Annotated in this window: 49 protein-coding genes, 1 tRNA gene and 1 riboswitch (1 of these 51 running past the window's edge); of the genes, 19 read left to right on the top strand and 31 right to left on the bottom strand. The window is 63.0% G+C overall.

Translation table 11 applies throughout. The features are described from left to right. The 5 genes from V6L75_RS12275 to V6L75_RS12255 form a co-directional block, all read right to left on the bottom strand. On the bottom strand, window positions 1–634 hold the 5' end (the start) of the coding sequence (locus tag V6L75_RS12275; protein WP_334251791.1) for a sigma-54-dependent transcriptional regulator. It extends 701 nt beyond the left edge of the window; 634 of the gene's 1,335 nt are visible here — the first part of the coding sequence; it begins with the start codon at window positions 632–634; its stop codon lies beyond the left edge, outside the window. Window positions 635–645: 11 nt separating this feature from the next. Then, window positions 646–2,448, bottom strand: coding sequence for a sensor histidine kinase (locus V6L75_RS12270; protein WP_334251790.1), 1,803 nt, complete (start codon window positions 2,446–2,448; stop codon window positions 646–648). 64 nt (window positions 2,449–2,512) lie between these two features. Then, a complete protein-coding gene (locus V6L75_RS12265) occupies window positions 2,513–4,138 on the bottom strand; it encodes a GMC family oxidoreductase (RefSeq protein WP_334251789.1) in 1,626 nt (541 codons plus the stop codon). A 79-nt stretch (window positions 4,139–4,217) separates the two neighbouring features. After that, window positions 4,218–4,955 carry a tellurite resistance TerB family protein gene (locus V6L75_RS12260; RefSeq protein ID WP_334251788.1) on the bottom strand — a complete coding sequence of 246 codons (738 nt, stop codon included), beginning with the start codon at window positions 4,953–4,955 and terminating at the stop codon, window positions 4,218–4,220. A 65-nt stretch (window positions 4,956–5,020) separates the two neighbouring features. Further along, window positions 5,021–5,500: an Lrp/AsnC family transcriptional regulator gene (locus tag V6L75_RS12255; protein ID WP_334251787.1), complete on the bottom strand. Its 480-nt coding sequence runs from the start codon at window positions 5,498–5,500 to the stop codon at window positions 5,021–5,023. 124 nt (window positions 5,501–5,624) lie between these two features. On the opposite strand from V6L75_RS12255, the gene hppD reads away from it, so the two are divergent. Continuing rightward, on the top strand, window positions 5,625–6,737 hold the full coding sequence (hppD, locus tag V6L75_RS12250; protein WP_334251786.1) for a 4-hydroxyphenylpyruvate dioxygenase: 1,113 nt from the start codon (window positions 5,625–5,627) through the stop codon (window positions 6,735–6,737). An 87-nt stretch (window positions 6,738–6,824) separates the two neighbouring features. Here hppD and V6L75_RS12245 read toward each other — a convergent pair whose 3' ends face one another. From V6L75_RS12245 to xylF, 7 genes are all read right to left on the bottom strand, one after another. Further along, window positions 6,825–8,228 (bottom strand): alpha,alpha-trehalose-phosphate synthase (UDP-forming), encoded by a 1,404-nt coding sequence (locus tag V6L75_RS12245; RefSeq protein ID WP_334251785.1) that lies wholly within the window; start codon window positions 8,226–8,228, stop codon window positions 6,825–6,827. Between the two features lie 226 nt (window positions 8,229–8,454). Further along, window positions 8,455–9,192, bottom strand: a complete 738-nt coding sequence (otsB, locus tag V6L75_RS12240; protein ID WP_334251784.1) for a trehalose-phosphatase — start codon at window positions 9,190–9,192, stop codon at window positions 8,455–8,457. Between the two features lie 82 nt (window positions 9,193–9,274). Further along, window positions 9,275–10,591 carry a xylose isomerase gene (gene xylA / locus V6L75_RS12235; RefSeq protein WP_334251783.1) on the bottom strand — a complete coding sequence of 439 codons (1,317 nt, stop codon included), beginning with the start codon at window positions 10,589–10,591 and terminating at the stop codon, window positions 9,275–9,277. 1 nt (window position 10,592) lies between these two features. Beyond that, window positions 10,593–12,038 carry a xylulokinase gene (gene xylB, locus V6L75_RS12230; protein WP_334251782.1) on the bottom strand — a complete coding sequence of 482 codons (1,446 nt, stop codon included), beginning with the start codon at window positions 12,036–12,038 and terminating at the stop codon, window positions 10,593–10,595. A 146-nt stretch (window positions 12,039–12,184) separates the two neighbouring features. Next, window positions 12,185–12,967: an ATP-binding cassette domain-containing protein gene (locus V6L75_RS12225; RefSeq protein WP_334251781.1), complete on the bottom strand. Its 783-nt coding sequence runs from the start codon at window positions 12,965–12,967 to the stop codon at window positions 12,185–12,187. 3 nt (window positions 12,968–12,970) lie between these two features. After that, on the bottom strand, window positions 12,971–14,260 hold the full coding sequence (locus V6L75_RS12220; protein WP_334251780.1) for a sugar ABC transporter permease: 1,290 nt from the start codon (window positions 14,258–14,260) through the stop codon (window positions 12,971–12,973). Between the two features lie 145 nt (window positions 14,261–14,405). After that, window positions 14,406–15,440, bottom strand: coding sequence for a D-xylose ABC transporter substrate-binding protein (gene xylF / locus V6L75_RS12215; protein ID WP_334251779.1), 1,035 nt, complete (start codon window positions 15,438–15,440; stop codon window positions 14,406–14,408). A 251-nt stretch (window positions 15,441–15,691) separates the two neighbouring features. On the opposite strand from xylF, the gene V6L75_RS12210 reads away from it, so the two are divergent. From V6L75_RS12210 to V6L75_RS12170, 9 genes are all read left to right on the top strand, one after another. Further along, the gene (locus V6L75_RS12210) at window positions 15,692–16,939 is read left to right on the top strand and encodes an ROK family transcriptional regulator (protein ID WP_334251778.1); all 1,248 of its coding nucleotides are present in this window, start codon (window positions 15,692–15,694) and stop codon (window positions 16,937–16,939) included. A 64-nt stretch (window positions 16,940–17,003) separates the two neighbouring features. Further along, window positions 17,004–18,479: a di-heme oxidoredictase family protein gene (locus tag V6L75_RS12205; protein WP_334251777.1), complete on the top strand. Its 1,476-nt coding sequence runs from the start codon at window positions 17,004–17,006 to the stop codon at window positions 18,477–18,479. Beyond that, complete coding sequence (locus V6L75_RS12200; RefSeq protein ID WP_334251776.1) at window positions 18,476–20,131, top strand: CRTAC1 family protein; 1,656 nt, start codon at window positions 18,476–18,478, stop codon at window positions 20,129–20,131. Before V6L75_RS12205 ends, V6L75_RS12200 begins: the two co-directional genes overlap by 4 nt. 318 nt (window positions 20,132–20,449) lie before the next feature. After that, window positions 20,450–21,808, top strand: a complete 1,359-nt coding sequence (locus tag V6L75_RS12195; RefSeq protein WP_334251775.1) for an NAD(P)-dependent oxidoreductase — start codon at window positions 20,450–20,452, stop codon at window positions 21,806–21,808. 28 nt (window positions 21,809–21,836) lie between these two features. After that, window positions 21,837–23,147, top strand: a complete 1,311-nt coding sequence (preA, locus tag V6L75_RS12190) for an NAD-dependent dihydropyrimidine dehydrogenase subunit PreA (RefSeq protein WP_334251774.1) — start codon at window positions 21,837–21,839, stop codon at window positions 23,145–23,147. A gap of 317 nt (window positions 23,148–23,464) precedes the next feature. Next, a riboswitch (cobalamin riboswitch) is annotated at window positions 23,465–23,681 on the top strand. 35 nt (window positions 23,682–23,716) lie between these two features. After that, window positions 23,717–24,172: a DUF1636 domain-containing protein gene (locus tag V6L75_RS12185; RefSeq protein WP_334251773.1), complete on the top strand. Its 456-nt coding sequence runs from the start codon at window positions 23,717–23,719 to the stop codon at window positions 24,170–24,172. Then, on the top strand, window positions 24,169–24,936 hold the full coding sequence (locus V6L75_RS12180) for an ABC transporter ATP-binding protein (RefSeq protein ID WP_334251772.1): 768 nt from the start codon (window positions 24,169–24,171) through the stop codon (window positions 24,934–24,936). The genes V6L75_RS12185 and V6L75_RS12180 overlap by 4 nt, the downstream gene beginning before the upstream one ends. 10 nt (window positions 24,937–24,946) lie before the next feature. After that, a complete protein-coding gene (locus V6L75_RS12175; RefSeq protein WP_334251771.1) occupies window positions 24,947–25,888 on the top strand; it encodes an ABC transporter substrate-binding protein in 942 nt (313 codons plus the stop codon). 22 nt (window positions 25,889–25,910) lie between these two features. Beyond that, a complete protein-coding gene (locus V6L75_RS12170; protein WP_425605855.1) occupies window positions 25,911–26,936 on the top strand; it encodes a FecCD family ABC transporter permease in 1,026 nt (341 codons plus the stop codon). Between the two features lie 15 nt (window positions 26,937–26,951). On the opposite strand, the gene dmeF is transcribed toward V6L75_RS12170, so the two are convergent. The 6 genes from dmeF to V6L75_RS12140 form a co-directional block, all read right to left on the bottom strand. Continuing rightward, window positions 26,952–27,950, bottom strand: a complete 999-nt coding sequence (dmeF, locus tag V6L75_RS12165; RefSeq protein WP_334251769.1) for a CDF family Co(II)/Ni(II) efflux transporter DmeF — start codon at window positions 27,948–27,950, stop codon at window positions 26,952–26,954. Between the two features lie 28 nt (window positions 27,951–27,978). Continuing rightward, the gene (locus V6L75_RS12160) at window positions 27,979–28,251 is read right to left on the bottom strand and encodes a metal/formaldehyde-sensitive transcriptional repressor (RefSeq protein ID WP_334251768.1); all 273 of its coding nucleotides are present in this window, start codon (window positions 28,249–28,251) and stop codon (window positions 27,979–27,981) included. A 200-nt stretch (window positions 28,252–28,451) separates the two neighbouring features. Continuing rightward, on the bottom strand, window positions 28,452–29,633 hold the full coding sequence (locus tag V6L75_RS12155) for a DUF1513 domain-containing protein (RefSeq protein ID WP_334251767.1): 1,182 nt from the start codon (window positions 29,631–29,633) through the stop codon (window positions 28,452–28,454). Next, window positions 29,614–30,699 carry an imelysin family protein gene (locus V6L75_RS12150; protein ID WP_334251766.1) on the bottom strand — a complete coding sequence of 362 codons (1,086 nt, stop codon included), beginning with the start codon at window positions 30,697–30,699 and terminating at the stop codon, window positions 29,614–29,616. Before V6L75_RS12150 ends, V6L75_RS12155 begins: the two co-directional genes overlap by 20 nt. Next, window positions 30,699–32,243 carry a di-heme oxidoreductase family protein gene (locus V6L75_RS12145; protein WP_334251765.1) on the bottom strand — a complete coding sequence of 515 codons (1,545 nt, stop codon included), beginning with the start codon at window positions 32,241–32,243 and terminating at the stop codon, window positions 30,699–30,701. The genes V6L75_RS12150 and V6L75_RS12145 overlap by 1 nt, the downstream gene beginning before the upstream one ends. A gap of 96 nt (window positions 32,244–32,339) precedes the next feature. Beyond that, a complete protein-coding gene (locus tag V6L75_RS12140; protein ID WP_334251764.1) occupies window positions 32,340–33,623 on the bottom strand; it encodes an imelysin family protein in 1,284 nt (427 codons plus the stop codon). A gap of 333 nt (window positions 33,624–33,956) precedes the next feature. On the opposite strand from V6L75_RS12140, the gene V6L75_RS12135 reads away from it, so the two are divergent. Further along, complete coding sequence (locus V6L75_RS12135) at window positions 33,957–34,430, top strand: tellurite resistance TerB family protein (protein WP_334251763.1); 474 nt, start codon at window positions 33,957–33,959, stop codon at window positions 34,428–34,430. A gap of 81 nt (window positions 34,431–34,511) precedes the next feature. Next, on the top strand, window positions 34,512–35,228 hold the full coding sequence (locus V6L75_RS12130; RefSeq protein ID WP_334251762.1) for a glutamine amidotransferase: 717 nt from the start codon (window positions 34,512–34,514) through the stop codon (window positions 35,226–35,228). 4 nt (window positions 35,229–35,232) lie between these two features. Here the strand turns inward: V6L75_RS12130 and V6L75_RS12125 are convergent, their stop codons facing one another. Next, window positions 35,233–35,994: a TSUP family transporter gene (locus tag V6L75_RS12125; RefSeq protein WP_334251761.1), complete on the bottom strand. Its 762-nt coding sequence runs from the start codon at window positions 35,992–35,994 to the stop codon at window positions 35,233–35,235. 193 nt (window positions 35,995–36,187) lie between these two features. Next, window positions 36,188–39,631, bottom strand: a complete 3,444-nt coding sequence (gene pyc / locus V6L75_RS12120; RefSeq protein ID WP_334251760.1) for a pyruvate carboxylase — start codon at window positions 39,629–39,631, stop codon at window positions 36,188–36,190. A 695-nt stretch (window positions 39,632–40,326) separates the two neighbouring features. Here pyc and V6L75_RS12115 point away from each other — a divergent pair. The 5 genes from V6L75_RS12115 (at window position 40,327) to V6L75_RS12095 (ending at window position 46,650) form a co-directional block, all read left to right on the top strand. Further along, window positions 40,327–43,413, top strand: coding sequence for a helicase-related protein (locus V6L75_RS12115; protein WP_334251759.1), 3,087 nt, complete (start codon window positions 40,327–40,329; stop codon window positions 43,411–43,413). Beyond that, window positions 43,410–43,838 (top strand): RNA-binding S4 domain-containing protein, encoded by a 429-nt coding sequence (locus V6L75_RS12110; RefSeq protein WP_334251956.1) that lies wholly within the window; start codon window positions 43,410–43,412, stop codon window positions 43,836–43,838. Before V6L75_RS12115 ends, V6L75_RS12110 begins: the two co-directional genes overlap by 4 nt. 198 nt (window positions 43,839–44,036) lie before the next feature. After that, on the top strand, window positions 44,037–44,375 hold the full coding sequence (gene fdxA / locus V6L75_RS12105; protein ID WP_334251758.1) for a ferredoxin FdxA: 339 nt from the start codon (window positions 44,037–44,039) through the stop codon (window positions 44,373–44,375). A gap of 470 nt (window positions 44,376–44,845) precedes the next feature. Next, window positions 44,846–45,421, top strand: a complete 576-nt coding sequence (locus V6L75_RS12100; protein WP_334251757.1) for a CarD family transcriptional regulator — start codon at window positions 44,846–44,848, stop codon at window positions 45,419–45,421. 359 nt (window positions 45,422–45,780) lie between these two features. Further along, the gene (locus tag V6L75_RS12095; protein ID WP_334251756.1) at window positions 45,781–46,650 is read left to right on the top strand and encodes an RNA polymerase factor sigma-32; all 870 of its coding nucleotides are present in this window, start codon (window positions 45,781–45,783) and stop codon (window positions 46,648–46,650) included. Window positions 46,651–46,869: 219 nt separating this feature from the next. On the opposite strand, the gene V6L75_RS12090 is transcribed toward V6L75_RS12095, so the two are convergent. Continuing rightward, on the bottom strand, window positions 46,870–48,345 hold the full coding sequence (locus tag V6L75_RS12090) for a M48 family metalloprotease (protein WP_334251755.1): 1,476 nt from the start codon (window positions 48,343–48,345) through the stop codon (window positions 46,870–46,872). A gap of 16 nt (window positions 48,346–48,361) precedes the next feature. Then, the gene (locus tag V6L75_RS12085; RefSeq protein ID WP_334251754.1) at window positions 48,362–49,228 is read right to left on the bottom strand and encodes a hypothetical protein; all 867 of its coding nucleotides are present in this window, start codon (window positions 49,226–49,228) and stop codon (window positions 48,362–48,364) included. A gap of 349 nt (window positions 49,229–49,577) precedes the next feature. Between V6L75_RS12085 and V6L75_RS12080 the strand changes: the two genes are divergently transcribed. Beyond that, window positions 49,578–49,654, top strand: a tRNA-Arg gene (locus tag V6L75_RS12080). 105 nt (window positions 49,655–49,759) lie between these two features. Here V6L75_RS12080 and V6L75_RS12075 read toward each other — a convergent pair. The 6 genes from V6L75_RS12075 to V6L75_RS12050 all read right to left on the bottom strand — a co-directional run bounded on the left by V6L75_RS12075 (window position 49,760) and on the right by V6L75_RS12050 (window position 54,028). Continuing rightward, window positions 49,760–50,059, bottom strand: a complete 300-nt coding sequence (locus V6L75_RS12075) for a hypothetical protein (protein WP_334251753.1) — start codon at window positions 50,057–50,059, stop codon at window positions 49,760–49,762. A 12-nt stretch (window positions 50,060–50,071) separates the two neighbouring features. Then, complete coding sequence (locus V6L75_RS12070; RefSeq protein WP_334251752.1) at window positions 50,072–50,344, bottom strand: nucleotidyl transferase AbiEii/AbiGii toxin family protein; 273 nt, start codon at window positions 50,342–50,344, stop codon at window positions 50,072–50,074. An 87-nt stretch (window positions 50,345–50,431) separates the two neighbouring features. Then, window positions 50,432–50,692: a hypothetical protein gene (locus V6L75_RS12065; RefSeq protein WP_334251751.1), complete on the bottom strand. Its 261-nt coding sequence runs from the start codon at window positions 50,690–50,692 to the stop codon at window positions 50,432–50,434. 116 nt (window positions 50,693–50,808) lie between these two features. Continuing rightward, window positions 50,809–51,822: a Gfo/Idh/MocA family protein gene (locus tag V6L75_RS12060; RefSeq protein ID WP_334251750.1), complete on the bottom strand. Its 1,014-nt coding sequence runs from the start codon at window positions 51,820–51,822 to the stop codon at window positions 50,809–50,811. A gap of 140 nt (window positions 51,823–51,962) precedes the next feature. Beyond that, entirely contained in the window at window positions 51,963–52,883 is a 921-nt protein-coding gene (ppk2, locus tag V6L75_RS12055; protein ID WP_334251749.1) for a polyphosphate kinase 2, read from the bottom strand. 188 nt (window positions 52,884–53,071) lie between these two features. Beyond that, window positions 53,072–54,028: an ABC transporter substrate-binding protein gene (locus V6L75_RS12050; RefSeq protein ID WP_425498738.1), complete on the bottom strand. Its 957-nt coding sequence runs from the start codon at window positions 54,026–54,028 to the stop codon at window positions 53,072–53,074. Between the two features lie 516 nt (window positions 54,029–54,544). Here V6L75_RS12050 and V6L75_RS12045 point away from each other — a divergent pair. Beyond that, entirely contained in the window at window positions 54,545–55,330 is a 786-nt protein-coding gene (locus tag V6L75_RS12045; RefSeq protein ID WP_425498739.1) for a DeoR/GlpR family DNA-binding transcription regulator, read from the top strand. A gap of 8 nt (window positions 55,331–55,338) precedes the next feature. Here V6L75_RS12045 and modC read toward each other — a convergent pair whose 3' ends face one another. The 3 genes from modC to modA all read right to left on the bottom strand — a co-directional run. Further along, entirely contained in the window at window positions 55,339–56,451 is a 1,113-nt protein-coding gene (gene modC, locus V6L75_RS12040; protein ID WP_334251746.1) for a molybdenum ABC transporter ATP-binding protein, read from the bottom strand. Continuing rightward, window positions 56,448–57,146 carry a molybdate ABC transporter permease subunit gene (gene modB / locus V6L75_RS12035; protein WP_334251745.1) on the bottom strand — a complete coding sequence of 233 codons (699 nt, stop codon included), beginning with the start codon at window positions 57,144–57,146 and terminating at the stop codon, window positions 56,448–56,450. Before modB ends, modC begins: the two co-directional genes overlap by 4 nt. A gap of 35 nt (window positions 57,147–57,181) precedes the next feature. Continuing rightward, window positions 57,182–57,671: molybdate ABC transporter substrate-binding protein (modA, locus tag V6L75_RS12030; RefSeq protein ID WP_334251744.1), on the bottom strand; the 490-nt coding region annotated here is incomplete at its 5' end.

Below are 57,671 nucleotides of genomic sequence, written 5' to 3'. Positions count from 1 at the left end.
ACTCGATGATGTCCGCCGGCAGCGCCCCGCAATTGAGCGCGACAAAGGGCTTGTCCTTGCGCGGCCCTTCCTCATGCAGCGCGCGGGCCACCACCTCCTTGCCCGCCCCGGTCTCCCCCAGCAGCAGCACATCGGCGTCTGTTGCTGCCAGCGCCATGACCTGCCGGCGCACCTTCTCCATCACCGGCGAGCGGCCCACAAGACGGCCCTCCAGCACCCCGTGATCCGACAGCCGCTCACGCAAGGCACGGTTTTCCAGCACCAGCCGCCGCTTTTCGAGAGCCCGCTCGATCACCGCCTCCAGTCTGGCAACGGCGAAGGGCTTTTCCAGAAAGTCATAGGCGCCCGCTCGCATCGCCTCCACAGCCAGCGGCACGTCACCGTGGCCGGTGATCAGCACGACAGGCATGGCCGGGTCGATATCGAAGGCCTTGCGCATCAGGGCAAAGCCATCAACGCCAGGCATGCGGATATCAGTCACCAGAACCCCATAAAAGTCCCGGTTCAGCACCCCCATCACCCCATCGGCCCTGTCAAAGGCTGCGACCTGATGACCGGCAAGCTCCAGCCCCTGCATCAGCGCATCGCGCAGGTCCTGCTCGTCATCCACCAGAAGCACCGTTGCCTGATCCATCCCCCCCCGCCCTATCCGGCTGCAACGGCCTGCGCGCCCGCGAGCGGCAGCCGTATTGTAAAACAGGCACCGCCCTCTTCCCGGTTGGAAGCGGTCAGCGTGCCCGCGAAGTCGTGGACGATCTTATAGGCGATCGAAAGCCCCAGCCCCAACCCTTCTCCCACACCCTTGGTGGTAAAGAAGGGATCAAAGATCTGCTCCATCACGGCGGCCGGAATGCCGGGGCCATTGTCAGAAACAGTCAGCACCATGACATCATTCTCGACCGCCACTTTCACCTCGACCTGCGGCGCGGGGACATCCTTCACGGCATCCAGTGCATTGCTGATGAGGTTCATGATCACCTGTTCCAGCCTGATGCGTCCGCCCATGACGGCGATCTCCGCCCCCGGCAGCTCCGACAGAATGGCTACCCCCCTGCGCTTGACCTGCGGCATCAGCAGCAGCATGACCTCGTCCAGCACCTGACGGATCGGAATGGCCTGCAGGTCTGAGCCGGACCTTCGCGTGAACCCCTTCAGCGTGCGGGATATCTCGGCCATACGCTCGACCATGGCGGTGATGCGGCCAAGGTTTTCCTTCGCCCGCCCCTCCTGCCCCCGGTCGATGAGGCGGTCCGCATTCTCGGCGTAGGTGCGAATGGTGGCGAGCGGCTGGTTGAACTCGTGGCTGAGGGCTGCCGACATCTGCCCGAGGGTGGCCAGCTTGGCGGCCTGCACCAGATCGGCCTGGGTACGGCGCAGTTCTTCTTCGGCCGTCATACGCTCGCGTACTTCCTGTTCAAGCTTCAGATTGGCCGTCAGAAGATCTTTCGTGCGGCTGCGCACCCTGCGCTCCAGCCAGTGAGCCATGGCCCGGTCACTGCGCATACGCCGCACCATCGCGTCCTGGCGCTCCAGCAATGACCAGAACAGGCCGGAGCCGATAATGGTCAGCAGAAAGGCCGTCAGCATGGCGTTGGCCGTCTGCCTTTCCGCCTCGCCCGTGTCGGAGAGAATATGCACGGTCCAGCCCAGCACCGGCAGCGTTTCCTGCAAAGCCAGGAATGGCCGCCCGCCCTGCCCGTCCGGGCTATGGACAAATTGAAGTGACTTGCTCCAGACGGAAGGATAGAGATCCAGCAGCAGCGAGGCACCGGACATATCGTGGCGGCCATCAAAGGCAAGGCCCCGCCAGCCCGGGACGTTGGAAGCCACGATCCGCCCGCGGCCATCGACAGCAATCAGAGGATCACGGCTCAGCGCCCAGGCCTGTTCCACGTCTTCAAGACTGACCCGCACGGCCACTGCGCCGACGACGCGGCTGTCTTCCCGGATGGCAGAGGTAAAGACATAGCTGGAGGCTTGCCCCGGAGATCCCGGCAGAAGCTGCCGGCCAAGCTGCCCGGCCATGGCCTCGGAAAAAGCAGGGCCAATCGGGCTCACTTCCTGCACGCCAGACCGCGTCATGGCGGTGCTCGCGGCAACGGTTGCTCCATCAGGCGTCAGAAACCAGACCGCCTGCGCACTCGACATACCACCGGCAATGGCCGCGATACGGCTTCCTTCCTCCTTCTCGTCACCGGCAACAATGGCTGCAATATCGGGCCTGCGTGCCAGCAGCGGCGTCATCAAACGGAACTTGTCGAGAAGCTGTTCCAGCGCCGTGGACTGCACCGACAAAATGGCGGCCTTGCGGGTCTGCAGATCAGCCAGCGTGATCCGCAGACTGGCGACCCCGGTCAGCCAGACAATGATGACACTGAGGAGGACCAGACCTGCAAGGATCAGAAGTTTCTGCCGTGCCGGGCGGCGGCGCTGATAAGATCGCTTCATGAGCTGATCATATCAGGCAGCCATCCAGGGAAAAGCACCCCCTGCGCCTTGAGTTTCACGCAAGTCACGCGGCAGCCACGGCACCTTGCCGCCGGTCCTCGCGGATCATCGCGGCGCCCTTGTCTGCAATCATTACAGTGGGAGCGTTGGTGTTACCGGAGGTGATCACAGGCATGACGGAGGCATCCACGACACGCAGGCCCAAGAGGCCACGCACCCGCAGCCGCCCATCCACGACGCTGGCCTCATCCGCACCCATGCGGCAGGTGCTGGTGGGGTGGAAGATGGTGGTGCCGATATCACCGGCCGCCCGCGCCAGCTCCTCATCGCTCTGCAGCGACGGGCCGGGCAGATATTCCTCCGGCCGGTAGCGGGCCATGGCCGGGGCCTCCATGATCCGCCGGGTCAGGCGGATGCTGTCCGCCGCCACCTGCCGGTCAGCCGCCGCAGAAAGATAGTTGGGACGGATCTCCGGCTGGTCCTTCGCATGGCCCGTCAGCGCATGCACATGGCCGCGGCTCTCAGGCCGCAGATTGCAGACGCTGGCCGTAATCGCCGGGAAGGGATGCAGCGGCTCGCCGAACTTGTCGAGGGACAGCGGCTGCACGTGATATTCGATGTTGGCGGTCTCGAAGGACGGATCAGACTTGGCAAAGACGCCCAGCTGGCTTGGTGCCATGGACATGGGCCCGGAGCGGTTTAGCGCATATTCCAGCGCGATGCGTGCCTTGCCGAAGATATTGCCTGCCATCTGGTTCAGCGTCTTCGCCCCATGCACCTTGAAGATGGTACGCAGCTGCAGATGATCCTGAAGGTTCTCGCCAACCTCGGGCAGGGAATGCCGGACAGTGACACCGATACGGTCCAGCACGTCCGGGTTGCCGATGCCCGACAGCTCCAGAATATGAGGCGACTTCACGGCGCCTGCGGCCAGGATCACCTCGCCTCTTGCCCGTGCCGTGGCAGGCTGACCCTTCACCGTCAGCGCAACGCCGGATGCACGGCGCCCGTCCAGCAGGACGCTGGTTACCTCCGCCTGCGTCACCACCCGCAGATTGGGACGCTTCAACGCCGGGCGCAGGAAGCCCTTGGCCGTGTTCCAGCGGATGCCGTGCTTCTGGTTCACCTGAAAATAGGAGGAGCCGAAATTGTCTCCCCGGTTGAAGTCATCCACCTTGGGAATGCCCGTTTCGGCGCAGGCTTCACGGAAACTGTCCAGCACATCCCAGGACAGGCGCTGCTGCTCCACCCTGAGCCCGCCGCCCTGCCCATGCAGATCATCGTTCCACTGATAATGGTCCTCGCAGGCGCGGAAATGCGGCAGCACATCCTCCCAGCCCCAACCGGTGAGGCCAAGCTGGCGCCAGCCGTCATAGTCTCTGGCCTGGCCGCGCATGTAGATCATGCCGTTGATCGACGAGCAGCCGCCTAGCACCTTGCCGCGCGGATAGTTCAGCGCCCGCCCGTTCAGCCCCGGTTCCGCCGCCGTGCGGAAGCACCAGTCCGTGCGCGGATTGCCCATACAATAGAGATAGCCGACAGGAATATGGATCCAGTGATAGGCGTCGCGCCCGCCCGCTTCCAGAAGCAGCACCCGGATATCCGGGTCCTGCGACAACCGGTTCGCCAGAACGCAACCCGCCGAGCCCGCGCCGACGATCACATAATCCCACTCGCCCAGATCCTGCATGTTTCCACCCGTGTTCTTTGGCACAAGTGGAGACACGCAGGCGCGGTCCGGTCAAGACCTTCAAAGGGCGGGGATGGGCTTAGGCCATTTCCTGTTCGCGCACAGCCATTTCGATCTCGTCCACCAATGCCGGATCAAGGTTCAGCCGGGCGGCCAGCATCTGGAGATAGGCCTTTTCCGCCGCATGATCGGGGTCGATGGCAAGCCGCGAGGCGGCGTAGATCTCGGCGGCGGTCTCTGGCGAGGTGGCGCTTCTGACGATCTTGTCAAGGTCGAGCGGAGCCCGCAGCTCATCCATCAGGAAGGCCTTGGATTCGGAATCAAGCCCGGCCTCATCCATCTTGCTGAAGATGCGGCGCTGCTCTTCAGCGTCGATATGGCCGTCCGCCTTGGCGGCGGCAATCATGGCGCTGAGCAGGGTCCGCGCGACGATCTGGCTTCCGCCGGGCGCACGCTCAGGGTCAAAGGCCGTGCCGTGCGGGGCTTCCAGTTCCAGCGGAGCACGCTGCTGCGGGCTCGGCGGCTGACCGCCGTTCTGCTGGCCGGTCTGATAATCGCGGTAGGCCTTGTAGGCGAGGCCTGCAACCAGCGCGAGGCCGCCATAGGTCACCGCCTTGCCGCCGATCTTGCGGGCAGACTTGCTGCCAAGCAACAGCCCGGCAAGACCGCCAGCGGCGAGCCCGCCCGCGTTGGACGACAGGAAATCCTTGCCACGGGACATCAGGTCACCGGAGCCGCCCGTCTTGCCACCTTGTGCAAGACCGGAGCGGGAGGCCGCCCCCATCACCTGATCGAGAAGGGATTTCGCATCGAACATGTCTGGAGGCTCCTTGGTAAACCTTGCGTCAGCCTCAGATGGTGGCTTGGCCGCCCCGCCGCAAGTCAGGGCTTGGTGGGAACATTCTCCAAAGGCAGCAGGTTGTCGTCCTTCAGGGTCTCCATGGCGATGGAAGAGCGCACATTCTGCACCGCCTCATGGGGCAACAGGTCGTCATTGATCACCCGGCTCAGCGCCTTCAGGTCCGGCACCACGATCTTCAGCATATAGTCCACGTCGCCCGTCAGTGTGTGTGCCTCCTGCACCTCGGGCATGGCCTGCACCATGGCGCGGAACCGGCGGGCGTTTTCCCGGCTGTGCGCCCCGAGGGTGACCCCGACAAAGGCCGTCACCGAAAAGCCCAGCCGCTCGGTTGCCAGATCTGCTCGGTAGCGGCGGATGATGCCCTCTGCTTCCAGCGCCTGACGGCGGCGGGAGATCTGGCTGGCGGACAGACCGATCCGCTCACCCAGCTGCTGGTTGGTGAGGGCAGCATTTTCCTGAAGAGCGGACAGAAGCCGCAGATCAAAGCTGTCAAGCTGCATGGAGATGCACCGATCATGAGGTTCACGCACAAAACTTGCATCATCTTACGGGATTTTACGTCCTTTGCACACACATTGCGCGCTCCGTGGCGCAAGCTGTTCTCACCATCAAGAGGAGGACAGCATGGGACCTTTCCCGCACGACGCACCGCCCGCCACCATTACGGCAGAAAACCCGGCAGGCACCGACGGCTTCGAGTTCGTGGAATTTGCCCATCCGGAGCCTGAGAAACTGGACGCCCTGTTCCGCCGCATGGGTTACAGCCCCGTGGCAAAGCACAGGACGAAAAACATCACCGTCTACCGTCAGGGCGACGTGAACTACATCCTCAACGCCGAGCCCGGCTCCTATGGCATGCGCTTTGTCGAGGCCCACGGCCCCTGCGCCCCGGCCATGGCCTGGCGCGTGGTGGATGCACAAAAGGCGTTTGACCATGCGGTGAAGATGGGCGCAACGCCCTATGAAGGGGACGGCAAGACGCTGGACGTGCCCGCCATCATCGGCATCGGCGGCTCGCTGCTCTATTTCATCGACCAGTACGGCGATAAGGGCTCAGCCTACTCTGCGGAGTTCGAATGGCTTGGCCCGGTTGATCCAAAACCGGAAGGCGTCGGCTTCTATTACCTCGACCACCTGACGCATAACGTCTACCGGGGCAACATGGACAAGTGGTGGGACTTCTACCGCAACCTCTTCGGCTTCCGGCAGATCCACTATTTCGACATCGACGGCCGCATCACCGGTCTTGTCAGCCGCGCCATCACCTCGCCCTGCGGCAAGATCCGCATTCCGCTGAACGAGTCCAAGGACGACACCAGCCAGATCGAGGAATATCTGCGCAAGTACAAGGGCGAAGGCATCCAGCACATCGCCGTGGGCACGGATGACATCTACAGCGCCACCGACCGTCTGGCGGACAACGGCCTGAAATTCATGCCCGGCCCGCCGGACACCTATTACGAAATGTCCAAAGCCCGCGTGAACGGCCATGACGAGCCGCTGGAGCGGATGAGGAAGCACGGCATCCTCATCGACGGCGAAGGCGTGGTGAACGGCGGCATGACCAAGATCCTCTTGCAGATCTTCTCCAAGACCGTGATCGGGCCGATTTTCTTCGAATTCATCCAGCGCAAGGGCGATGAAGGCTTCGGCGAGGGCAACTTCCGCGCCCTGTTCGAATCCATCGAGGAAGACCAGATCCGCCGGGGCGTCATCAAGGTGGATGCTGCGGAGTAACCTGAGCACGGGAGCCCCGCTGCCGGAAGGTGGCGGGGCCACCAGCGCAACTCAAGGAGAGATGCGGCGGCGGTACCCGCCTCGGCATCAGGCCGCCGTCAACGAGACCCCACACTCCCGCCGGGACGCCATGAGATCCGCGACAAAGGAGGAGGACCAGGTCTTCGCGTCCTCGCGGCATAGCCGGTCAAACATCGGCTGCCAGCGGGCGCGGCGCTCGTCCAGCGGCATGGTCAGAGCCCGCTGGAGCCCGCGCGCCACGTCTTCATCCGAATAGGGATTGACGCTGATCGCCTCAGGCATGCCCTCTGCCGCACCGGCAAAGCGGGACAGCACCAGCACACCCGGATCCTCCGGCGCCTGCGCCGCCACATATTCCTTGGCCACAAGGTTCATGCCATCGCGCAGCGGCGTCACCAGCCCGACGTGGCTAGACCGGTAGATTCCCGCCAGCACCCGGCGCGGAAAGGCCCGCGCCAGAAAACGGATCGGCGTCCAGTCCAGCTGCGAGAAGCGGCTGTTGACATGGCCGGTCAACCCCTCCAGCTCCCGCCGGATATCGATGTAGGCATCGAGTTCCGCCCGGGACGGCGGCGCCACCTGCATCAGTGACACCTGCCCCTGGTTTTCCGGGTAATCCTCCAGCAGCCGGGCAAAGGCACGGAAGCGCTCCGGCAGGCCCTTGGTGTAATCGATCCGGTCGACACCGACGATCTGGCGCCGCCCGGCCAGCTGCTTGGCAAGGCGGGCGGAGTTGCGCTGCGCATCAGCTGTTTCCGGAAACCGGGCGAAGGCCTCCGCATCAATGCCGATTGGATAAGCCTTCACCAGAACCTGCCGGTCCTCCAGTTTTACAACGCCGCCCGCACCTTTGGTGCCCCCCAGCTCCTCCACGACGAAACGGCGGAAATTGGCGGCATCGCGCGAGGTCTGAAAGCCGATCACATCATAGGCCAGCATGGTGCGGATGAGAGCACCGGCATTGGGCAGCGCCGCAAGAACTTCCGGTGGCGGAAACGGGATGTGCAGGAAGAAACCAATGGGAACCTTCACCTCCATCTGGCGCAACGTCGCGGCCAGCGGCATGAAATGATAGTCATGCACCCAGACGAAATCATCCTGCTGCAGCAGCGGATGCAGCCGGGAGGCAAAACGCTCGTTCACATGCCGGTAGCCGTTTTCAAAGGCCCGGTCGAAGACAGCCAGATCAAGCCGGTAATGCAACACCGGCCAGAGGGTCCGGTTTGCATAGCCGGCATAGAAACTGTCATGATCAGCCTGGTTCATATCGATCTGCACCAGCTGGACCGACTTTGTCCTCTGCTGCTGAAAGGGGCCGAAGGTGCCTTCCTCGGAGATCTTGCCGCTCCAGCCGAACCACAGTCCGCCGGAACTCGTGAGCGCATCGACCAGAGCCACAGCGAGCCCTCCAGCCTTGCCTGTGTCCTTCATCGGGCCCACCCGATTTGATACCACAACAAGCCGTCCCATGGCCTTCGCCTCCTTTGCTCTGAATTGATGTGCCGGACACTGAAAACAGGCAGGCAGCAGATGAAATGCCCTCTCAAGACATAGTGAAACCAAGGCTCCTGGATGCGGACGCATCACGCCTTGAAAATATTGATGCTGCGCGCAGCGCCATTGACTGAACAGTCAAAGCGGCAAAGAGTTCCCGCAATGGGTGTCCGGGGCTTCGCGGAGGCCTCGCATGCCGGGTTTATGCCGTCAGATGGCGCACCTGCTGCGCGAGCCAATCCGTAACGGCGGCAACATCCGGCAGACGCTCGGGCGCGCAGGTTTGCCCGTCGCCAACCTTCAGCGCGCTCCCCCCAAGGGCGAGTGCTGCGGCCATGGCGTCTTCATCCGTCACATCATCGCCTGCAAAAACCGGCACCCGCCCGTTGAAGGGCGGCAGCTCCATGAACTGGCGCAGCGCCAGCCCCTTGTCATGGGTCGCAGGCTTCACCTCCATCACCATCTTGCCGCGCAAAACATGCAGGTCCGGCAGCCCGGCCAGAACACGTGCAAGATGAGCCTCCAGCGCGCTTTCCAGATGAGGAACAGACCTGTAATGCAGCGCAATGGCAGCGCCCTTGTCTTCCAGCATGATGCCGCCGGCCAGCAGCCCGCTGGCTTCTACCGATTGCCGCAACTGCTGAAGGTGCGGCGAGGCCTCGGCCCGGACAGGGTCACAGGCAGAAGTCTTGCGCCATTCAAGGCCATGAAGGCCCGCAGCAGGCAGCTTCAGAGGGTGAAGGAAACCGTCGATCTGGGAAATGGGCCTGCCGGTGATGATGGCGACGGCGCCATCCAGACAATCATTGATCCGGCTCAGCAAGCTGATCACTTGGCCGTCTACGTCTACAAGCTCCGGGCGCGGCGCAAGCGCGGCTAGCGTGCCATCAAAATCGAGAAAGAGGGCACTATCGGATCGCAGACGGACAGAATTTCGCATGTGCACAATTTAAGGCACAGAGCAGAAAAGTCCACCCCTGCCCCGGATTTTCTCCGGAGCAGGGACAGATGATTGCAGAACGTCAAACGAAAAGATTGACGAGACTTTCCAGATATTCCTGGCGTCCGGACTTCGGCTGCGGCTCAAGATCCGTGGCATGAACGCGGTCCGCCAGAGCCTCCAGCGACACGTCACCCTTGAGGATTGCCGCGTTTTCCGGCTTGGACCAGCCAGCGTAACGGTCTTCGACGAAGCTGCCGAGCCGGCCATCTTCGATCATGGCGGCAGCAGCCAGAAGGCCGCGCGCAATGGCGTCAGCCGAACCGATGTGGCCCTGGATCAGATCCACGGCGTCGATCGACTGACGGCGGATCTTGCTGTCGAAGTTGGTGCCGCCGGTGGTGAAGCCGCCACCTTTCAGGATCTCGTAATAGGCCAGCGCCAGTTCCGGAACGTTCATGGCGAACTGATCCGTATCCCAGCCCGACTGGTAGTCGTTGCGGTTCATGTCGATGGAGCCGAAGATGCCCAGCGCATTGGCCAGCGCCAGCTCATGCTCGAAGGAGTGACCGGCAAGGATCGCATGGCCCTGCTCGATGTTCACCTTCACTTCCTTCTCAAGACCATAGGCCTTGAGGAAGCCGAAGACGGTGGCGACATCATAGTCATACTGGTGCTTGGTCGGCTCCTGTGGCTTCGGCTCGATCAGGATGGTGCCCTTGAAGCCGGTCTTGTGCTTGTACTCGACTACCATGGACAGGAAGCGGCCAAGCTGGTCCAGCTCGCGCTTCAGGTCGGTGTTGAGCAGGGTTTCATAGCCCTCGCGGCCACCCCACAGCACGTAGTTCGCACCGCCCAGACGCTTGGTCACGTCCATGGCGTTCTTCACCTGGGCTGCCGAATAGGCGAAGATTTCCGGGTCAGGGTTGGTGGCCGCACCACTCATGAAGCGGCGGTTGGAGAACAGGTTCGCCGTGCCCCACAGCAGCTTCACGCCCGTCTCGGCCATCTTCTTTTCAAAGATGTCGGCAATGGCGTTCACATTGGCGTTGCTCTCGGCCAGCGTTGCTCCTTCCGGCGCGATGTCGCGGTCGTGGAAGGTGAAGAAGGGCATGCCCAGCAGCTGGAACATCTCGAAGGCAACATCAGCCTTCAGGCGGGCCTGTTCCATCGGATCGCCCGCGGCCATCCACTTGCGCTGGAAGGTGTCGCCGCCGAACGGGTCACCGCCCGGCCAGCAGAACGAGTGCCAGTAGCAGATGGCAAGACGCAGATGGTCTTCCATGCGCTTGCCGAGGACCACCCGGTCCTTGTCGTAAAAGCGGTAGCCATACGGGTCCTTGGCATCCGGGCCAACAAAGCGGACCGGCTCAAGGCCTTCAAAAAAACCAGTAGCCACGTCAGATCTCCTTCACTGCGGGATAGAGTTTGCGCCAGCGGGCATAGGCCTCGCCATAGGCGGAACGAAGAGCGGGGTTGGGGTCGATAGCAGCGGCCATCGGCGGGGCGCTGAAGAGCGCATCGGAATAGCCATCCGCCGCCGCCTGACCAAGGCGGGCAGCGCCCAGTGCGGCGCCGAAATCGCCATCCTGCGGCAGATCGACGGTGACGCCCAGAACAGTGGCGATGATCTCCAGCCAGGCACGCGAGCGCGAGCCGCCGCCCACGGCGGTGACACGCTCCACCTTGGTGCCGGCAGAGGTCAGCGCTGCAAGGCAATCCATCAGGGCAAAGGCAACGCCATCCAGCACCGCATGGGTCAGCTCCGCCTCATCCGTGTCATGCGAGATGCCAAAGAAACCGCCCCGGATCGCCACGTCATTATGCGGCGTGCGCTCACCGCCCAGATACGGCATGAACATCACATCCGAAGGCCGCTTCAGTTCCGTGACGAGCCCCGTCAGCTCCTGCGCCGGGCGGCGCAGCACCTTCGACAGCCAGTTGAGGCTGTCGGTTGCCGACAGGATGACGCCCATCTGGTGCCATGTGTCCGGCACCGCATGGCAGAAGGCGTGCACGGCGCTGCCCACATTGGGCGAGAACCGGTCGTTGGTGACGAACAGCACGCCGGAGGTGCCAAGCGAGACGAAGGCCGAGCCCGGCTTCACCGCGCCCGTGCCGCAGGCCGAAGCCGCATTGTCGCCGCCGCCACCAGCCACCACCGGAGCCGAGGCCATGCCCCAGCGCTGCGCCAGTTCCGGCCGCAGGCGGCCGCTGGCATCCGAGCCTTCGACAAGGCGGGGCATATGGCTGCGATTGAGGCCGGTGGCCTCCAGCAGCGCATCGGACCAGTCGCGGGCGGCCACATCCATCCACAGCGTGCCGGCACTGTCGGACATGTCGCCTACATGTTCGCCGGTCAGGCGCAGGCGGACGTAATCCTTCGGCAGCAGCACCTTGGCCGTGCGGGCGAAAATCTCCGGCTCGTTCTCGCGCACCCATTGCAGCTTCGGCGCGGTAAAGCCCGGCATCACCCGGTTGCCGCCAAGGCTGAGGAAGCGGGGCTCGCGCACCTCCAGATCCGCACATTGCGCTGCGGAGCGGCCATCATTCCACAGGATGCAGGGGCGCAGCGGCTTGTCTGCCGCATCCAGCAAGGTAGCCCCGTGCATGTGGCCGGACAGGCCAATGCCGCGCACCGCAGCCATCTCCTTGGGATGGGAGGCGGCAAGCTCGTCCATCGCTTGTTCCAGCGCCGTCCACCAGCTGTCCGGGTCCTGCTCCGACCAGCCGGGATGCGGGCGCTCGACCGTCAGATGGGCACTGGCCGAGGCAAGCACCGCCTGGCTGTCATCCATCAGGATCGCCTTCACCGAACTGGTGCCGATATCAAGGCCGATATGCATGAGGTACGCCCCTCAAAATTGATCCGAAAGAACCCCGGAGCGGGCGGCGCTTATGTGCGCGCCCGTCCGGGGACTGCTTCTTCTAGCCGATGACGGCGGTTTCTGCCAGAGCCTGCAGTGCCGCAGGCTACCGCATGGTCAGGCGATCAGGCCGCCGCCGCATCATTCAACGCGCCTGGCCCCGGCGTTGCGCCCGGAGGGCACTTGCCGAGGATGATCATGCCCAGCACGTCATCATCGGTCACATCCGTGGTCTTTGCCGTGCCGACAAGCTGGCCGTTCTTCATTACGGCAATGCGGTCACACAGCTTGAACACGTCGTGGATGTCATGGCTGATGAGGAAGATGCCGAGGCCCTGCCTCTTCAGCTCCTCGATCAGTTCCGCCACCATCTGCGTCTCGTGCACGCCAAGCGCAGCCGTCGGTTCATCCATGATCAGGATGCGGGCGTTGAAATAGACCGCACGGGCGATGGCGACCGACTGGCGCTGACCACCCGAGAGGGCCTTCACCGGCGCCTTGAACTTTTTGAAGTTCGGGTTGAGCCGCGCCATGATCTTGCGCGTCTCAGCCTCCATCCGGTCATCGTCGACAAAGCCCAGCGGCGTCACCAGCTCGCGGCCCAGGAACAGGTTGGAAGCGGCGTCAAGGTTATCGGCCAGTGCCAGCGTCTGATAGATCGTCTCGATGTTGTACTTGCGTGCATCACGCGGGCTGTTGATCGTGGCCGGCTTGCCGTCGATCAGGATCTCGCCGCTGTCCTGACGGTAGGCGCCGGACAGGATCTTGATCAGCGTCGATTTGCCCGCGCCATTGTGGCCCAAGAGGCCCACGACCTCGCCGGGGTTCAGATCGATGGAGACGTGATCCACCGCATGCACCCCGCCAAACGAGATGCAGATGTCTTTCATTTCGACCAGAGGCGCCATGGATCAATCCCCCGTGCGCTTGCGGTAGATGATGTCGACGTAGACTGCGAAGACCAGCACGATGCCGACGACGATGTTCTGGAGCGGCGCATCCACGCCCACCATGGCCATGCCGGACTGCAGCGACTGCATGATCAGCGCACCCAGGATCGCCCCGTAGATGGTGCCGACACCACCGGAGAGTGCCGTGCCGCCAATGACCGCTGCGGCGATGACGCGCAGTTCGTCCAGCGTGCCGATGTCATTGGTAGAGAAGCCGAGACGAGCTGCAGCCACAGCGCCGGAGATGGCGCAAAGACCGCCCATCAGAGCGAAGATCTTCACCGTCAGCAGGCGGGTGTTGATGCCCGACAGCTCGGCGGCATCCGGATTGCCGCCGGTTGCAAAGATGTAGCGGCCAAGGCGGGTGCGGCGGGCAAGGATGGTCATGGCGACAGCCACAACGATCAGCACCAGCACCGAGATCGGGATGCCGTAGCCCATGCGGAAGCCTTCGGGCATGACCTCGCCGCGGTCGGCAAAGATGCGCTGCACGCGCTGCACCGGCATGTCATAGGCATTGAGAACGGCCACGAAGCCGAGGATGGCGGCACAGATCACCGCGGCAATCACGGCCTCTGCCCAGGCAGGCTTGACAGAAAAGCCATGCGAAGCCCGGCGTTTACGCGCCGAGAACAGCAGCGCCATGGACACAGCGACGCAGACGATGCCGAAGACCCAGGACCAGGTCTCGCCGAGCGAGCCGCCCGTGCCACCGAGCAGCAGGAAGGTCTCGTCCAGCGGGCCAATCGTCTTGCCGTCGGTGATGAACCACGCAACGTTGCGCCAGACCAGCAGGCCGCCGAGCGTGACGATGAAGGCGGGAATGCCCAGATAGCCGACCAGCCAGCCCTGCGCCGCGCCAATGGCCACACCTGCCACAAGACCTGCAAGAATGGCGATGATCCAGATGGCGGGATGGCCGAGGCCCAGCGATCCTGGCAGGATCTGCGTCTGCACGACCGCCATCACCGCCGCAACCGTCGCCAGGAGCGAACCGACGGACAGATCGATGTGGCGGGTGACGATGACAAAGACCATGCCGGTTGCCATGATGGCGACCGAGACGGTCTGGATCGTCAGGTTGAAGATGTTGCGCGGTGTCAGGAAACGCCCATCCGTAATCACGTTGAACACCAGGCAGAGGACGACAAACGCCCCAATCATGCCCAGCAGGCGCGTGTCCAGCTGCAAAGCGGATAAAAACGAGCGGGCCGCCGGAGTCCTCGCCCCGGACAGGTCTGCATTCGACATCGAAGTGCTCCTGGTTGAAAAGCCGGTCCTGATGTGCCGATTGGAGCGCGTGACCCAAGGTCAGTCAAGCAAGCGCTGCGGTTTCACATCGGAAACACTGCCCCGGAACCATCCGGGGCAGTGCAAGGTCTTGACCGGTCAGGCCTTAGTTGCAGGGAGCCGGGCCGCCGGAAACGCCCTGGCAGAGAGCGTCCTTGGTGATCCAGCCTGCGTCCACGACAACGTTGAGGTTGTCCTTGGTGATCGCAATCGGGGTCAGGAAGCGCGCGGTCATCTCAGCGCCACCCGGCGAGGTCCACTTGCCAGCGCCTTCAACGCTGTCGAGCGTGCCGCCCTTGGCAAGGGCCACGGCGATTTCAGCTGCGGTCTTGCCAAGTTCGCGGGAGTCCTTCCAGACGGAGACCGTCTGGGTGCCCTTGGCGATGCGGTTCAGGGCGGCATGGTCGCCGTCCTGGCCGGACACCGGAATGCCTTCCATGCCCTGGGCCGCCAGAGCCGCAACGGCGCCGCCGGCGGTGCCATCGTTGGAGGCAACAACGGCATTCACCTTGTTGTCGTTGGCGGTCAGGATCTGTTCCATGTTCCGCTGGGCGTTGGCCGGAAGCCAGCCATCGGTGTAGGCCTCACCCACGATCTTGATCTTGCCGGAGTCAATCGCCGGCTGCAGCACTTCCTGCTGGCCGCCGCGCAGGAAGTCGGCGTTGGGGTCCGTAGAGGAACCCTTGATCATGACGTAGTTGCCTTCCGGCGCAGCCTTCAGCACTTCGCGGGCCTGCATGCGGCCCACTTCCACGTTATCGAAGGTCAGGTAGAAGGCGCGCGGATCTTCGATCAGGCGGTCATAGGCGACAACCGGAATGCCTTCGTCGGCGGCGGCCTGCACGGCCGGGCCAATGGCCTGGGCGTCCTGAGCCAGAATCACGAGGGCGGTGGCGCCCTGTGCGATGAGGGCTTCAATGTCGGACAGCTGCTTAGCAGAGGAGCTCTGGGCGTCAGCGGAAATGTACTTGGCACCGGCAGCTTCGAGAGCGGCCTTGATTGCGCCTTCGTCAGTCTTCCAGCGCTCTTCCTGGAAGTTGGACCAGCTGACGCCGACGACGACTTCCTGCGCCTGTGCGGCAGCAGTGAGCGCGGTCGCAGACATGAGCGCGCCCGCAAAAATCATGGCAATCTTGCGCATTGCGTTGTTTCCTCCTGAAAGGCGTCACCCTTCTCCCGGCGCCGCCTCCTTCAATCCTGAGAGTGTCGAACCCCCATCTCAGCGGGCGGACCTTTATTTTTTTCGGCGCCCGAAAAAAAGTTGCTCCAAAGCTCGCCGCCTGTCAACATGCTTTTGGAGACCGGAAACGGTTTCATCTCGCTGAAGGCCATGCTGGCGGCATAAAGACTGGCAGGCCAGGGACGGAAACAGCACGGGAACTACGTCAGGACATGACGCAGACAGCGAACAGGGATCAGATCCGCAGGCGCAACCGCAGCCTCATCCTGCAGACGCTGCGGCGTGAAGGGCAGATGGCGCGCATCGATCTGGGACGCGCCACGCGCCTCAGCCCGGCGACGATCACGGCCATCACCTCCGACATGCTGGACGAAGGCCTGATCACGGGCATCGAGACGGATGAGCCGCGCGCAGCCCAGTCACGCGGGCGGCCGCGCAGCATGCTGGGCCTCAACGGCGCGGCAGCCAGCGTCATCAGCCTGCGCATTTCGGTCAACTGGATCGATCTGGCACTGGCCGATTTCACCGGCAGAATCATCTTCAGCCGCAAGTATCCGTTCGACACCACACGGGCCGATGCGGAGAGCTTTCCAGATCTTCTATGCAGCACCATCACGAGCTTCGTCGAGGAGTCCGGCGCCAATCCAGCGACCGTGCAGGAAATCGGCGTGGCCTCGCAGGGTATCGTTGACCGGGTGCGCGGCGAGATCGTCTGGAGCCCTGCTTTCAATGGCCGCAATATTCCGGTTGTCGCGCCCATCCGCACCCGGCTGGGCGCGCGCTGCTTTCTCTCCAACGACACCAACATGATCACCGAAGCGCTGCACTGGTCAGAGCCGGAGCGCTACAGTGGCACCTTTGCCGTGGTGATGGTAGATTACGGCGTCGGCATGGGCCTGTTTCTCGACGGGCATCTTTTCGTAGGCGCAACGGGTGCGGCGGCGGAAATCGGCCATGCAAACCACATTCCCGGCGGCGCCCTGTGCCGTTGCGGCAAGCGCGGCTGCCTTGAGGCCTATCTCGCCGACTATGCCCTGCTGCGGCAGGTGCTGGAGCTGCCCGAAGACACGGACCCGCGTTCACTGCCGGTCAACAGCCAGACCTTTGACGATCTTTACGCAAAGGCGAAAGCCGGGGATGCACATGTACGGGCCGTCTTCGATGGCGCAGGCAGGGCGCTCGGCACCGGCCTTGCGCGTCTGCTGGCCATCATTGAGCCAGCGCGCGTCGTGCTGACCGGTGCGGGCATCGAAGCCTTCGAATTCATGGAAGCGGGCATGCATCAGGCACTTGAGGAGGTGCTGGTGGAGGACCTGCGGCGGCATCTGGTGATCGACGTGGTGGAATGGAACGAGGACTTCATCCGCCGCGGCCTTGTTGCGCAGGCCATGCGGCGGCTGGACGAGAACCTGACCGGTGCACCGGAGAGCAGCCGCCCGAAGGCAGCCGCGGCCCGGTAGGAGATACGCGAAGGGATCTGATCGCTGCGGCACATCCGAACCGCAGCCGGGGGGAGTTGACGGCATGAGGGGGAGACATAAACAGGAACAGGGCGCCGCACGGCAGCCTTTTGCAGCCGTGCTTGCAGCTGCTGGCGCGCTGTGGCTCGGCCTTGCGGCATCAGCAGAGGCACAGAGCTGGAGCGAGCGGAACGTTGATCACACGCCGCCGCTGGAAGAGATCCGCACCTCTCTGGACGAAGCCCGCAAGACCGGCGATCCCGCCGCGCTGGAAGCCCTTGCCGAAGAAGGCCGCCGCCTGTTCGAGGCGCGCTTCATCCGCGAAGAAGGCGCCGGACGGCCCATGGCAACGCAGGCCATCGTGCCGACGAAGCGCAAGCGCGCCGTCGAAAACAGCTTCAACCGCATGCCCGGCCCGGATGCCGCTGCCTGCTCCGGCTGCCACCACCAGCCGGTCATCGGCGGTGCCGGCGATTTCACCGCCAATGTCTTCGTCTCCGAAGGCTTCGAGAGCGCCGATTTCGACACCTCCGACCCGCAGTTTTCCAACGAGCGCGGCACCAATATCCTGCAGGGCTCCGGCCTGATCGAATTGCTGGCGCGGGAGATGACGGCTGAGCTCAAAGCCCAGCGCGCCGAAGCCGTGCGCAAGGCACGGGCGGACAAGGTGCCGGTGACGGCGCAGCTCGAAACCAAGGGCGTCAGCTTCGGCAAGGTGACCGCCCATCCTGATGGCACGATCGACGTCTCCGCCATCGACGGCATCGACCCGGATCTGGTGCTGCGGCCCTTCAGCCAGAAGGGCGTATTCGCCTCCCTTCGCCAGTTCACGGTCAACGCCCTCAATGTGCATCACGGCATGCAGGCGCAGGAGCGATTTGGCTCCATGTGGACCGGCACGGCAGATTTCGACATGGACGATGTGACGGACGAAATCCGCCCCGAACATGTCTCAGCCCTTGTCGCCTTTCAGGCCACCCTGCCCGCGCCGGGCCGCAAGCAAGATCTTCCCGATGACTGGAAGGCCGCCGCAGCAAGGGGCGAAGACCTCTTTGCTGCAACCGGCTGCACCGCCTGCCACCGCCCGTCACTGCCGCTGGACAGCCTCGCCTTCGAGGACCCGGGCCCTGTGGAAGGGGCCGGCACCTTGCGGCGGCAGGATGTGGAGACGCCGCTGGTGCTGGATCTTTCCACGCTTGCCTGGGTGAAGGCCCTGCCGCGTGACGAAAAGGGCCGCGTACTGGTACCGCTCTATGGCGACCTGAAGCGCCATCAGATTTCCGGTCAGCGCAACAACCGGCTGGGCAACGAGCTTCTGGGCCAGCGCTTCGTCGAGCGGGACGTATTCATCACCGCCGAACTCTGGGGCGTGGGCAATACGGCGCCCTATGGCCACCGAAACGATATCACTACCCTGCACGAGGTGATCATGGCCCATGGCGGCGCGGCGGAGGACACACAAAAGGCCTATGCCGCCCTTTCCGAAGAAGACCGGCAGGCGGTGATTGCCTTCCTGCGCAGCCTGGAGGTTGGCAAATGATCATGATCCGCCATCTCTGCACCTCCCTTCTCGCCCTGCTGCCGCTTGCCGCTACGGCTGCGCTGGGTCAGGAGCGCAAGGCCTCAATCGCGCCCGTGCCGCATTTCGTGGAGGAAGCGGAAGCTGCCGGCATCCGCCAGAGCTACGAAGGCCCCTGGGAATATTTCGTCGGCGGCGGCGTTGCCATTCTCGACTGCAACGGCGACCGCAAGCCGGACCTGTTCATTGCAGGCGGCAAGAACCCCGCCGGGCTCTTCGTGAACGGAAGCTCCACCGGCGGGCCGCTGAAATTCGCCCGCGGCAACGGCGGCGGCCTTGACGAGCGCAGCCTGACCAAGGTGCTGGGCGCCTATCCGCTCGATTTCGACAATGACGGCGAGCCGGACCTTGCCGTGCTGCGCGAGGGGGAAAACCTGCTGCTGCGCGGCAAGGGGGGCTGCCAGTTCGAGGTCGCCAACCGCTCCCTCGGCTTCAAGGGCGGCAACGAATGGACAACCTCCTTCTCCGCCGTGTGGGAAACAGGCAACGCCTATCCGACGCTCGCCTTCGGCAATTATGTGGACCGCTCGCTTCCCGGCGCGCCCTGGGGCACCTGCCACGACAATTTCCTCTTCCGCCCGCAATCGCAAGACCGGCCGGACTATTCGCAGGCCGAGCGGCTGACACCGGGCTTCTGCGCCCTGTCGATGATGTTCACCGACTGGAACCGTTCCGGCGAAGCTTCGCTGCGCATCTCCAACGACCGGCATTACTACCGCGGCGGCGAGGAACAGCTCTGGGCCGTGCCGCCGGGCCGCCCTGCAAGGCTTTACCGCCGGGCAGATGGCTGGCGCAGCCTCACCATCTGGGGCATGGGCATTGCCAGCATCGACCTGGATGTGGACGGCCAGCCCGAATACGCACTGACCAGCATGGGCGACACCAAGCTGCAGACGCTGGAAAAGGAAGGCGATGAGGTGGTTCCGGTCTATGCGGACATTGCCTTTGACAAGGGCGTAACCGCGCACCGGCCCTATGCGGGCGGGGACCTGCGCCCCTCCACCGGCTGGCATGCTGAATTTCAGGATGTGAACAACGACACCCTGTGGGATCTTTACATCGCCAAGGGCAATGTGGAAGCCATGCCGGACTTCGCCGCCTTTGACCCGGACAACCTGTTGCTGGGCCAGTGGGATGGCAGCTTCACCGAAACCGGTGACCTCTCCGGCATCGCGCTGGAGCGGCGCGGACGCGGGGCGGGACTGGCCGATTTCAATCAGGACGGCCTGCTGGATCTGATTGTGGTCAACCGCAGCGCCCCCGCCAGCCTGTTCCGCAACACGGGCGCAGGCACAGCCGAAGCACCGCGCCCGCTCGGCAACTGGATTGCAGTGGAGCTGAAGCAGCCGGGCAAGCCCAACCGCAACGCCATCGGCGCAAAGATCAGCGTGCGGGCAGGCACCAAGTCCATCGAGCGCGACCTGCAAGTTGGCGGCGGCCACGCTTCCGGCCAGCTCGGTTTTACCCATTTCGGCCTCGGCGTCTCCGAACGCGCCCAGATCCGCGTGCGCTGGCCGGACGGCGAATGGAGCCACGCCTACCGCGTCTTCGCCAACACGCACGTCGTCATCGAGCGCGGCGCGGAAGAAGCGAAACTCTGGCTGCCTGAGTAGATAGATTGTCATTCTCCACCGTCTTGCCATGATCAAGTCATGGCAGGACGGAAACGGAGGGGTTTGACCGGTTCGATCGCCCGAGGACCGGTTCTCCGGGGCGGTTGATGCCGGAGAGGCGGTTGATTGTGAAACTGTCAGCCCAAATCATTTCAATCAGTTAGCACCTGAAAAAACATGACTATCATGTTCATATAATTGATCTTTCTAAAAATATTTGACTGTTTGGACAAATTTTCTTTCAATGGGAGCGGATAAGCCTGTTCGCAAAAAGAAACGGGCGCCGACCATAGATCGCCACCTTCTGGAGATCCTCCCATGACTGAGACCAGACCTGGTCCGGACATTGCGCCTGCGCGCCTTCCGGCTGACCAGTATGCACAGAACTTCTGTGACCTGCACCCGCGCCTCGATCCGCATGAGGCAAGGGTTGAGAGTGACCGCTGCTATTTCTGTTATGACGCGCCTTGCGTGAATGCCTGCCCGACCAGCATCGACATTCCGCTGTTCATCCGCCAGATCTCGACCGGCAACGACACCGGCGCGGCGCGCACGATTTTTGCGCAGAACATCCTTGGCGGCATGTGCGCCCGCGTCTGCCCGACGGAGACCCTGTGCGAGCAGGCCTGCGTGCGCAACGAGGCCGAAGCAAAGCCGGTGAAGATCGGCGAGCTGCAGCGCTTTGCCACCGACCATTACATGGAAACGCACGCCACCACGCCCTTCACACGCGCAGCCGAAACCGGCAAGCGTGTGGCCGTTGTGGGCGCTGGCCCGGCGGGCCTGTCCTGCGCCCACCGCCTTGCCGTGCATGGCCATGCGGTAACGCTCTATGATGCCCGGCCCAAGGCGGGCGGGCTCAACGAATATGGCATTGCCGCCTACAAGTCGGTTGATGACTTTGCCGCGCGCGAGGTGGATTTCATCCTCTCCATCGGCGGCATCACCGTGGAGCATGGCAAGGTGCTGGGGGAAGACCTCTCCCTTTCCGCGCTGACGAAGGACTTCGACGCCGTGTTCCTCGGCATCGGCCTTGCCGGTGTCAATGGCCTGTCCGTTCCCGGCGAGGAGCTGGAGGGCGTGGTGGATGCGGTCGCCTATATCGCCGAACTGCGGCAGGCGAAGGATCTTTCCACCCTGCCCGTCGGCCGGCGCGTTGTGGTGATCGGCGGCGGCATGACGGCGGTGGACATTGCCGTGCAGAGCAAGCTGCTGGGCGCCGAAGAGGTGACCATCGCTTACCGGCGCGGCAAGGAGCACATGAACGCCAGCCCCTATGAGCAGGATCTCGCCCAGACAAATGGCGTGCGCATCCTGCACTGGGCAGCCCCCAGGGCGATGCACGGGGAAAACGGCAAGCTGACCGGCATCGAGCTGGAACGCACGCGGCTCGACAACGCGGGCAAGCTGGTGATGACCGGCGAGACCTTCCGTCTTGAGGCCGACATGGTGTTCAAGGCCGTGGGCCAGAAGCTCAACCCTTCCGGGCTGAACGGTTCGGCGGCGGCGCTGACCCTCGACAAGGGCCGCATCGTCACGGACGCCACCCGCGCAACCACCATGGCCAGGGTCTGGGCCGGCGGCGACTGCATCGCCGGCGGGGAAGACCTGACCGTGGCCGCCGTCGAGGACGGCAAGGTTGCCGCCGAAGCCATCCATCAGGCGCTCAGCGCCTGAGCCAGCCGTTCTTTGCGGAGATCCCGTCATGGTTGATCTGAGATCTGATTTCGTGGGCATCAAGTCGCCCAACCCGTTCTGGCTCGCCTCTGCGCCGCCAACGGACAAGGAATACAACGTGGTGCGCGCCTACAAGGCGGGCTGGGGCGGCGTCGTGTGGAAGACGCTGGGCGAGGACCCGAATGTGGTCAACGTCAATGGCCCGCGCTATGGCGCCATTCATGGCAAGGACCGCCAGCTCATCGGCCTCAACAACATCGAGCTGATCACCGACCGGCCGCTTGAGGTGAACCTGCAGGAAATCAAGCGCGTCAAGCGCGACTGGAAGGACCGCGCCCTTGTCGTGTCCCTGATGGTGCCCTGCGAGGAGGCCAACTGGGCCGCGATCCTCAAGCGCGTGGAAGAGACCGAGGCCGATGGCGTGGAGCTGAACTTCGGCTGCCCGCATGGCATGAGCGAGCGTGGCATGGGCTCGGCCGTGGGCCAGGTGCCGGAATATATCGAGATGGTCACCCGCTGGGCCAAGAAGCACACCCGCATGCCGGTGATCGTCAAGCTGACGCCCAACATCACCGACGTGCGCAAGCCCGCACAGGCCGCCAAACGCGGCGGAGCGGATGCGGTGTCGCTGATCAACACCATCAATTCCATCGTGGGTGTTGACCTTGACCGCATGGCGCCAACGCCGACCATTGACGGCAAGGGCTCGCACGGGGGCTATTGCGGCCCGGCGGTGAAGCCGATTGCCCTCAACATGGTGGCGGAAATCGCCCGTGATCCGGAAACCTATGGCCTGCCCATATCCGGCATCGGCGGCGTCACCACCTGGCGCGATGCGGCAGAGTTCATTGCCCTCGGCGCCGGCAACGTGCAGGTCTGCACCGCCGCCATGACCTATGGCTTCAAGATCGTCGAGGAGATGATCGAGGGGCTGAAGGACTGGATGGGCGGGGCCGGTTACGAGCGGATTTCGGACTTCTCAGGCCGTGCAGTGCCCAATGTCACCGACTGGCGCTACCTCAACCTCAACTACATCGCCAAGGCGAAGATCGACGAGGACCTCTGCATCAAGTGTGGCCGCTGCCACATCGCCTGCGAGGACACCTCGCATCAGGCGATCACCAGCATGGTGGACGGGGTACGCAAGTTCGAAGTGATCGACGAGGAATGCGTCGGCTGCAATCTCTGCGTCTCGGTCTGCCCGGTGGAAAATTGCATCACCATGGAACCAATGGCCACCGGAACCGTTGATCCGCGGACGGGCCGTACCGTCTCTGGGGACTATGCCAACTGGACGACACATCCGAACAACCCCAGCGCCCGCATCGCCGCCGAGTGACGGAGCCACCGGGGAGCTTTGCTCAACGGGAATTGTTCGAACACTGCGGCGCCTGAGCGTTCCAAGTCTTGATGCGTCAGCATCTTAGGACTTGGCGTAAAGGCAGAGACTTGCGACGGCACCCCAGCCCCCGGGATGCCGTTCACCCCAGCTCGATGAGAGGCGACTCCCCCGGCTGCCGGCATAGGCAGCCGGGGATTTTTTTGTCCTTACGAAGCCATATATTGTAATGTTATCTTATAACATATATCACTACCCCAGTATGAAAACCTGTTCCGGATTTATGACGATGGAGCTTGACAGGAAGGACGGCGGATTTGATCATCTGCGGCGATGGTTCCCGGCTGGCAAAGCCTTGGCCGGGTGAAAAGGGAACACGGTACGGTGTAGCCAACAGGCGCCAAGTCCGTGACTGCCCCCGCAACTGTAGGCGGCGAGCGACCCCGGGTGATCCACTGTTCCACCGAGGAACGGGAAGGACCGGGCAAGCGGCGACCCGCAAGTCAGGAGACCTGCCATCACAACAGACCTCAAACCGCCGGGCGGGGTGTCCCGGAAGGAGCATGTCCATGACCATTCAGGGACCGGCCTTGGCCGGAACACCTGCGCCTGCGCCTATGCAGCAGGCCATCCCGAAGACGGAAGGCCCCTCCCCTTCCCATTATCTCACGATCTGCGTTACATGCCGCGACAAGGAGACCGGCGAACGGCCCGGGCATGATCTAGGCACAGCCCTTGCCAGCGCGCTGCAGGCCGATACGGACTGGTCCGTCTCAGGCGTTGAATGCATGGCCGCCTGTGGCCAGCCCTGCACTGTCGCCCTGACCGCACAGTTCAAGACCGGCTGGCTGTTCGGGCACCTGACGCTGGAAGACGTGCCGGACATTGCCGCTTTTGCCCGCCAGTATCACGGTCTGGCCGATGGCTGGTGCAAGGCATCCGAGCGTCCGGGCCGGATGGCGAAGACGGCGCTGGCCCGCATTCCCGCACCCGGCCGCACAACCACCTTCAGGCCCGGCACGTGAGCGCGCCTTTCTTCGAGGCTGATAACCTCGGCTGGGGGCCGCGCGGAAACCTCACGCTCCTCTCCGGGATCAGCTTCACCGTCAATCAGGGTGAGATGCTGGCCATTTGCGGTGCCAATGGGGCGGGAAAATCGTCGCTGCTGCGACTGCTTTACCGCTTCCACAAGCCGCAGACAGGTGACGTGCGGCTGGAGGGCACGAGCCTTTGGGCCATGTCCAGCCGTGACACGGCCCGCCGCATTGCCGTGGTACTGCAGGAGCAGCCGACGGATTTTGCCCTGACCGTGCGCCAGATCGTCAGCCTCGGCCGCCTGCCGCATCAGCGCGGACTTGCGGCAGCAGGAGCGCGTGACGGCGAGGTGGTGGAGCATGCCCTGGCCCGGCTGCATCTGACGGCGCTGAGCGAGCGCTCCTTCGGCACCCTGTCCGGCGGCGAGCGCCAGCGTGTGCTGGTGGCCCGTGCGCTGGCGCAGGAGCCGCGCCTGCTGATCCTTGATGAGCCGACGAACCATCTCGATATCCGCCACCAGCTGGAGCTGATGGCCCTGCTGCGCGGCCTGCCGCTGACGGTGATCACCACCCTGCATGACCTGACGCTGGCCGCAGAGCATGCTGACCGGGTGCTGCTGCTCGCCAACGGCACCGTGCTCGCCATGGACAGGCCGGAAGCGGCGCTGACCGAAGCCAATATCGCCGGGGCTTTCTCCGTCCGTTCACGGATCGATACCTCCGGCCATTCCCCCCGTTTTTCCTTTCACTTGTGAGATCTGACCGATGCGTATAGCCCTTGCTTTCGCCGCCCTTCTGGCCACCACCGCCAGCGCCTTTGCCTATCCGGTGACGGTGAAAAGCTGCAACCGCGATGTCACCTTTGACGCCGCCCCCACACGCGCCATCTCCAATGACGTGAACCTCACCGAAATGATGCTGGTGCTGGGCCTGACGGACCACATGGCCGGTTACACCGGCGTGTCCGGCTGGAAGACGCTGGACCCGGAGATGCGCGAAGGCGTGAAGGAGCTGCCGGAACTCGCCGAAAAATACCCCACCAAGGAAGTGCTGCTGGGTGCGGAAGCCGATTTCTATTTCGCAGGCTGGAACTACGGCATGAAGGTGGGCGGCGAGGTGACGCCGGAAACGCTAGCCCCCTTCGGTATCAAGGTCTATGAGCTGACCGAAAGCTGCATCCACATCGGCCCCAGGGAGAAGATCTCCATGGCCGACATGTACAACGATCTTCTGAACCTCGGGACGATCTTCGGCGTCGAGGACAAGGCCAGGGCGCTGGTCGCCGGTTACGAGGCAAAGCTTGCCGAAGTGACCGCCAGGGTAAAGGAGCCGGGCAAGGAGCCGCTGCGCGTCTTCGTCTATGACAGCGGCGAGGACACGCCCTTCACCGCAGGCCGCTATGCCATGCCCACCGCCCTCATCGAGGCCGCAGGCGGGCGCAACATCATGGATGATCTCGACAAGAGCTGGGCCACCGTCGCCTGGGAGCCGGTGATCGAGCGCAACCCGGAAGTGGTCGTTATCGTCAACTACGGGCAGGTGACAGCGGACCAGAAGATCGCCTTCATGAAGTCCAACCCAGCCTTCGCCAGCATTGATGCCGTGAAGAATGACCGCTTCGTCGTGCTGGAATATGTCGAGGCGACACCCGGCCCCCGCAACATCCGCGCCGTGGAGAAGCTCGTTGACGGTTTCACACGCAACTGAGCCCGAGGCGCGGGCGGGCACCATCAGAGCGCACCGGCTTTGGCCGGTGCTGGCTGTCTGCAGCCTATGCCTTGCCCTGCTGGCGGCGGCGGTCATTGCCGCCCTCGCCGTGGGCGCCGTCGCCGTGCCGCCCGCTGACGTGGCAGGCATCCTGCTGTCCAAGCTTTTCCCTGGATCGGTGGAGAAGACCTGGAGCGCTGCGCGCGAGGCCATCGTCTGGGATGTGCGCTTTCCACGTGCACTGCTGGCGGCCCTTGTCGGCGCGGGCCTTGCCATGACCGGTGCGGCCCTGCAGTCGGTGACCCGCAATCAGCTGGCAGACCCGCATCTGCTCGGCATTTCCTCAGGCGCCGCCTTCGGCGCGATTCTGGCACTGCTTCATACCGGGTTGTTTCTCGGTATGCTGACCGTACCGCTGCTCGCCTTTTTCGGCGCGCTGGGGGCAACAGCCATTGTGCTCTGCGTGGTGCGGATCACGCGGGCCGGTTCGCCCGACCGGCTGGTGCTGGCGGGCGTTGCCGTATCCTTCGTGATCATGGCCTGCGCCAACATCCTGATCTTCCTCGCCGATCCGAAGGCGACCCACACGGTGGTGTTCTGGATGCTGGGCGGGCTCGGCCTTGCCCAGTGGAGCCACTTGCTCTACCCGCTGGCCGTGCTCCTGCCCTGCGGGATCTGGCTGTGGCTGAAGGCGGCACAGCTCAATGCCATCACGCTGGGGGACGAGACGGCAGCGACGCTCGGCATCCCCGTCAACCGGCTGCGGCTGTCGGTCTTTGTGGCGGGTGCGCTCATCACCGGTGTGTCGGTCGCCTTCTCCGGCATCATCGGCTTCGTCGGCCTGATGATGCCGCATCTGGTGCGGCTGGTGGCAGGCGGCGGCAATGCACGCGTCCTGCCGATGTCCGCGCTGGCCGGAGCCCTGTTCCTGATCCTTGCAGATATCTGCGCCCGCGTGGTCATGGCACCGGAAGACATGCCCATCGGCATCGTCACCGGCCTTGCCGGAGGCCTGTTCTTCATCTGGCTGATGGCGCGGCAGAGGTGAGAGGGGAGTAAGCCGTCAGGGGTTGGCAGTCACCCGCTCCACCTCGACGGTGATGTGGGAGAGTTCGTGTATCTCCGCGAGGCAGGCCTTGTATTCCGACGGTTCGCGCGGCGCACTCGACACCACCGAGATGATTGCCGCATGGTGCCCTGGCCCGACTTGCCAGACATGCAGGTCGGCAATCCGGTCGGAGCCTGTTTCAAGCGCCTCACGGATTTCGCTCCGCAAATCCTCGCCGTCAGGAATCCGGTCCAGCAGAACCGAGCCTGAATCGCGGATCAGCCCCCAGGACCAGCGAGCGATCACAAGAGCGCCAACGGCACCCATGAGCGGATCAGCCCAAAGCCAGCCATAGCTGCGTCCGGCCAGCAGGGCCACGATGGCAAGGACTGACGTAAGCGCATCCGCCAGCACATGCAGATAGGCAGCACGGAGATTGTTGTCCCGCGCATGCTCATGGCGGGCGTGGGCATGCGTGTGATCATGATCATGCGCATGATGATGCCCATGGCCATGGTGATGGTGGTGGTGGTGGTGGTGGTGGTGGTGGTGGGCATGATCATCCCGGAGCAGCCACGCGCAGAGAAGATTGACCGCCAGCCCCAGGACAGCGACGGCGATTGCCTGCCCGAAACTGATTTCCACCGGATTGGCAAGGCGCATAAGGCTTTCCCAGCCGATGAGAAGTGCAATCAGGGCAAGCACGACGGCGCTGGCAAAGCCGCCCAGGTCGCCAAGCTTCCCGGTGCCAAAGGTGAAGCGGCGGTCATCGGCATGGCGGCGTGCATAGAGGTAGGTCAGGGCGGTGATCAGCATGGCACCTGCATGGGTGGACATGTGCCATCCGTCCGCCACCAGCGCCATTGAGCCATAGACCGTGCCCGCAACAATTTCGACAAGCATCATCGACGCAGTCACGGCGATGACCAGCCAGACCCTGTATTCGTTTCTGCGGTGATCGCGCCCAAGGAAATTGTGATCGTGAGTATGCTTGGAGATGTCCACTGCGGGCATATGACTTGGCTCCCGCCGGCACGCCGGCTTACTTCATGTAGGTTCGGATGATTTCGATCAGCTCTTCCCCGCCCTGCTCACGGTCCGCGCTGGTTTCCGCGTGAAGCACATGCTCGCGCAGATGATCTTCCACCACCTCGGCAGTCAGTCCGCTCATGGCGCCACGGGCGGAAGCGAGTTGACGCAGGATTTCTCCACAGGGTTTCCCGGCTGCAAGGGCGCGCTCGATCCCCTCGATCTGCCCCTTCAGGCGGCGAACCCGGGCAATGAGCTTCTCTTTGTCGCGGATGGTGTGAGACATGGCGGCGGCTAACCTCAACTAATATAGTATAGGGGACTATATTATATAAGGCAGGCCATGTGAAGCCTTGGAATGGACCGGGATCCCGGACGCGTGGGTGGCCGGCGGCACCTGGTCACGGCCGGGCGAGCAGAAGCCGGAGTGACAGTCAAGGCAAGCTATTGAAATATATTATTATTTCATGCTCAGGGAGAGCCCTTTCACCGCAACTCCGGTGACTGAAGCGCCAGCATGTGGTTGTCCCAGGAGACGCCGGGGACAAAGGCGAGGGATTCAGCCTGGGTGCCGGGGCTGTCTGCGAGGCTTAGGCCGCCGTTGCCGTCGGAGACAAGAAAGCCGTGCTCATCAATGGCGGCGAGACCACAGCCATCGGTGATACTGTCCAGCCCGAGCAATGCGCCGCTGTCTGCTGCCATATAGAGAATGCGCCCGCCACGCGGGCAGGACATTGCCACCACATCACCGCTGGCATTGACGGAAACCGAGCCAATGTAATTGTCGAGCTGAGCCAGAACATCGCCCTTTAGCGGCATCAGCTCCATAGGCCGGTCCCGCTCCAGCCGCACGACAAGCTGCGGATAACGGCTTTTCTCGCCCTCGAACTGGCCACCAACCCAGACCTGACCGCGCCCGTCCAGCGCCATATGGCGCAGCGAGAGTTGATGGTGGTCATCCGGCAGGGCATGCTGGGCCAGCAGTTCGCCGGAAGCTGCATCAAGGTAGACGATGGAAGGTCTCATGGTATCGAGATTGAGCATCTCGCGCCCGGTAACCGGATGGGTGTCGATGCCGCCATTGGCGACCACCAGCACGCGGCCCTGCTCGGCCAGCAGAATGTCATGCGGGCCAACGCCATGGGTCTCGAATTCGCCGATGCGCTTCAACGTGCTGCCACTGGCATCATAGACACCGACGCGCCCCTGCGTTTCCTCACCCACCTTGCCGAAAGCATTTTCGACCGCATACAGAAGACGCCCATCAGCCGAAAAGACGCCGTGGCCATAGTAGTGACGGCCAGGCTCGGCCTCTGTCAGCTGCGGCGGGATTTCGCCGGTCCGGTCGATCATCATGATGAACTGGCCAGGGCGGCGGGCGAAGGCGGCAAGCTTCCGCCCATCCGGCGACAGCGCCACACCATGGCCGCGTGCTGGCAGCGGAACGTCCATCACATCCCTGCCGTCCGCCGTCAGAATGGCAACGGAATGGCTGCCGTCCGAATTACGCCGGGCGCTGGCAAACAACGGCTCATCCAGATCCGCACCAAGGAGCTTGACCGCAGCTTCCACGGGCAAGGTCATCAGCGCGGCGGCGGTTGTCAGGCCTAGGCCCGCCAGAAACCGCCGGCGGTTCAGCACCAGTGCGTCAGTCGCCGTCCAGCGCATTGAACCCTCCGGTCATGTTGAGCGAGCCCGCCAGATTGAGTGCAACGAGATCGCGCAAGCCTTTCAGCGAAAGCAGCATGTCGGACAAGGCCTTGTAGCCTTCGGGCGTCTTCACCGTCTCGCGCATGGGCTCTCCGGCGCGGGCCAGCGCCTTGAGCGAGGTGGAAACCTCGAACTCGAGACTGGAGGGTATCCACTCCCCTTCATTGTCCACGCCCTTTGCATAATTCGAGGCGCGGATGAAATCCCGGATGCCGGTCAGCTCGCTGGCGATATAGACCTGCCCGAAATTGGCGCGGGAGAAGGGTATGCGGTTCGGCTTTGCAGACGCCAGATCATTGCCCAGCGCAGGAATGACATTCTGATCCCGTACGATCACCACCCCGGTCACCAGCGCGTTGAACAGGGTCTCGGCAGCTTCCTTGCTGCTGCGGAAGCGTTGATTGTCAGGCCCTGCATCTTCAAGCTGGCCACTGAAGCCGTCCGGGGCCTCCCAAAGGGCAGCAACCTCGCCCGAGAGCTGTGCCAGATTGACGGCCAATGCCTGTGCGTAAGCGCAGACATAGGCGCCCGCCTCATCCGATCCGCCAAGGGTCACCTGACCATCGTCATCAAAGGCCGCCAGTTGCAGGGCCGTCAGCCCCTGCACGGCAACGCTTTTTGCCGCAAGGCTTTCAGGCGTGGCGGCGCTTTCGTCACGGTCTGCCACCAGCTTGCGGATCTGCCGCTGCGCCACACCGCGCGCATCGGGCAGAAAGGCCAGCCGCTCCAGACGGTTCTCTTCCGCCAGCGGGCCATAGCGCAGGAAACTGATCCGGCCAAAAGCTGCAACTGCCGCGCCATAAGCAACGCGGAATTCATCTGCCGTAGCTGGACCAGGGCTCTTGCAGGCATCTTCGACGGCCGCGGGCAGACGGTTGGCGGCATTGGCGAAGGCCCGGGTTTCCGGCCGGATATACCCCTCGACCGCCGCTTTCACATAATCCGCATAGCCGGCTTTTTCCTGCGCATGCAGAGGCAGAATGGTGCTGGCGAAGACAAGGGTAAGACAGGCAATGCGGCGCATCAGAGGGACTCCAGAAAACGGATCAGGGCGGCGCGGTCCTCTGGCGGCATAGCCACCACCGCATCGCGTGCGGCCTGTGCCTCGCCGCCATGCCAGAGCACAGCCTCCAGCAGTGAACGGGCCCTCCCGTCGTGGAGGAAACGGGTGTGGCCGCTGACTGTCTGCGTCAGACCAATACCCCATAGCGGCGCCGTGCGCCATTCGCGCCCGCTTGCATCCCCATCGGGCCGGTTGTCCGCAAGGCCCTCGCCCATGTCATGCAGCAGAAGATCGGTATAAGGCCAGATGAGCTGGAAGCCATGCGCAGGGTTCTTCGCATCCTTGCGGGTAACGAATTTCGGCGCATGGCAGGAGGCGCAGCCAATGCCGTAGAACAGCTCCTTGCCCTTCAGCACCGCCGGATCAGACATGTCACGCCGGGCCGGAACCGCGAGATTTTCCGAATAGAAAGTGACAAGATCCATCACCGGGTCCGGCGCTTCCGTTTCCCCCAGCCGGTCCTGCTCGCCCGTGGGAAGGGACCGGCAGGCCGTCTGCGCCGGCGTGCAATCGCCGTACGGGTCCGGGTGCTCCGGCGTCGAGATGCCGATATCACCGGAAAAGGCCGCAGCGCTCTGCGCCCGCACATCCGGCATCGTAGCTTTCCAGCCGAAACGGCCGGGCACAAGCTCTCCGGTTGCCGGATCCCGTACAAGGCTGAGGCGGCCCGAAATGCCGTCGCCATCCGCATCGTCAGGGTCGGCAAGGGCTTCAAGATCCGCCGGATGGATCGCCTCAAGAAGCCCCAGTCCGATCATTTGCGGCGCCACGCGGGGCGAGATCATCGTGTCTGCCCGCATGGGACCATAAGCAAGGTTCGCCGCCTCGTACTCAGGCCTTTGCAAGAGCACGGTTTCACCGCCGGACAGCGCCACGGGCAGATCCTCATAGGTGATCTTCAGTTCACCTTCCGGAGCCAGTCCGGGCACGGCGAAGGTCTGAAACTGACCGCCGTAAACGGGCTCAGGCAGCGTGGCCATCTGCCGGTCAGCCAATGCCCCCTTTTCCGCCTCCGTCACCGGTGGCACGGAAAGCCGCAGAAACAGGGAGACGGCAGGCTCCCCCGGCGCAGGCGGCGCACCACGCCCGTCCTTCAGATGGCAGCCCTGACAGGAGCGCGCGTTGTAAAGCGGCCCCAGCCCATCGGAGGCTTGGGTGGAAGACGGCGAAGACACCCAGAACTTGCGGAAGATGCCGTTGCCAACCCGGAAGGTCTGTTGTTCCTCGAAGGTGAGATTTGCAGAAGGATGGGAGAAGGCATCCCGGTTGAGGCGCTTGCGCGAGGTGGCAGCCCCGCCCGGCATATCCTCAAACGGCTCTGGCGCGGCGAAATTCCCGGGAGCGGCCAGCACTCTGGCCGCCTTCTCCCGGTCACCTTGCGTCAGATCACTGCGGTGATCAAGGGGACGCGTCTGCGCGGCCGCAACGCTGGCTCCCGCAACAAGGCAGATACCGGCCGCGAGCCGGACAGGAGCCGCAAAACGTCTCCATTGGAAGAAAATCATGCAGTTCCCCTGGCTGCTCGGGAAAGATCAGCCACACCCCTCTGCGGCGGCGGAGAGGGAAGCATTCCCTCCCCGCCTGTTGCGTCCAGTCCGGGCTTACTGGAAGACAGCGCCCGGATTGTCCAGGCTGTCGGAGCCCTCGAAGGCGATGGACTCAAGGCCCAGAACACCAACGGCACGTTCGATCGACTTGGTCTGATCGATCAGGCTGTCCACGGCGGCCTGCACCACTGCGTTGCCTTCCTCATTGCCCTCACCAATCATCTGGTCATAGGCTTCAGCCGTTTCGGCGCGGGTCTTCAGTTTGTCGAAAGCCGCCAGCGATGCATCAAGCTTGCCCTTCAGCTCGTCTGCCACAGCCTTGTCCTTTGCGGCCACCAGATCCGCCAGAGACGGGCCGGAAACCTTGGTGCCATCAATCCGGGTATAGGTGCCGAAGTAGACATTCCGGATGCCCAGCACGTCGTTGTAATGGGACATGTGGGTGTTGTCGGAGAAGCAGTCATGCTCCTCTTCCGGATCATGCAGCATGAGACCGAGCTTCATGCGCTCGCCGGCCAGTTCGCCGTAGGAGAGCGAGCCCATGCCGGTGAGAATGGTGGCCAGACCGCCGGCCTCGCCCTTGGCGGCCAGTTCTTCGCGCGCCGCACCGCCCGGGGCCCAGGCCGCTGCCATTTCTTCAAGATCGGAGATCAGCAGATCTGTTGCCGCCTGCAGATACTGGATGCGCCGCTCGCAATTTCCGCCGGTGCAATTGGCCGGATCAAAATCCGTGGCCGGGCGCTTGCCCGCGCCCGGACCCGTGCCATTGAGGTCCTGCCCCCAGAGCAGGAACTCGATGGCGTGGTAACCGGTCGCCACATTGGCCTCGACACCTCCAGCCTCCTGAAGCTTTTCCGACAGGAGCTCCGGCGTGATCATCGTAGCGTCGATCTCCTCGCCATTCAGCTGCAGCTTCGGATTGGCGATGACATTGGCCACATAGAGAGCATTTTCCTCGGAACTGTCGCCGTAGGACATGTCCACGTAGTCGATCAGGCCCTCGTCCAGCGGCCAGGCATTCACCTTGCCTTCCCAGTCATCGACAATGGCATTACCGAACCGGTAGGCTTCCGTCTGCTGATACGGGTTGCGGGCGGCAATCCAGGCCTTGCGGGCAGCCGCCAGGGTTTCTTCATCCGGCTTGGCAATCAGCGCATCAACGGCGGCCTTCAGCGCCTTGGCGGAGGTGACGGAATCCGCATAGGCCGCAGCAGCAACATCCTGATAGGTCGCCAGAACATCGGCCGGCTTCACGTCCGCCGCATGGGCGGAAAAAGAGGCAGGAAGGGCCATCATCGCAGTGGCTGCGAACAGGATGGCTTTAAACGAACGTGTCATGGGGCAATCTCCCTAAGCATCGGACGGCCCCAGCGCCGCCCGTGACTGCCTGGCAGAAATGCCCCGGATCTGGCCGAAGAGGGGCATGCGCCTGCGGCAGGTCTCGGCGGACAAGACAATTCCTGAACGTTTGTGTCAAGTTACAAAACGGCACATTCAGCGGTGCAAACGGACAACACCTCACGTGCTTGTGGCCAAAAGGCAGGTTTTCGGGTGGTTTTTCCGTCACGTTCTCCCCTATATCTCAGTGAAGATACGGATATCCGGTGGCGAGAACCCAGAACCGTGACGGTTAACGGGTTCCGCGCCCAAGACTTCAGGACGGATGATTCTATGCTCGATGCTTTCAAGCGCTTCATCAAGGACGTCACCTTTGGCGACAGCGACAATCTGACTTTCGCCGAAGATGATCACCGGCTCGCCGTCGCCGCACTTCTCGTCCATGTCATCAGCGTGGACGGTGAAGTCGATGACGTGGAGAAGACCAAGCTCACCACGATCCTGAAGACCCACTATTCCCTGAGTGACGCCGAAACGGCCGAGCTTGTTGCCCTTGCGACGGACAAGGACAATGAGGCTGTCGACATGTATGGCTTCACCTCCGTCCTGAAACGCAAGCTTGAAGAGGACGAACGGCAGAAGATCATCGAGCTGATGTGGCAGCTTGTCTATGCGGACGGGCATGTGCACGAGTTTGAAGACAACACCATCTGGCGCGTCTCTGAGCTGCTCGGCGTCTCCTCGCGTGACCGCATCGCCCTGCGCCAGAAAGTGGCCCGCGAGCAGGAGCATGCGGATGAAAAATGATCCGGCAACTGCCTGATTTCAGGGCGCATTGCTCTGGATTAGCGCTCGACGCCGGGCCGCTTGCAAAGTTATCGTGACAGCATGAACCCTGATCCTGCCTCCCCGCACCAGCCACGCATCCTGATCGTCCTGCATCAGGAAACATCGTCGCCCGGCCGCGTGGGGCAGGAACTGGTGAAGCGGGGCTTTGCACTGGACATCCGCCGCCCGCGCTTCGGCGACACGCTTCCCCACACGATGGAGCATCACGCAGGCGCCGTCATCTTCGGCGGGCCGATGAGCGCCAATGATCCGGAAGCCTTTGTCCACCGGGAGATCGACTGGATAGGCGTCCCCCTCTCAGAACAGAAACCCTTTCTCGGCATCTGCCTTGGCGCGCAGATGATGGTGAAGCATCTGGGCGGCAAGGTCGGCGCCCATCCGCAGGATCTGGTGGAAATCGGCTATTATCCGCTGCACCCGACAGAGACCGGAAAGTCCCTGATGCGCTGGCCATCCAAGGTGTACCAATGGCACCGGGAAGGCTTCGACCTGCCGCATGGGGCCGATCTTCTGGCTTCGGGCGATACCTATCCCAATCAGGCCATCCGTGTTGGCCCGTCCGCCTACGGCATTCAGTTCCACCCGGAGCTGACCCATGCCATGATGGTGCGCTGGACCACGAAAGGCGCCCCGCGTATGTCCCTGCCCGGCGCCCAAGGACGCCAGGACCATTTCGCCGGCCGCTACGTCTTCGACCACGCCTCGCGCAAATGGCTGGACGATTTCCTCGACATCTGGATCGGGCGGGCGGGGTAATACCTCACCACGGCCAGACGCTGATAAGCACGCGGATGCTCATGGCAAAGCAGACGATCACAGTGATGGGCCGAATGATTTTTGCCCCGCCCTTGAAGGCAAAGTGAGCCCCGAGATAGGCGCCGGCCATCTGGCCCACGACCATGACACCGCCCGCCACCCAGGCGATCTGGCCGAAGAAAATGAAATAGAACAGGGCACCCAGATTGCTGGTCAGGTTGAACAGCTTGGCGTGGGCAGTCGCGTTGCGGATGGTCATGCCGCGCAGAAGCACCAGTGACGTGGAGCTGAAAGACCCGGTGCCAGGACCGAAGAAACCATCATAGAAGCCGATGGCAGGCGCAGCAGTCACCGCATAGCGTTCTGCACTCATACGCGGCGCCCGCTCTTCGTCCAGGTTCTTGGCGAAGAACAGGAAATAAAGACCGATCGACACCAGCAGCACCGGGATGAACAGCACCAGCAGCTCTGCATTGATCTGCTGCAGTACCCAGCCGCCAAAGATCGAGCCAAGCGATATGGCGATGATGGGCAGAATGTTTGCCCGCACCGATACCGCGCCCCGGCGGATGAAATAGGTGGCTGCCGTCAGCGTGCCGGAACTGCCCTGCAGCTTGTTGGTCGCCAGCGCCGTTGCAGGCGGCAGACCTGCCAGCAGCAGCGCAGGGATGGTGATCAGCCCGCCGCCGCCTGCAATCGCATCGATCCAGCCGGCCATGAGAGCGGCAAGAAACAGGAGGCCGAGAACCTCATAGGACAGTTCCATGGAAGAGCACCGGAAGGGGCTGGGTTCCTGCCGTCTCATGTAAGGCGGCGGGAGGGACCAGCATCGGGGAATGGGACGCCTGCGATGCCACGGAATACGAGGGCTGGCAAGGGCAGTTTGCGGGGGTGAACGCGTTGAAACAAAAAGGGGAGACCGGAGCCTCCCCTTGCGCATTTCCTGTCTGACGCTGCACTCAGGCCTTGAACACCACAAGCAGGTCCTTGGCGTCGATCTGGCTTCCGGGGGTGACGAGCACTTCGGAGACCACACCGTCGCGCTCGGCATGAAGCGCGGTTTCCATCTTCATGGCTTCGATGGACAAGAGCACGTCACCGGCCTTGACCTCCTGACCGGCTGCGATGGCAACGGTGGAGACGACGCCCGGCATCGGCGCGCCCACGTGGGCCTCGTTGCCAGCCTCGGCCTTGCGGCGGGCAGCATGGCCTGCCGCGCCATGGGCCCGGTCCGGCACCTTGATGATCCGCGGCTGGCCGTTCAGCTCGAAGAACACCTTCTTTTCGCCCTGCTCGTCCGTCTCGCCCACGGCCTGGCAGCGGACCACCAGCGTCTTGCCCGGCTCCAGCTCGACGAGGATTTCCTCGCCCACCTCAAGCCCGTAGAAATAGACCGGCGTCGGCAGAACCGAGGTCGGGCCGTACTGGCTCTGAGCCTTGGCAAAGTCCGTGTAGACCTTCGGGTACATGAGATAGGACGCAAGATCCATGTCGCTGATCTCGAGCCCGGTCTTCTCGGCGGCTTCCTTGCGGCGGGCCTCCAGATCCTCCTGCTGCAGGAGCGAGCCGGGACGCACGGTGATAGGCGTATCGCCCTTCAGCACCTTGGCCTGCAGCGCCTGCGGCCAGCCGGCCGGGGGCTGGCCCAGATCGCCGCGCAGCATCTGCACGACGGAATCAGGGAAGGCCACGTCTTTGGACGGGTCCACCACATCAGCCACCGTCAGGCCCTGGCTGACCATCATCAGCGCCATGTCGCCAACCACCTTGGACGACGGCGTGACCTTGACGATATCACCGAACATCATGTTGGCATCGGCATAGGCCTGCGCCACTTCGTGCCAGCGGGTTTCAAGGCCAAGCGAGCGGGCCTGTTCCTTGAGGTTGGTGAACTGACCGCCCGGCATCTCGTGCAGATAGACTTCGGAGGCAGGCCCCTTCAGGTCGCTTTCAAAGGCCGCATACTGGCCGCGCACCGCTTCCCAGTAGAAGGAAATCCGGCGGATCACCTCAGCCGAAAGTCCCGGATCGCGGTCTGAGCCCTTCAGCGCCTCGACAATGGAGCCAAGGCACGGCTGCGATGTGTTGCCGGAGAAGGCATCCATCGCCGCGTCAATGGCATCCACACCTGCATCCACCGCAGCCAGCACCGTGGCAGCCGAAACGCCGGAAGTGTCATGTGTGTGGAAGTGGATCGGAATGCCGATTTCTTCCTTAAGCGCCTTGAACAGGATGCGCGCAGCCGCAGGCTTCAGCAGGCCCGCCATATCCTTGACGCCGAGAATATGCGCGCCCGCCTTTTCCAGCTCCTTCGCAAGATTGACGTAGTACTTCAGGTCATACTGCGGCCTTGCGCTGTCGAGCAGATCGCCCGTGTAGCACAGCGCACCCTCGCAGAGCTTGTCCGTCTCCAGCACTGCGTCGATCGAAACGCGCATGTTCTCCACCCAGTTAAGGCAGTCGAACACGCGGAAGAGATCGACACCGTTCTGCGCTGCCTGATGCACGAAGAAGCGCACCACATTGTCCGGATAGTTGGTGTAGCCAACGCCATTGGAGCCGCGCAGCAGCATCTGAAGGAGGATGTTCGGCGCTTTCTGGCGGATGAGGCGCAGGCGCTCCCACGGGTCTTCCGTCAGAAAGCGCATGGCCACGTCAAAGGTCGCCCCGCCCCAGCATTCCAGCGACAGCAGCTGCGGCAGACCGGCGGCATAGGCATCGGTGATCGCTGCAATGTCATGGGTGCGCACGCGGGTGGCCAGCAGCGACTGGTGGCCATCACGCATGGTGGTGTCGGTCACCAGCACCTGCGGCTGCGCTTTCATCCAGTTTGCAAAGCCCTTCGGACCCAGTTGCTCCAGCAGCTGGCGGGTGCCGTCGGGCTTCACGCTGCCGAAATCCGGCACGACAGGGGCCGCCGCTTCCCGGCCGGGGCGCGGGCGCGAGCGGGTTTCCGGATGGCCGTTGACGGAAACATCGGCAATGTAGGTCAGCAGCTTGGTGGCGCGGTCCTGCCGCTTCACCTGCGCAAACAGTTCCGGCGTGCCGTCGATGAAGCGCGTCGTGTAGTTGTTGGCCCGGAAGTCCGGGTGGCCGATGATGTTCTCGAGGAACACAAGGTTGGTGGCCACACCGCGGATGCGGAATTCGCGCAGGGCGCGTTCCATGCGCTGGCAGGCTTCTTCAGCACTCGGGGCCCAGGCCGTCACCTTTTCCAGCAGCGGATCATAGAAACGGGTGATCACCGCGCCCGAATAAGCCGTGCCGCCATCCAGACGGATACCGAAACCGGTCGCGCCGCGATAAGCGGTGATGCGGCCATAATCGGGGATGAAGTTTTGTTCCGGATCTTCGGTGGTGATGCGGCACTGCAGCGCATGGCCGTTGAGCCGCACATCGCCCTGTACGGGGACCCCGCTTGCCTCGGTGCCGATAGCGGCACCGCCTGCGATCCGGATCTGCGCCTTGACGATGTCGATGCCGGTCACCTGCTCGGTCACCGTATGCTCCACCTGAACGCGCGGGTTCACCTCGATGAAGTAGATGGCGCCCGTGTCCGAATCCATCAGGAATTCGACCGTACCGGCACCGCAGTAATTCACCGCCTGACCGATTTTCAGGCCATAGCCGCACAGCTCCTGCCGCTGAGCCTCAGAGAGATACGGTGCCGGGGCGCGTTCCACGACCTTCTGGTGACGGCGCTGGATGGAGCAGTCGCGCTCGAACAGATGCACCAGATTGCCGTGCGAATCGCCGAGGATCTGCACCTCCACATGGCGGGCGCGCTCGACCAGCTTCTCCAGATAGATCTCGTCCTTGCCGAAGGCAGCCTTCGCCTCGCGCTTGGCTGCGACCACTTCGCGCACCAGCGTCGCCTCGTCGCGGATGACGCGCATGCCGCGGCCGCCGCCGCCCCAGGAAGCCTTGAGCATCACCGGATAACCGATACCATCCGCCTGCCGCTTGATCTCCTCGATATCATCCGGCAGCGGATCGGTGGCCGGCATGACGGGCACCCCCGCCTCGATGGCAAGGTTGCGCGCCGCCACCTTGTTGCCAAGCCGGCGCATGGTCTCGGGCTGCGGGCCGATGAAGATGATGCCGTTCTGGGCGCAGGCCTCGGCAAACTCCGGGCTCTCCGACAGGAAGCCATAGCCGGGATGGATGGCATCGGCGCCCGAGAGTTTGGCAACCCGGATGATCTCGTCGATGGACAGATAGGCCTCGATCGGGCCGAGGCCTTTGCCGACCTGATAGGCCTCGTCGGACTTGAAGCGGTGAAGCGCCAGTTTGTCCTGCTCGGCAAAGATGGCGACGGTTTTCAGCCCGAGCTCATTCGCGGCACGGAACACGCGGATAGCGATTTCAGATCTGTTAGCAACGAGAATCTTACGGATGGCCAAGCCCATACCTCCCCAATATGAAAGCGCATGAGTCATACAAAGGGATGAGGGCAAAGAAAAGAGCCAACACTCTTGACCTATTCGCCTGCGCCAGCTCAACAATCAAACGCCCCATAATGGGACATAATTCTTTACTTTTTACCTGGTTCAACTGGTTGCCAGGAGCAACCAGTTACGTTCCCCTACCGCTATTTCGTAGCCCTGCCGCCTGAACACTACAAACTGTCGTACGAACAAAACAAAAACGCATAACGGACAGCGATTCGTGCATGAGTCGTTCCGCTTTGGTGCTGAAAGTTTCGACCGGCCTCATGAAAATTGCTGATCCGGTTAACCTGATCTGCACGATTTCCTGAGCTTGACGCGATTCCGGAAAACCGCCCCCTGCCCGCCGTAAATCCTTGGTCAGATTCAGGATTTCGTAGCCACCTCCTTGCCGGAAACCACATGTCGTAGGGAACAAAAACAGACTCAGGGCTTGTCTGCGATTCGATCAGCCTTTGTTCCAGACTCGTTCCTCCACCCCGATCTGCCGCCCTGATTCAGCCATCACCCTGCGCTAGAAGCGGGGCCGAAAATCGTGAGGGACAGGGTGCTGGCCCTATGCTAGACAGCCTTCCGCACGCCCTGACCTTGGTGAGGGCCAAGACACCCGGCCGAACGAAGCACTCCGCGCGATGCCTCCGATCCAGATCATGACCTTGCCGCCGGCCGCCCGGTCCAGAACCGTTACCGCGGTGCTGGGCCCGACCAATACCGGCAAGACCCATCTCGCCATCGAGCGGATGCTGGCGCAGCCCTCAGGCCTCATTGGCCTGCCGCTGCGCCTGCTGGCGCGCGAGGTCTATGGCCGTCTGGTGGAGCGTGCAGGCGAGGCCGCCGTTGCCCTGATCACGGGCGAAGAGAAGATCGTCCCGAAGGCGCCGCGCTTCTGGGTTTCGACGGTCGAGGCCATGCCGCTCGACCTCAATACCGAGTTTGTCGCCATCGACGAGGTGCAGCTGGCCGCAGACATGGAGCGCGGCCACGTCTTCACCAACCGCATCCTGAACCTGCGCGGCCGCTCCGAAACGCTGCTGCTGGGCTCTGCGACCGCCCGCCCTCTGCTGGAAAAGCTCATTCCCGGCCTTAATGTGGTGACACGGCCGCGCATGTCGGTACTGACCTATGCAGGCTCCAAGAAGATTTCCCGCCTGCCGGCCCGTTCTGCGGTCGTCGCCTTCTCCTCCAGCGAGGTCTATGCGATTGCCGAGCTGATCCGGCGCCAGCGCGGCGGTGCAGCAGTGGTGCTGGGCTCGCTCAGCCCGCGCACCCGCAACGCGCAGGTCGAGCTGTTCCAGAACGGCGACGTGGACTATCTGATCGCCACCGATGCGATCGGCATGGGCCTCAACCTGGATGTGGACCACATCGCATTTGCCGGAAACCGCAAATTCGACGGCTATCAATACCGCAATCTCAGCCCCGCCGAGATGGGTCAGATCGCCGGGCGCGCCGGGCGCCACATGCGCGACGGCTCCTTCGGGGTGACGGGCCGCGTCGATCCCTTGTCCGATGATCTGGTGGAGATGATCGAGAGCCACCGGTTCGATGCATTAAAAGTTTTCCAGTGGCGCAACACGCAGCTTGATTTCACGTCGATTTCCAGCCTGCGTGACACACTGGACCTGCCGCCGCGCGAAGATGGACTGGCCCGTGCGCCAGCCGCCGACGATGCGCAGGCCCTCGAATATGCCGCAAAGGATCACGGCATCCGCGACATGGCGTCCTCCCCCGCACGGGTGGCGCTGCTTTGGGATGTCTGCCAGGTGCCGGACTATCGCAAGATAGCCCCGGCTAACCACGGAGACCTGCTTATCCACCTATACACGTTGCTCGTGCGCAACGGGGTGGTCGATGAAGACTGGTTTCAGCGTCAAGTGGCTTTCGCAGACAGGGTGGATGGTGATATCGACACTCTTGCGAACCGGATTGCGCACATCCGCACCTGGACTTTCGTGGCAAACCGTGCCGAATGGCTGAAGGACCCTGTTCACTGGCAGGGCGTCACCCGAGGCATTGAAGACAGATTGTCGGACGCCCTGCATGACCGTTTAACTCAGCGGTTCGTGGACAGGCGGACAAGCGTATTGATGAGACGTTTGAGAGAGAACGCCATGTTGGAAGCGGAAATCACGCAGACTGGGGACGTCCTTGTGGAGGGCCAGCACATCGGCCGCCTGCAGGGGTTCCGGTTCGCGCCGGATGCGGTTGCGGACAGCCCGGAAGGGAAGGCCGTACGCGCAGCAGCCCAGAAGGCCCTGGCCAGCGAGATTGAAGCCCGTTCCGACCGGCTCTCGCGTGCGCCCAATGAAGATTTCGTCCTGAGCACGGATGGCACCATCCGCTGGCAGGGTGAACCCGTCGCCCGTCTCACTGCCGGTGACGACGCGCTGGTGCCCGGCTTTGTGCTTCTGGCAGACGAACACCTGACCGGCCCTGCCCGTGACCGGGTGCAGGCCCGCGTTGACCTTTGGGTCAAGGCCCATGTCGGAACCCTGCTGAAGCCGCTGATCGACCTGAAGGACGCCGAAGGGCTGGAAGGACTTGCCCGCGGCATCGCTTACCGCATCTATGAAGCGCTCGGCATTCTGGAGCGCCAGGATGTGGCCAATGACGTGCGCCAGCTCGATCAGGACATGCGCGCCTCGCTGCGCAAGCTCGGCGTCCGCTTTGGTGCCTACAACATCTATGTCCCGGCGCTGCTGAAGCCCGCCCCCAGCCAGCTTCTGGCCCAGCTCTGGGCGCTGAAGCACGGTTCGCCCGACATGCCTGGCCTCGTGGAACTGCCGCAGCTTTCGGCTTCGGGCCGCACGTCCATTACCGTCGATCCGCAGATCGACAAGGCGCTTTACAAGGTCGTCGGCTTCCGCGTTTGCGGCCCGCGCGCCGTGCGTGTCGACATTCTGGAGCGTCTGGCGGACCTCATCCGTCCGCTGATCGCCTGGAAGCCGCTGGATGCCAGCGTCACCCCGCCCGATGGCGCCATTGCGCAGGGCGGCGGCTTCACCGTCACCGTCGCGATGACCTCGCTGCTGGGCTGCGCGGGCGATGACTTTACAGAAATCCTGAAGTCCCTCGGCTACCGCAACGAAAAGCGCGAGATCGAGCGTCCGGTGGCAGCCGCTCCCGTGGCCAGCGTGACAGTCGAAGCCGCGCCTGCCGAAACGGCCCCGGCCGAAGCCGCTCCTGCGGAAGCGGAAGCTGCTGTAGAAGAACCCGCAGCCGAAGCTCCGGCAGAGACCGAAGCAGGCGCAGAGCCGGTTGCACCTGAGGCTGAAGCGGAGACGGCTGACGCTGGCGAAGCTGCCGCCGTTGCCACTGAAACCGTCACCATCGACATCTGGCGCCCAGGCCGCACCGGCGGGCGTTCGCGTCAGGGTGGTGAAGCTGGCGAGCGCCGTGGCGGTGGTGACCGCGGTGACCGCAACAAGGGCGGCCGTGGCCGTCCGCAGCAGGGCAAGCGCGGCGAAGGTGAGGGCGCTGAAGGCGGCCGTAACCGCTCTGGCGGAGAGCATCGCGGAAACCGTGACGGCAACCGCGAAGGCCGCCGTGATGACAGACGTGATGACCGGCGCGACGGCGGCAAGGGCGGCAAGCCGCAGCATCAGGGTCAGAAGCAGGGTCAGGGTCATGCCGGCCAGCGTGACCGCGCGCCGCGCCCCGAAAAGCCGATTGATCCGAACTCGCCTTTCGCAGCCCTGCTGGCTCTGAAGGCCAACATGGAAAAAGGCAAGTCCTGAGCGCCAAAGGCACATCAGACACGGCCCCGTACGCGGGGCCGTCCGCCTCGCAGCGGATCGACAAGTGGCTCTGGTTTGCCAGGGTGACGAAATCCCGCACCCTGGCCCAGAAACTGGCCGCCGGCGGCCATGTGCGCGTCAACCGTGAGAAGATCGACAGCGCCAGCAAGGCCATCCGCCTTGGCGATGTCCTGACCATCACCCTGGAACGCCGGGTGCTGGTGCTGGAAGTTGCCGGTCTCGGAACGCGGAGGGGCCCTGCCCCGGAAGCACAGCTTCTCTACAAGGACCTGACCCCGCCGCCCGCGCCGCGTGAGGAGGTGCCCATTGCCCCCGCACAGCGTGAGCCTGGCTCGGGCCGCCCCACCAAACGCGACCGGCGCCGCATGGACGCTTTTCACTCCGGCCTTGATGATCCTGAGTAAGTTGATCCCCGGACAGGCAAAAGGACGCATGCGCTTTTCTTCCGCCAAGCCCTTCGTGCCCTTACTGTGCTTGCCTCAAAGGGGCAAAAGCGGTAGGCAACGGCCCTGAAACGGGAAGCAGGTTCTGCCGGTCCGCCGTAGCTGAGGGAGACGGCGCGAGGACCGGCTGACACAGCCAGCGCCATCAAGAGGAACGCGATGACCTACGTCGTCACTGACAACTGCATCAAGTGCAAGTACACCGACTGTGTCGAAGTCTGCCCGGTCGATTGTTTTTACGAGGGCGAGAACATGCTCGTCATCAATCCGGACGAATGCATCGATTGCGGCGTATGCGAGCCGGAGTGCCCGGCCGAAGCCATTCTGCCGGACACCGAGCCGGGCCTTGAGAAGTGGATCGAGCTCAACGCCGAATATGCGGCAAAGTGGCCCAACATCACCGAGAAGAAGGATGCCCTTCCCGAGGCACCTGAGTTTGACGGCGTCAAGAACAAGCTGGAAACGCACTTCTCGCCCAACGGTCCGGACGGCGCCTGAGCCATCGCAAGGCTTGATGCGTCAGCATCCCTCAGCCTTGTCAAAAGCGCGAAATCCTTGACCTGAAGCATGACGGAAGCCTGCAGGTTACGATACGGAAGCAAGTTGCCAGAGCGGCCGGCATAACACCCGGTCGCTTTCTGCTTTGGTTTTTTGCGTTTTTGTGATAGGTTGTTCAAGTAGTCGTCGCAGTCTTGGTTCACCCCCTCCCCCTGGAGGTTTTTTTATGGTCGCAGTCCACCGCTGGATCGTGCGCGAGATCAGGTTTCTCCGCAGCCATGCACATGTGAAATGCGGCCCGTTCGAACCGGCGAGCACCGGCGGCTGACCACCCAAGACGTACAGACAGGTCCGGTGCTCATGCGTGAGCAGGTTCCGGTCCGGTTTGCGTTACCACAGGAACAACGGTCCGCCCCGTGGCGGCCCGGTACGGCTCATTCAGCCGTAACTGCGCAGGAGTTACGAAGCGTATGGCAACCCCCACCAAGAAGACCGCGCAGCGTCAGGGCTTCAAGACTGGCGAACATATCGTTTATCCCGCTCACGGTGTCGGCCAGATCACGGCCATCGAAGAGCAGAGCGTTGCGGGTTATGCGCTGGAACTGCTGGTCATCAGCTTCGAGAAGGACAAGATGACCCTGCGTGTGCCCGTCGCCAAGATCGCTTCGGTCGGCATGCGCAAGCTGGCGGATGCCGCTGCTGTGAAGAAGGCTCTGGAAACCGTTCGCGGCCGCCCGCGCGTCAAGCGCACCATGTGGAGCCGCCGCGCCCAGGAATACGAAGCCAAGATCAACTCCGGCGACCTGCTGGCCATTTCCGAAGTCGTGCGCGATCTCTACCGCTCCGACGCCCAGCCGGAACAGTCCTATTCCGAGCGCCAGCTCTATGAAGCTGCGCTGGACCGGATGGCCCGCGAAATCGCGGCCGTGAACAAGTGCTCCGAGACGGAAGCCGTCAAGCAGATCGAACAGAACCTCGCCAAGACCCCGGCCCGCGCCAAGAGCGCAGACGAGGAAGAAGGCGAGCAGGAAGAAGAAGCCGCCTGATCAGGCCGCCTCTTTTCACGATCAGGAAGGGCGTCCGGCGCAAGCCGTGCGCCCTTTTTCCTTTTTCTGCCCTCAGTGGAGCCATTGTCTTGTGAGACGCTGCAGCCACGTTTCCGTGATGTGCCTGCGTCAGAATGTGCCAGTGAACCGTGCCGGCAGACTGCACGAGAACTGACCCGAGCCAAAAAGCCAATTTAGGACAAATGGTTACACATCGCCCGGGGGAAGGACCCGAGGATGTCCGGCTGCCGTTGCGGCAGTGACCTTCCGCCCCGGCCGCAGCAAACCGGGCGAAAACGCTGATCTGGACCGCCACGACTGGCGTAACATGTCCGACAAGCAACAGGGAGCCTGCCATCATGAGCACATCGATGAGCACCCGGCGCCAGATCGTCAAGGCCGCCATCAACGCGCCGTACCTTAGCCGTGAGGAAGAACAGCAGCTCGCCGTCAAATGGCGGGATGAACAGGATCAGGCCTCGCTGGACCGCCTGTCCCTTTCGCACATGCGTCTCGTCATTGCGGTAGCCGCCCGCTTCCGCAACTTCGGCCTGCCGATGAATGACCTGATCCAGGAGGGCCACGTGGGCCTTCTGGAAGCTGCAGGCCGGTTCGAGCCGGAACGGGACGTGCGCTTCTCCACCTATGCGACCTGGTGGATCCGCGCTTCCATCCAGGACTACATCCTGCGCAACTGGTCCATCGTGCGCGGGGGAACCTCCTCGACGCAGAAGTCGCTGTTCTTCAACCTGCGCCGTCTGCGCGCCAAGATCAGCGCCGAACAGCAGGGCATCAACGAAAGCGAGATGCACCGGCAGATCGCCGAAACCATCGGCGTGAAAATTGCCGACGTGGATATGATGAGCGCCCGCCTCTCCGGGCCCGACACATCGCTCAACGCGCCTCTGTCAGATACGGAAGGCAGCAGCGCGGACCGGCAGGACTTCCTCGTCTCCGATGCGCCGCTTCCCGATGAAGTGGTGAGCGGCGAGATCGATGGCGAGCGCCAGCGCAAGTGGCTGCGCTCTGCCATGAACGTCCTCACCGAGCGTGAACGCCAGATCCTGCGCGAACGGCGCCTGAAGGAAGAAAGCGCCACCCTGGAAGCCATTGGCCAGACAATGGGCATTTCCAAGGAACGCGTCCGCCAGATCGAGAACCGCGCGCTGGAGAAACTGAAGGAAGCCCTGCTCAAAGCGCAACCGGACCGTCTGGCCCTGATGCCGTGAGGCGCGCGCGGAGGTCATCCCCCTCCCGCCCCAGCCAAACCTCTGATCCCCGCGCAGGCGGGGATCCATGACTCTCTTAGACCGTTACGGCGACGACAGGGAGTACTGGATCCCGGCCCTGCCGCTACACTTCAAGCCTAGATGCAGCCGGATAAGGCATCGAAAGCCAAAGAGGATCTCCCGGCTGCAGCACGGTTTCACGCCCAGCTCAGGCCCGCGTCAATCCACCACAAGCTTTACAGACGTTCCTGCCGGGATCTCGTCATCCGGGCCGAAACCGTTCAGCACCGAGAAGAACTCGAGCCGGCGGGAGGGTTCGATACCGCTCATGCCGATGGCGAGGCTGCGGGGCGTGTCGCCAGCCCTGCTCTGTATTACCTTGATGCGCAGCGACTGGAGACGCGCCCGCTCAGTGGGTGACAGCTGGCGGAAGCTCTGGATCGTCTGGTCATAGTCGCGGGTGAAAGCCCCGCCCGGATCGCGGCTGGCGAAGATGAAGCGGTAGCCATTGCGGCCGATACGCACAACGGCAATGCGGAAAGACCAGCCCTGCGTGATCGCGGAACCGACGACCGCGGGCAGGCCGTTGATGGTCGTTTCCTTGACGCTGTCGGGAATGAGGCCATTGATCCAGCCCGCATTCATGTAGCTGCGCAGGCTGTCGTAGCCGGTCAGGTCCGCTCCGTCGAAACGCATGGCCGTGCCCGAGCCATTGCTGGCCAGCACCGCCTCTGGCGAGTTTTCGAGCACATAGCCGGCCGGAACGGAGAAGCCGATGCCCAGCGCCTTGTGCAGGAAATCACGCCCGCGCACGAAGCCTTCCAGCGGATCATCGCCAAACAGCATGCCGTCGATATTCGACAGATAGGCTGTGCGGTCCCGCTCGCCGATGCCCGGCGCGCTGATGGCGCGGGCTTCCTGGACGGCAAGGTTCATCCGCTCAGGCGTGCTCGGATGCGAGGAAATGAAGTCCGGCGCAGAGGAGGCCTCCTTGCGGGCGCTCTGCAACGCAGCAAAGGACGACATGGAATTGAGGAAGCGTGCTGCAGCGAAGGGATCAAATCCGGCGCGGGCCAGCGTGCGCACGCCGATCTTGTCCGCTTCCAGTTCCTGCGCCTGCGAGAAGCGGGCAAAGGAGAGCTGCGAGGAGATGACCGCTTCCTTCACCTTCTCGGGATCCTTCACCACATTGCTGACAACGCGGTTCGCAAGCTCCGTTGCCTCCGCCTTCTGCTGGCGCTGGATGGCGTGATTCGCCGTCACATGCGCCATCTCGTGGGCCAGCACCGCCGCCGCCTCGGACGTGTCATTGGCCAGAGCCAGCAGTCCGCGCGTGATGTAGAGATAGCCGCCCGGTAGGGCGAAAGCATTCACCGCCGGGGAATTGAGAATGGTGATGCGGTAGCTCTGGCTTGGATCATCAGAGGCAGCGACAAGACGTCCGACTACAGCGGCGATGGCGCGTTCCGCGCCAGAGTTCTGATAGACGCCGCCATAGGTCGCCACCACACGCGGATGCTCGCGTGCACCGATATCTGCCGCAAGGCCCGGCCGCAAAGTGCCCGGCGCCACGACGCCCACAGAAGCCGAATTGCCGCCCAGCATCTGGCAGCCCGCGAGACTGGCCATCAGGCCTGCCGTCAGCAGGGTGCGGAGCGCCTTGCGCACCGGGGTAAACTTGTTCGTTACTGACACTGTTCCAACCGGCAATTCATTCACCGCCCGACATTCTGTCCCTGGCCAAAACTTCAATCTGGACTGGATCGGCAATCTCAAGCATCGGGCCGTTCCTGTCCTGCAAAATTCCCGTCACCCGGACCCATCGCCCTTCCAGCGCCTCCGGCGGTATCCCTTTGGCGGCAAGCTCGGCATCCAGCCGGGTATCAATTGTGACTGTGAAATCCGAAGACCAATGACGGCCAAAATTGAGATAGCGAGTCTTGCCGCTTTTTCCAAGAGATACAACAGGTCCTTCAACGATCGTGAAGAGCCCGGTTCGCTCCAGAAGTCCGGCCAGATCACCCGAGCGCAGCCTGACGCCTTCACCCCAATCTGAACCCAGCTTCTTTCGTGCAACGCTTTCGCGGAGCTGGAGTTCCCTCAGGCACTCGGCAGAAACCTGCGGGCTGCCATCTCCCCTGTCCTTCACCGGGGGCGAGACAAAGGCAAGGCCATCGGCAAGAAGCCGCCCCTGCAGCCAGCCTCCGGGCGCATCCACCTGCGCCGCCTCACGGCCCCAGCGGTCCTTCGGGGCGGCATCGCGGAGGATCAATTCTGTTCCAGGCGCCAGCATGTCCTTCAGCGCGTCACGGCCGGGCGGTGCCAGCCAGACGCCCGCCAGCACGACCCTGCGGCCATCGTCAAGGGTCAGCTCGCCAGCATCGGATACAGAGGCAAGCCGCACGGCTTCTGCCTTGCCAGCACTGCCATGGCACGCCAGTTCGGAAGGCAGCCCGGCAGCTTGCGCCACCGGCGCGGCAAAGGACAGCGGTAAAACACCCAGCCCGCAGATGAGCGCAGCACGGCCCACCCGGCACCGGACATATTCACCCAGCCGCATCACCGCATTCGCCTGCATCCACCCTCCAGCCCGCGGACATGCCACATGCCAGATGCCACGATCAGTCATGACTCCGGCCGGAACACCGCCAAACACGGCGGCGCACCCTGACAACAACCTGCCTCTCCGCTACGCGAGGAATACGGCCCATAAATGGCGGAAAAGGCACAAGATTTGAGCAGCGTGCGGCGACCCGCAAGGCTGTCCCCAAGTTCGCGCGCACATTCCACCTTCTGTTCAGGGCCTCGACGCCGGCGCATGCCACAGCGCGTTTGCTCAATCGCAGAATCGCCTTCCCGATACGCCCTGAACCGGGCTGATTGAGAGTTGGTCTCAGCCGCAAATCATGCTATGCGCATCTCCGGCTGGTCCCGTAGCTCAGCAGGATAGAGCATCAGATTCCTAATCTGAGGGTCACAGGTTCGAATCCTGTCGGGATCACCATTTTTTCAGGCCAGCAGGTACTTCCAGCGCAGACGGTCAGGCAGAAATGGACGGTAAAATCGTTCTGCAAGCCATTGCCGCACCTGTTCCGACGCGGAAGGAAACTCATCCAATTTCGGTCAGGAATTCAATGACCTGACGCTGGGCAACCATAGGAAGGTGCTTGTACTGCGGACTAATATTCTGCAAGGCACTCATGCCAGCCTGAGCGAACTGAGGATTCATTCTGGAGGCCGTTTCCAAAGCAACAGCACATCTGCCCGCTATCGGAGCAAGCGCTGCCTTTAATTTTTCTCCGTCGCCAAACTCAAGCACTGCCGCTACATCAAATAGATCACGTGGCTGAAGCATCCCGCAACGATAGTATATTTTCTTTGATATTATCTCGGCAGGCATCTCCAGCATAACCCGCCTACCTTATATATTTTCAAAAATGACAGGCTGGCTGGTAAGCTGACTGCTGCAGATAAAGTCAATTTCACCAACTCCTGAGAAACTCAGCTTCAATGAGCGGGCACCGTCTGAGTCATAGCTTGAAGGGACAAGCTTCAGACTAAACCCTTGAACTTCAGGATTCAGAAGTGGCAAAACCTGCGGATCATCAAGGAAAATATCAATATCATGGCTTTCCCGATGACCGATCTGCAACATCAGGGCCGTCCCGCCTCCAAACGACCATGACGAGATCACATCACTACCACCGGTGAATTCAATGATTTCGCAAGCCGTATGGAACAGCTCTTCCTAACGGCTTGGATAGGGTGTGTTCACGGGCATTCAAGCAGCCCAGGGCAACTGGTATCCCGCCAGTTCTTGAAAGCCTCTTGCAACAGAGGTCACCTTGTCTTCAAAGAGGTTCATCTCTGCGACAAAAGCCCTTTGCAATTCGGGCCGGACCTCCGAAAAAAAAGAGAACGCCTGCATGTGGAAAGCGGTGACGCTGGTCATGTCCGAAATGGCAGCGGCCAGTTCGCATGCAGTGACCTTCACACCATAGGGTGCGTTTACAGTTCCGAGGATCTTGTCAGCCACGCCCATCTTTCGACACCACAATCAAGCAGGTCTTCCATCACTACGTACAGTAGAGATTAGCTCACACTGACAAAAAATCAAAGAACCCGGGCAAGCCTGATGCCCGCCCGGGCCATGCGGCATCACACTTCCACCCAAGCCCCCGCCTCGTCCGATGCAAACAGCGCGTCGAGGATGGCCATGTTCTGGATGGCGTCTTCGGGGCCGTAGGGGAACGGGGCTTCGCCGAGGATGGCGCGGCCGAAGGCGTCGATGAGTTCGGCGTATTGATCGGCAGGCTCTACCTCGATGCGCTGCGCGGCAGCATCGGCGAATTGTGAGCCATCATCCAGCAGCAGGGACACGGACCCACCCTGCGGGGCGTTGTAGGGGATGGTGATTTCCAGACGCTTCTTCGTGCCGACAAGCTGCAGCCGCTGATAGGGCGTGAGCTGGGTGGCGACGGTGAAATCGAGACGGCGGCCACCGCCAAAGTCCAGAATGCCGCTGGAAAGACGGTCCGTGCCGAAGGCCGGGTCCCGGTCGATCATCGACATGACGCGGACAGGCTCTGCCTCGAAGAAGAAACGGCCGGCCACCATCGGATAGCAGCCGATATCCAGCAGCGCACCGCCGCCGATGTCCGCCCGGTTGCGGATGTTGTCCGGGTCGGCGTTGAAGTAACTGAAGAAGGACTGGATGGCCCGCAGCTCGCCCAGCTCGCCGGAGCGGACGATCTCGCGCGCCTTCAGCCACTGCGGGTGCCAGCGCACCATGAAGCCCTCGGCCACCAGCGGGCCGGACTTGGGCAGGGTAAGCAGCTGGCGCGCCTCTTCAGCGTTGAGCGCCATCGGCTTCTCGCACAGAACGTGCTTGCCCGCCTTGGCAGCCTGAAGCGTCAGCGGCACATGCAGGTGGTTCGGCAGCGGATTGTAGATGGCATCCACATTCGGGTCCGCCAGCAGCGCCTCATAGCTGCCGTGCGCCACCTGGATGCCGAGCTGATCTGCGGTTTCCTGTGCCTTGGCAGCATCGCGTGAGGCAATGGCCACCAGCGAGCCGGTGCGCGAAGCACGGATGCCGGGAATCACCTTCTCACGGGCAATCTTTGCGGTGGACAGGACACCCCAGCGGATGGGCCGTGAAACCAGAGACATGAGTTACGCTCCTCAACGTGTGGAAAGCCGCTCCCCCAGCTGGTACGGGGGAGCGGAAAGACAGGAGCAGCAGATTGTCAGGCTTTGCCGCCGAAGGCCAGAGCCATGAGCTGAAAACCTGCCCAGACTGAGTCTCACTCTCAGTAACGCTTTGGCACGTAAAGCTCTTCCGGCAGGGTCATGCGCTCGTAGTCCGGGTTGAAGACGCGGTCCGGCAGCTTCACCGGATCATGCGGGATCTCCTCGTAAGGCACCATCGACAGAAGGTGCGAGATACAGTTCAGCCGCGCCGCCTTCTTGTCGTTGCCTTCCACAATGAACCAGGGCGCCTCGGGAATGTTGGTGCGGGCGAAGGTCTCTTCCTTGGCCTTGGTGTAGGCTTCCCAGCGCACCCGCGACTGCAGGTCCATCGGCGACAGCTTCCACTGCTTCAGCGGATCATGGATGCGCATGAGGAAGCGCAGCTGCTGTTCCTGATCGGTAATCGAGAACCAGTATTTCACCAGCTTGATCCCGGAGCGCACCAGCATGCGCTCGAACTCGGGCACGTCGTGGTAGAATTCCTCCACCTGATCATGGCTGGCAAAGCCCATCACCCGCTCGACGCCAGAGCGGTTGTACCAGGAGCGGTCGAACATCACCATTTCGCCGGCGGCCGGGAGATGCGGCACGTAGCGCTGGAAATACCATTGGCTCTTTTCGCGTTCGGTCGGCGCAGGCAGCGCCACGACACGGGCCACACGCGGGTTGAGGCGCTGCGTGATGCGCTTGATCACGCCGCCCTTGCCGGCGGCATCGCGGCCCTCGAAAATGACGACAAGCTTGTAGCCAGTGTGCTGCACCCAGTCCTGCATCTTCACAAGCTCGGCCTGAAGGCGCAGCAGCTCATGGAAATAGACCTGCCGCTCCACCGTGGACTTGTGCTTCAGCTCGGAAATGAAAGCGAGCTCGCGGGCCAGCTCCGGCGACATGAGCTGGTCATCGATCTCCATTTCCAGCTCTTCATCCAGGCTGTCCAGCCACTCCGCCTGCGCCCAGCTCATATCCTGCTTGTCGTCCATGACCGTCCCGTCTCCAGCTCCGGCGGCACCGCCGCCCCTTGATGCCGGCAAACTACACGCGGATTGCGACAGATTGCCGAAGGTCCCGGATTCATGTGGTGATTTTTATGGACGCCGGAAGATGGGCCGGAAACGAAAACGGGCGGCAAGGTGCCGCCCGTCCTGCATGTCCGGAACGCTTTGCCGGATCAGAGCTTATCCGTCACCGCCGTGGTGGTAGCGCCGGACGGCTCCTTGGTGATGACAGGATCAGAGCCGCCGGAGAGCAGCGACTTCACGGTGCGCTCATAGGCGCTCATGTCGAGCTTGCCGTCCGAGCCATCCACCAGCTTCACCACTTCGCCAACCATGCGCTTCTGATGCTTTTCGGTCTGGGCGCCGGAGGCATCGTTTTCCAGAACGATATCGGCCGCTTCATCCGGGTTCTCGGAGGCATAGGCCCAGCCCTTCATGGAGGCGCGCACGAAGCGGGTATATTTGTCCACCATGGCCGGGTCTTTCAGGCTGTCTTCCAGCACATAGAGGCCGTCTTCCAGCGTAGCGACGCCTTGATCCTCATATTTGAAGACCACCAGATCCTCTGCCGGAATGCCCGCGTCAATCACCTGCCAATACTCGTTGTAGGTCATGGTGGAGATGCAGTCCGCCTGCTTCTGCAGCAGCGGATCGACGTTGAAGCCCTGCTTAAGCACGGTCACGCCGTCCGCCCCGCCAGTGGTGGGCAGCTTCAGCTGGCTCATCCAGGACAAGAATGGATATTCATTGCCGAAGAACCAGACGCCCAGCGTCTTGCCCTTGAAATCAGCCGGAGAAGTGATGCCCGTTTCCTTGCGGCAGGTCAGCATCATGCCGGACTTCTTGAACGGCTGGGCAATGTTGACGAGCGGAACGCCCTTCTCGCGCGAGGCAAGGGCGGAGGGCATCCAGTCGATGATGACGTCGGCACCGCCACCGGCAATCACCTGCGGCGGGGCAATGTCCGGGCCGCCCGGCTTGATGGTGACATCAAGGCCCTCAGCCTCGTAGAAGCCCTTGTCCTTGGCCACGTAGTAGCCCGCAAACTGGCCCTGCGTCACCCACTTGAGCTGCAGCGTCAGCTGGTCCGCCGCATGGGCCGCGCCCGTGGTGAGGGCTCCGGCCAGCATGGTGGCGGCGGCGAGGGCCTTTACTGCGAAATGCGCCATTCCCCTTCTCCTCTTGCATGCCCGGAGCTGAGGCTCCGGTCTCTGGAAGTGTCATGCGGGAGTTGGCGCGGCAGAGAAAAGTCGGCCAGCCGGGTTGCCGGTGGCACGTTCCCCCGTATCCTTCGCCTCCCCCTCCGGACCCGTTTGCCGGGCCATCTTGTTGTCGTCACCTGACCATTTGGTCAAAAAAGCCTAGGAAACCTGCGGCCTCCCGGTCAAGGTGATTATTTACGCAGCGGCGGCTATTTTCTGACCAGCCGCAACGTCAAGAGTGCGCGGCTTTCGGGGCTGGGTCAAAGGGATTCCGTCTCCGCAATTGGATGGATTGCAGGCAGGCCGTTGTCATTTTATGTTCATATGAACGTCGCTCACGGTTCATATGAACGATCTATGGGAGAGGAACCGCCTGGTGCGCAGGGGCCGGACAACGGCGAGGCGCCGGGCAGTGTGTGCGGCAACCAGAGTGGTGATGCGAATATGCTCGGTCAGCAGGACTTAAGCAACAGGCAATCCGAAATTGCCGATCTGGTTCAGAGCCATGGCTTCATGTCCGTGGAAAGCCTGGCCGAGCGCTTTGACGTGACGACCCAGACCATCCGGCGCGACGTGAACCGGCTGTGCGAACTGGGCATCCTGCGGCGCACCCACGGCGGTGTGGAACCGCCGGTGCCGGGCGGCAACGTGCATTACAGCACCCGCCGCATCATGAACCTGCCGCAGAAGCGCCGCATCGCGCGCATGGTGGCAAGCATGATCCCCGACGGGGCATCCCTCGCCTTTTCCATCGGCACCACGCCGGAACTCGTCATGCAGGAACTTGTGCGTCACGAAGGCTTGCGCATCTTTACCAACAATCTCTACGTCGCCGTGACGGCTTCGGAGAATCCGGGCTTTCACGTCACCATTGCCGGTGGGCGGCTGCGCTCGGGCGACAGGGACGTGCTGGGCACGGTGACCCAGGACTTCTTTGCCAGCTACAAGGTGGATTACGGCATCTTCGGCGTTGGCGGTGTGGATGAGGACGGCACGCTGCTGGACTTCACGGAAGAGGAAGTGGCGGCCCGGCAGGCGATCCTCGCCAATTGCCGCAATTCGCTGCTGGTTCTGGACCAGAGCAAGTTCGGCCGCATTGCCCATGTGCGCGGCGGCCACCTCAGCCATGTCAGCCACGTGGTCTGCGATGGCCCCATCCCGGAAACCCTCGTGCCCTTGCTCAAGACCTCGGGGACACAGCTGGTCATCTGCCCGCCGGAAGAAGACTGAGAGATCTTCTACATGCCTGCATGACCGCCTGTCTGGCCGCCCGCGATCACCGCAACGGATTTCAGCACCATGAAGCAGGAAACATCCGGCGCCAGTTCCAGGTTCGCTGCGGAGCGGGTGGTGATGCGGGCAAGGAACCGCCTGGAGCCTGAGGCCAGTTGCACCAGCATGCTGCCGGTCTGGGCCTCTGTGAGACCGGTCACCTTCGCAGGCAGCACATTGAGCGCCGACAGCCCCTGCGGCACATGACGGGAGAGGAGAATATCCTCCGCCTCGATCCGCAGCCGCACCCGCTCGCCCGGACCCGCCGCAAGGCGCGGCAGCAAAAGACGGCTCTCGCCCCCCTCCCCATCGGGCAGGCCAACTTCCGTCAAACCATCTTCCGTATGGGCGCGGACGATCCCCTCCAGCAGCGCACCGGCTCCTGATGGCCCCAGCGCGGAAAGGGATAGCGGATCGGCAAGAACCTCTGCCGGAGTGCCGGAATGGCGCACGCGGCCGGCCTCCATCAGCACCACACGGGAGGCAAGGCGGGTGACTTCCGCCAGCGAATGGCTGACATAGAGCACCGGCACATCGCTGGTCCGGGTCAGCCGCTCCAGATAAGGCAGGATCTCGGCCTTGCGCGCTTCGTCCAGCGCGGCCAGCGGCTCGTCCATCAACAGAAGACGCGGGCGGGAGAGAAGCGCCCGGCCTATCGCCACCCGCTGCTTTTCACCGCCCGAAAGCGCCGCCGGACGGCGGGAGAGCAACGGGGCGAGCCCAAGCAGATCAACAATCCTCTCCAGCTCCACCGCCCTGCCGCCGCCGTTGAAGGCATGGCCATAGAGCAGGTTCTGCCGGACGGTGAGATGCGGGAAAAGGCGGCCTTCCTGAAACACATAGCCGATACGGCGCCGGTGCGGCGGCATGAAGATGCCCGAAGAACTGTCCCACAGAACCTCTCCATTCAGCCGGACATGACCGGCATCCGGGCGCAAAAGGCCAGCGACCGCCTGCACAAGCGTCGTCTTGCCCGACCCTGAGCGGCCAAACAGCGCCGTCACCCCGGCACCGCCGGTGAAGGCCGCATCCAGCGAGAAGCCCGGAAAGGCATGACGGATGGAAACATCGAGCGTCATCGGCCGGATATCCTGCGGGCAACCCGTGCGGAGACGAATTCGGACAAGAGCAGCGCCGCCATGGCGATGGCGATGGAGACAAGCACCAGCCGGAAGGCGGAAGTTTCCCCGTCCGGCACCTGCAGGAAGGCATAGATGGCGGAGGGCAGCGTCTGCGTCTGGCCGGGTATGTTGGAGACGAAGGTTATGGTGGCGCCAAACTCACCCATTGCCTTGGCAAAGGCGAGAATGGCCCCGGCGATGATGCCGGGCAGGATCAGCGGCAGGGTGACGGTGAGGAAGACCCAGAGGCGGGAGGCGCCCAGCGTCGAGGCTGCCTCTTCCAGCCTCACGTCCACCGCCTCGATGGACAGGCGCATGGCCCGCACCATCAGCGGAAAAGCCATGACGGCAGCGGCAAGCGCCGCCCCCGTCCAGCGGAAGGCGAAGACCAGGCCGAAGGTTTCTTCCAGAAAGCGTCCAACCGGCGCCTTGCGGCCAAAGGTGATGAGCAGCAGATAACCGGTGACGACCGGCGGCAGGATCAGCGGCAGATGCACAAGGCCATTGAGCAGCTGCCGCCCATAGAACCGCCCCCGCGCCAGCGCGAAGGCGGCAGCAAGACCAAAGGGCAGGCTGACCAGCGTGGCCCAGAAGGAAACCTGCAGGGAGAGCGCCACGGCACGCCACTCCTGCGGACTGAGCCATTCCGTCATCTCAACTCCGTCTGCCCATAAGCTGGCCCGGCCGGTTATCGCGCCAGAACCGTGAAGCCCTCTGCCTTGAACACGGCGCTCGCCTTCTCCCCCTTCAGATAGGTGAGAAAAGCCTCTGCCCCGTCACGGGCGGAAGCGATGAGCCCCGCCGGATAGACAATAGGCTCATGGCTGGCTTCCGGGAAAGTGCCCACGATGCTGACCTTGTCATCGGCGGCGGCATCCGTACTGTAGACGATGCCGTATGGCGCTTCATCCCTTGCAACGAGAGCAAGCGCGGCACGCACATTGTCCGACTGTGCCACCTTGGGCTCCACGGAGGCCCAGAGGCCCAGCGAGGTGAGTGCCGCCTTGCCATAGACACCCGCCGGAACGCTGTCCACCAGCGCCATGGCCAGTTTGCCCTCGCCAATCATGCCTGCAAGGTCCAGCGCCGGGGTTATCTCCACCTTCGGCGCATCACCGCCGTGAGCGATGAGCACCAAGGTATTGCCAAGCAGGTCCGACCGGCTGCCCGCCTTGATG

This window comes from Pannonibacter anstelovis, from assembly GCF_036881715.1.
Taxonomy (GTDB): Bacteria; Pseudomonadota; Alphaproteobacteria; order Rhizobiales; family Stappiaceae; genus Pannonibacter; species Pannonibacter anstelovis.
Note: the sequence above shows the minus strand (reverse complement) of the source record. Positions and strands in the feature narration are given on the sequence as shown.

Bases quoted from the DNA above. Each gene is read 5' to 3' on its own strand.
- V6L75_RS12270 (WP_334251790.1), bottom strand. From the start codon at position 2,448: ATGAAGCGATCTTATCAGCGCCGCCGCCCGGCACGGCAGAAACTTCTG.
- V6L75_RS12265 (WP_334251789.1), bottom strand. From the start codon at position 4,138: ATGCAGGATCTGGGCGAGTGGGATTATGTGATCGTCGGCGCGGGCTCG.
- V6L75_RS12260 (WP_334251788.1), bottom strand. From the start codon at position 4,955: ATGTTCGATGCGAAATCCCTTCTCGATCAGGTGATGGGGGCGGCCTCC.
- V6L75_RS12255 (WP_334251787.1), bottom strand. From the start codon at position 5,500: ATGCAGCTTGACAGCTTTGATCTGCGGCTTCTGTCCGCTCTTCAGGAA.
- hppD (WP_334251786.1), top strand. From the start codon at position 5,625: ATGGGACCTTTCCCGCACGACGCACCGCCCGCCACCATTACGGCAGAA.
- V6L75_RS12245 (WP_334251785.1), bottom strand. From the start codon at position 8,228: ATGGGACGGCTTGTTGTGGTATCAAATCGGGTGGGCCCGATGAAGGAC.
- otsB (WP_334251784.1), bottom strand. From the start codon at position 9,192: ATGCGAAATTCTGTCCGTCTGCGATCCGATAGTGCCCTCTTTCTCGAT.
- xylB (WP_334251782.1), bottom strand. From the start codon at position 12,038: ATGCATATCGGCCTTGATATCGGCACCAGTTCGGTGAAGGCGATCCTG.
- V6L75_RS12225 (WP_334251781.1), bottom strand. From the start codon at position 12,967: ATGGCGCCTCTGGTCGAAATGAAAGACATCTGCATCTCGTTTGGCGGG.
- V6L75_RS12220 (WP_334251780.1), bottom strand. From the start codon at position 14,260: ATGTCGAATGCAGACCTGTCCGGGGCGAGGACTCCGGCGGCCCGCTCG.
- xylF (WP_334251779.1), bottom strand. From the start codon at position 15,440: ATGCGCAAGATTGCCATGATTTTTGCGGGCGCGCTCATGTCTGCGACC.
- V6L75_RS12210 (WP_334251778.1), top strand. From the start codon at position 15,692: ATGACGCAGACAGCGAACAGGGATCAGATCCGCAGGCGCAACCGCAGC.
- V6L75_RS12205 (WP_334251777.1), top strand. From the start codon at position 17,004: ATGAGGGGGAGACATAAACAGGAACAGGGCGCCGCACGGCAGCCTTTT.
- V6L75_RS12200 (WP_334251776.1), top strand. From the start codon at position 18,476: ATGATCATGATCCGCCATCTCTGCACCTCCCTTCTCGCCCTGCTGCCG.
- V6L75_RS12195 (WP_334251775.1), top strand. From the start codon at position 20,450: ATGACTGAGACCAGACCTGGTCCGGACATTGCGCCTGCGCGCCTTCCG.
- preA (WP_334251774.1), top strand. From the start codon at position 21,837: ATGGTTGATCTGAGATCTGATTTCGTGGGCATCAAGTCGCCCAACCCG.
- V6L75_RS12185 (WP_334251773.1), top strand. From the start codon at position 23,717: ATGACCATTCAGGGACCGGCCTTGGCCGGAACACCTGCGCCTGCGCCT.
- V6L75_RS12175 (WP_334251771.1), top strand. From the start codon at position 24,947: ATGCGTATAGCCCTTGCTTTCGCCGCCCTTCTGGCCACCACCGCCAGC.
- dmeF (WP_334251769.1), bottom strand. From the start codon at position 27,950: ATGCCCGCAGTGGACATCTCCAAGCATACTCACGATCACAATTTCCTT.
- V6L75_RS12160 (WP_334251768.1), bottom strand. From the start codon at position 28,251: ATGTCTCACACCATCCGCGACAAAGAGAAGCTCATTGCCCGGGTTCGC.
- V6L75_RS12155 (WP_334251767.1), bottom strand. From the start codon at position 29,633: ATGCGCTGGACGGCGACTGACGCACTGGTGCTGAACCGCCGGCGGTTT.
- V6L75_RS12150 (WP_334251766.1), bottom strand. From the start codon at position 30,699: ATGCGCCGCATTGCCTGTCTTACCCTTGTCTTCGCCAGCACCATTCTG.
- V6L75_RS12145 (WP_334251765.1), bottom strand. From the start codon at position 32,243: ATGATTTTCTTCCAATGGAGACGTTTTGCGGCTCCTGTCCGGCTCGCG.
- V6L75_RS12140 (WP_334251764.1), bottom strand. From the start codon at position 33,623: ATGACACGTTCGTTTAAAGCCATCCTGTTCGCAGCCACTGCGATGATG.
- V6L75_RS12135 (WP_334251763.1), top strand. From the start codon at position 33,957: ATGCTCGATGCTTTCAAGCGCTTCATCAAGGACGTCACCTTTGGCGAC.
- V6L75_RS12130 (WP_334251762.1), top strand. From the start codon at position 34,512: ATGAACCCTGATCCTGCCTCCCCGCACCAGCCACGCATCCTGATCGTC.
- V6L75_RS12125 (WP_334251761.1), bottom strand. From the start codon at position 35,994: ATGGAACTGTCCTATGAGGTTCTCGGCCTCCTGTTTCTTGCCGCTCTC.
- V6L75_RS12115 (WP_334251759.1), top strand. From the start codon at position 40,327: ATGACCTTGCCGCCGGCCGCCCGGTCCAGAACCGTTACCGCGGTGCTG.
- fdxA (WP_334251758.1), top strand. From the start codon at position 44,037: ATGACCTACGTCGTCACTGACAACTGCATCAAGTGCAAGTACACCGAC.
- V6L75_RS12100 (WP_334251757.1), top strand. From the start codon at position 44,846: ATGGCAACCCCCACCAAGAAGACCGCGCAGCGTCAGGGCTTCAAGACT.
- V6L75_RS12095 (WP_334251756.1), top strand. From the start codon at position 45,781: ATGAGCACATCGATGAGCACCCGGCGCCAGATCGTCAAGGCCGCCATC.
- V6L75_RS12085 (WP_334251754.1), bottom strand. From the start codon at position 49,228: ATGCAGGCGAATGCGGTGATGCGGCTGGGTGAATATGTCCGGTGCCGG.
- V6L75_RS12075 (WP_334251753.1), bottom strand. From the start codon at position 50,059: ATGCTGGAGATGCCTGCCGAGATAATATCAAAGAAAATATACTATCGT.
- V6L75_RS12065 (WP_334251751.1), bottom strand. From the start codon at position 50,692: ATGGGCGTGGCTGACAAGATCCTCGGAACTGTAAACGCACCCTATGGT.
- V6L75_RS12060 (WP_334251750.1), bottom strand. From the start codon at position 51,822: ATGTCTCTGGTTTCACGGCCCATCCGCTGGGGTGTCCTGTCCACCGCA.
- ppk2 (WP_334251749.1), bottom strand. From the start codon at position 52,883: ATGGACGACAAGCAGGATATGAGCTGGGCGCAGGCGGAGTGGCTGGAC.
- V6L75_RS12050 (WP_425498738.1), bottom strand. From the start codon at position 54,028: ATGCTGGCCGGAGCCCTCACCACGGGCGCGGCCCATGCGGCGGACCAG.
- V6L75_RS12045 (WP_425498739.1), top strand. From the start codon at position 54,545: ATGCTCGGTCAGCAGGACTTAAGCAACAGGCAATCCGAAATTGCCGAT.
- modC (WP_334251746.1), bottom strand. From the start codon at position 56,451: ATGACGCTCGATGTTTCCATCCGTCATGCCTTTCCGGGCTTCTCGCTG.
- modB (WP_334251745.1), bottom strand. From the start codon at position 57,146: ATGACGGAATGGCTCAGTCCGCAGGAGTGGCGTGCCGTGGCGCTCTCC.